The organism is Streptomyces sp. NPDC050619, from assembly GCF_040654815.1.
In the GTDB taxonomy this organism is placed as follows: domain Bacteria; phylum Actinomycetota; class Actinomycetes; order Streptomycetales; family Streptomycetaceae; genus Streptomyces.
In genome coordinates this window covers 56696-108316 of record NZ_JBFAIR010000040.1, presented here as the reverse complement: position 1 = coordinate 108316, position 51621 = coordinate 56696, and the positions used below count along the sequence as shown (strand labels likewise).

General features: G+C 70.4%; 46 protein-coding genes and 1 pseudogene. 27 read left to right on the top strand and 20 right to left on the bottom strand.

The features are described 5' to 3' along the window. Positions 1 to 179: 179 nt before the first annotated feature. Complete coding sequence (locus AB0I77_RS43695) at positions 180 to 1124, bottom strand: hypothetical protein (protein WP_363288437.1); 945 nt, start codon at positions 1122 to 1124, stop codon at positions 180 to 182. Between the two features lie 80 nt (positions 1125 to 1204). Between AB0I77_RS43695 and AB0I77_RS43690 the strand changes: the two genes are divergently transcribed. Further along, positions 1205 to 1399, top strand: a complete 195-nt coding sequence (locus AB0I77_RS43690) for a DUF3046 domain-containing protein (RefSeq protein WP_363288436.1) — start codon at positions 1205 to 1207, stop codon at positions 1397 to 1399. A 60-nt stretch (positions 1400 to 1459) separates the two neighbouring features. Further along, positions 1460 to 2719 (top strand): AI-2E family transporter, encoded by a 1260-nt coding sequence (locus AB0I77_RS43685; RefSeq protein ID WP_363288435.1) that lies wholly within the window; start codon positions 1460 to 1462, stop codon positions 2717 to 2719. Positions 2720 to 2765: 46 nt separating this feature from the next. Here AB0I77_RS43685 and AB0I77_RS43680 read toward each other — a convergent pair whose 3' ends face one another. After that, positions 2766 to 3572: a hypothetical protein gene (locus tag AB0I77_RS43680; protein ID WP_363288434.1), complete on the bottom strand. Its 807-nt coding sequence runs from the start codon at positions 3570 to 3572 to the stop codon at positions 2766 to 2768. After that, positions 3572 to 3964, bottom strand: a complete 393-nt coding sequence (locus tag AB0I77_RS43675) for a hypothetical protein (protein WP_363288433.1) — start codon at positions 3962 to 3964, stop codon at positions 3572 to 3574. Before AB0I77_RS43675 ends, AB0I77_RS43680 begins: the two co-directional genes overlap by 1 nt. 331 nt (positions 3965 to 4295) lie before the next feature. On the opposite strand from AB0I77_RS43675, the gene recA reads away from it, so the two are divergent. From recA to AB0I77_RS43660, 3 genes and pseudogenes are all read left to right on the top strand, one after another. Continuing rightward, positions 4296 to 5423 (top strand): recombinase RecA, encoded by a 1128-nt coding sequence (recA, locus tag AB0I77_RS43670; RefSeq protein ID WP_363288432.1) that lies wholly within the window; start codon positions 4296 to 4298, stop codon positions 5421 to 5423. A 2-nt stretch (positions 5424 to 5425) separates the two neighbouring features. Continuing rightward, positions 5426 to 6304, top strand: coding sequence for a recombination regulator RecX (recX, locus tag AB0I77_RS43665; protein ID WP_363288431.1), 879 nt, complete (start codon positions 5426 to 5428; stop codon positions 6302 to 6304). A gap of 298 nt (positions 6305 to 6602) precedes the next feature. Then, positions 6603 to 6917: pseudogene (locus tag AB0I77_RS43660) on the top strand (FtsX-like permease family protein); the annotation flags it as partial. A gap of 120 nt (positions 6918 to 7037) precedes the next feature. Here AB0I77_RS43660 and AB0I77_RS43655 read toward each other — a convergent pair. From AB0I77_RS43655 to AB0I77_RS43620, 8 genes are all read right to left on the bottom strand, one after another. After that, on the bottom strand, positions 7038 to 7430 hold the full coding sequence (locus AB0I77_RS43655; protein ID WP_363288430.1) for a rhodanese-like domain-containing protein: 393 nt from the start codon (positions 7428 to 7430) through the stop codon (positions 7038 to 7040). A gap of 95 nt (positions 7431 to 7525) precedes the next feature. Continuing rightward, positions 7526 to 8083, bottom strand: coding sequence for a cysteine dioxygenase (locus AB0I77_RS43650; protein ID WP_363288429.1), 558 nt, complete (start codon positions 8081 to 8083; stop codon positions 7526 to 7528). A 78-nt stretch (positions 8084 to 8161) separates the two neighbouring features. Beyond that, positions 8162 to 8233, bottom strand: coding sequence for a putative leader peptide (locus tag AB0I77_RS43645; protein ID WP_363288443.1), 72 nt, complete (start codon positions 8231 to 8233; stop codon positions 8162 to 8164). A 97-nt stretch (positions 8234 to 8330) separates the two neighbouring features. Beyond that, positions 8331 to 9980, bottom strand: coding sequence for an FAD-dependent monooxygenase (locus AB0I77_RS43640; protein ID WP_363288428.1), 1650 nt, complete (start codon positions 9978 to 9980; stop codon positions 8331 to 8333). Positions 9981 to 10157: 177 nt separating this feature from the next. Beyond that, positions 10158 to 11075: an amino acid ABC transporter permease gene (locus AB0I77_RS43635; RefSeq protein ID WP_363288427.1), complete on the bottom strand. Its 918-nt coding sequence runs from the start codon at positions 11073 to 11075 to the stop codon at positions 10158 to 10160. Beyond that, positions 11072 to 11740: an amino acid ABC transporter permease gene (locus AB0I77_RS43630; RefSeq protein WP_363288426.1), complete on the bottom strand. Its 669-nt coding sequence runs from the start codon at positions 11738 to 11740 to the stop codon at positions 11072 to 11074. The genes AB0I77_RS43635 and AB0I77_RS43630 overlap by 4 nt, the downstream gene beginning before the upstream one ends. A 99-nt stretch (positions 11741 to 11839) precedes the next feature. Next, complete coding sequence (locus tag AB0I77_RS43625; RefSeq protein WP_363288425.1) at positions 11840 to 12685, bottom strand: glutamate ABC transporter substrate-binding protein; 846 nt, start codon at positions 12683 to 12685, stop codon at positions 11840 to 11842. A 92-nt stretch (positions 12686 to 12777) separates the two neighbouring features. After that, the gene (locus tag AB0I77_RS43620) at positions 12778 to 13554 is read right to left on the bottom strand and encodes an amino acid ABC transporter ATP-binding protein (RefSeq protein ID WP_363288424.1); all 777 of its coding nucleotides are present in this window, start codon (positions 13552 to 13554) and stop codon (positions 12778 to 12780) included. A 311-nt stretch (positions 13555 to 13865) separates the two neighbouring features. On the opposite strand from AB0I77_RS43620, the gene AB0I77_RS43615 reads away from it, so the two are divergent. Together AB0I77_RS43615 and AB0I77_RS43610 are read left to right on the top strand one after the other, a co-directional pair. Continuing rightward, complete coding sequence (locus tag AB0I77_RS43615; RefSeq protein WP_363288423.1) at positions 13866 to 14549, top strand: response regulator transcription factor; 684 nt, start codon at positions 13866 to 13868, stop codon at positions 14547 to 14549. 9 nt (positions 14550 to 14558) lie between these two features. Beyond that, the gene (locus AB0I77_RS43610; RefSeq protein ID WP_363288422.1) at positions 14559 to 15950 is read left to right on the top strand and encodes a HAMP domain-containing sensor histidine kinase; all 1392 of its coding nucleotides are present in this window, start codon (positions 14559 to 14561) and stop codon (positions 15948 to 15950) included. 166 nt (positions 15951 to 16116) lie between these two features. Here the strand turns inward: AB0I77_RS43610 and AB0I77_RS43605 are convergent, their stop codons facing one another. Then, positions 16117 to 17112, bottom strand: coding sequence for a TAXI family TRAP transporter solute-binding subunit (locus tag AB0I77_RS43605; protein ID WP_363288421.1), 996 nt, complete (start codon positions 17110 to 17112; stop codon positions 16117 to 16119). A 98-nt stretch (positions 17113 to 17210) separates the two neighbouring features. Here AB0I77_RS43605 and AB0I77_RS43600 point away from each other — a divergent pair, with 98 nt between their 5' ends. Continuing rightward, a complete protein-coding gene (locus AB0I77_RS43600; RefSeq protein WP_363288420.1) occupies positions 17211 to 17615 on the top strand; it encodes a MazG nucleotide pyrophosphohydrolase domain-containing protein in 405 nt (134 codons plus the stop codon). A gap of 66 nt (positions 17616 to 17681) precedes the next feature. Here the strand turns inward: AB0I77_RS43600 and AB0I77_RS43595 are convergent, their stop codons facing one another. Then, complete coding sequence (locus AB0I77_RS43595; protein ID WP_363288419.1) at positions 17682 to 18908, bottom strand: cation:proton antiporter; 1227 nt, start codon at positions 18906 to 18908, stop codon at positions 17682 to 17684. A 4-nt stretch (positions 18909 to 18912) separates the two neighbouring features. Further along, a complete protein-coding gene (locus tag AB0I77_RS43590) occupies positions 18913 to 19398 on the bottom strand; it encodes a TrkA C-terminal domain-containing protein (protein ID WP_363288418.1) in 486 nt (161 codons plus the stop codon). 131 nt (positions 19399 to 19529) lie between these two features. On the opposite strand from AB0I77_RS43590, the gene AB0I77_RS43585 reads away from it, so the two are divergent. Further along, positions 19530 to 20591, top strand: a complete 1062-nt coding sequence (locus tag AB0I77_RS43585) for a sensor histidine kinase (protein WP_363288417.1) — start codon at positions 19530 to 19532, stop codon at positions 20589 to 20591. Next, complete coding sequence (locus tag AB0I77_RS43580) at positions 20588 to 21241, top strand: response regulator transcription factor (RefSeq protein WP_363288416.1); 654 nt, start codon at positions 20588 to 20590, stop codon at positions 21239 to 21241. The genes AB0I77_RS43585 and AB0I77_RS43580 overlap by 4 nt, the downstream gene beginning before the upstream one ends. Positions 21242 to 21275: 34 nt before the next feature. Here AB0I77_RS43580 and AB0I77_RS43575 read toward each other — a convergent pair whose 3' ends face one another. After that, positions 21276 to 22112 (bottom strand): alpha/beta hydrolase, encoded by an 837-nt coding sequence (locus AB0I77_RS43575; protein WP_363288415.1) that lies wholly within the window; start codon positions 22110 to 22112, stop codon positions 21276 to 21278. Between the two features lie 155 nt (positions 22113 to 22267). Here AB0I77_RS43575 and miaB point away from each other — a divergent pair, with 155 nt between their 5' ends. Both miaB and AB0I77_RS43565 read left to right on the top strand, forming a co-directional pair. Further along, a complete protein-coding gene (miaB, locus tag AB0I77_RS43570; RefSeq protein ID WP_363288414.1) occupies positions 22268 to 23788 on the top strand; it encodes a tRNA (N6-isopentenyl adenosine(37)-C2)-methylthiotransferase MiaB in 1521 nt (506 codons plus the stop codon). Between the two features lie 56 nt (positions 23789 to 23844). Further along, complete coding sequence (locus AB0I77_RS43565) at positions 23845 to 24570, top strand: class III extradiol dioxygenase subunit B-like domain-containing protein (RefSeq protein WP_363288413.1); 726 nt, start codon at positions 23845 to 23847, stop codon at positions 24568 to 24570. Positions 24571 to 24710: 140 nt separating this feature from the next. On the opposite strand, the gene AB0I77_RS43560 is transcribed toward AB0I77_RS43565, so the two are convergent. Both AB0I77_RS43560 and AB0I77_RS43555 read right to left on the bottom strand, forming a co-directional pair. After that, positions 24711 to 25010 carry an antitoxin gene (locus AB0I77_RS43560; protein ID WP_363288412.1) on the bottom strand — a complete coding sequence of 100 codons (300 nt, stop codon included), beginning with the start codon at positions 25008 to 25010 and terminating at the stop codon, positions 24711 to 24713. Positions 25011 to 25034: 24 nt separating this feature from the next. Beyond that, positions 25035 to 25310, bottom strand: a complete 276-nt coding sequence (locus AB0I77_RS43555) for a hypothetical protein (protein WP_363288411.1) — start codon at positions 25308 to 25310, stop codon at positions 25035 to 25037. Positions 25311 to 25493: 183 nt separating this feature from the next. Here AB0I77_RS43555 and miaA point away from each other — a divergent pair, with 183 nt between their 5' ends. The 6 genes from miaA (at position 25494) to hflX (ending at position 33873) form a co-directional block, all read left to right on the top strand. Next, complete coding sequence (miaA, locus tag AB0I77_RS43550; protein ID WP_363288410.1) at positions 25494 to 26432, top strand: tRNA (adenosine(37)-N6)-dimethylallyltransferase MiaA; 939 nt, start codon at positions 25494 to 25496, stop codon at positions 26430 to 26432. A 108-nt stretch (positions 26433 to 26540) separates the two neighbouring features. Beyond that, entirely contained in the window at positions 26541 to 27044 is a 504-nt protein-coding gene (locus AB0I77_RS43545; protein WP_363288442.1) for a hypothetical protein, read from the top strand. A gap of 43 nt (positions 27045 to 27087) precedes the next feature. Continuing rightward, on the top strand, positions 27088 to 27957 hold the full coding sequence (gene dapF, locus AB0I77_RS43540; protein ID WP_363288409.1) for a diaminopimelate epimerase: 870 nt from the start codon (positions 27088 to 27090) through the stop codon (positions 27955 to 27957). A 288-nt stretch (positions 27958 to 28245) separates the two neighbouring features. Next, positions 28246 to 30486, top strand: a complete 2241-nt coding sequence (locus AB0I77_RS43535; protein WP_363288408.1) for an HD domain-containing protein — start codon at positions 28246 to 28248, stop codon at positions 30484 to 30486. A gap of 179 nt (positions 30487 to 30665) precedes the next feature. Then, positions 30666 to 32177, top strand: a complete 1512-nt coding sequence (locus tag AB0I77_RS43530) for a M1 family metallopeptidase (protein ID WP_363288407.1) — start codon at positions 30666 to 30668, stop codon at positions 32175 to 32177. Between the two features lie 202 nt (positions 32178 to 32379). Further along, a complete protein-coding gene (gene hflX, locus AB0I77_RS43525) occupies positions 32380 to 33873 on the top strand; it encodes a GTPase HflX (RefSeq protein WP_363288406.1) in 1494 nt (497 codons plus the stop codon). A gap of 215 nt (positions 33874 to 34088) precedes the next feature. Here the strand turns inward: hflX and AB0I77_RS43520 are convergent, their stop codons facing one another. Next, positions 34089 to 35312, bottom strand: coding sequence for a hypothetical protein (locus AB0I77_RS43520; protein ID WP_363288405.1), 1224 nt, complete (start codon positions 35310 to 35312; stop codon positions 34089 to 34091). A 372-nt stretch (positions 35313 to 35684) separates the two neighbouring features. Between AB0I77_RS43520 and AB0I77_RS43515 the strand changes: the two genes are divergently transcribed. From AB0I77_RS43515 to AB0I77_RS43500, 4 genes are all read left to right on the top strand, one after another. Further along, a complete protein-coding gene (locus AB0I77_RS43515; RefSeq protein WP_363288404.1) occupies positions 35685 to 37457 on the top strand; it encodes a diaminobutyrate--2-oxoglutarate transaminase family protein in 1773 nt (590 codons plus the stop codon). A 196-nt stretch (positions 37458 to 37653) separates the two neighbouring features. Continuing rightward, positions 37654 to 39489 (top strand): IucA/IucC family protein, encoded by a 1836-nt coding sequence (locus AB0I77_RS43510; RefSeq protein ID WP_363288403.1) that lies wholly within the window; start codon positions 37654 to 37656, stop codon positions 39487 to 39489. Between the two features lie 72 nt (positions 39490 to 39561). Further along, positions 39562 to 40317 (top strand): GNAT family N-acetyltransferase, encoded by a 756-nt coding sequence (locus AB0I77_RS43505; protein ID WP_363288402.1) that lies wholly within the window; start codon positions 39562 to 39564, stop codon positions 40315 to 40317. A 567-nt stretch (positions 40318 to 40884) separates the two neighbouring features. Then, positions 40885 to 42870, top strand: coding sequence for an ATP-dependent DNA helicase (locus AB0I77_RS43500; protein WP_363288401.1), 1986 nt, complete (start codon positions 40885 to 40887; stop codon positions 42868 to 42870). A 154-nt stretch (positions 42871 to 43024) separates the two neighbouring features. Here AB0I77_RS43500 and lexA read toward each other — a convergent pair whose 3' ends face one another. Next, positions 43025 to 43804 (bottom strand): transcriptional repressor LexA, encoded by a 780-nt coding sequence (gene lexA / locus AB0I77_RS43495; protein WP_363288400.1) that lies wholly within the window; start codon positions 43802 to 43804, stop codon positions 43025 to 43027. Positions 43805 to 44368: 564 nt separating this feature from the next. On the opposite strand from lexA, the gene nrdR reads away from it, so the two are divergent. Beyond that, positions 44369 to 44929 (top strand): transcriptional regulator NrdR, encoded by a 561-nt coding sequence (nrdR, locus tag AB0I77_RS43490; protein ID WP_363288399.1) that lies wholly within the window; start codon positions 44369 to 44371, stop codon positions 44927 to 44929. Positions 44930 to 45096: 167 nt separating this feature from the next. Next, on the top strand, positions 45097 to 47991 hold the full coding sequence (locus AB0I77_RS43485) for a vitamin B12-dependent ribonucleotide reductase (RefSeq protein ID WP_363288398.1): 2895 nt from the start codon (positions 45097 to 45099) through the stop codon (positions 47989 to 47991). A 125-nt stretch (positions 47992 to 48116) separates the two neighbouring features. On the opposite strand, the gene AB0I77_RS43480 is transcribed toward AB0I77_RS43485, so the two are convergent. Then, the gene (locus AB0I77_RS43480; protein WP_363288397.1) at positions 48117 to 48650 is read right to left on the bottom strand and encodes a TerD family protein; all 534 of its coding nucleotides are present in this window, start codon (positions 48648 to 48650) and stop codon (positions 48117 to 48119) included. A gap of 147 nt (positions 48651 to 48797) precedes the next feature. On the opposite strand from AB0I77_RS43480, the gene AB0I77_RS43475 reads away from it, so the two are divergent. The 3 genes from AB0I77_RS43475 to AB0I77_RS43465 all read left to right on the top strand — a co-directional run bounded on the left by AB0I77_RS43475 (position 48798) and on the right by AB0I77_RS43465 (position 51091). After that, positions 48798 to 49403, top strand: coding sequence for a YdbC family protein (locus tag AB0I77_RS43475; RefSeq protein WP_363288396.1), 606 nt, complete (start codon positions 48798 to 48800; stop codon positions 49401 to 49403). Between the two features lie 118 nt (positions 49404 to 49521). Then, positions 49522 to 50196: a histidine phosphatase family protein gene (locus tag AB0I77_RS43470; protein ID WP_363288395.1), complete on the top strand. Its 675-nt coding sequence runs from the start codon at positions 49522 to 49524 to the stop codon at positions 50194 to 50196. Continuing rightward, on the top strand, positions 50186 to 51091 hold the full coding sequence (locus AB0I77_RS43465; protein WP_363288394.1) for an ADP-ribosylglycohydrolase family protein: 906 nt from the start codon (positions 50186 to 50188) through the stop codon (positions 51089 to 51091). The genes AB0I77_RS43470 and AB0I77_RS43465 overlap by 11 nt, the downstream gene beginning before the upstream one ends. Positions 51092 to 51621 lie beyond the last annotated feature (530 nt).

Genomic DNA, 51621 nt, shown 5'->3' with positions numbered 1-51621 from the left:
CGGAACGTCGCGGAATCGGTCGGCTGTCAACGTGCCCGGGTTGACGCGACAACCGCTGCGGGCGGACACCCCCCGACACGTCCCCTTCGCGCCGTACGCGACTGCCGCGCCTTGTGTCACTCGGGGTCTTGGCACTGTCGCCCGCAGTGTCCTCCTGTGCGGCACGCGTGCGTGGTGCCTCAGACCAGGGAGCGGCCGTACGCGTGCAGGGTGCGCAGTGCCTCGATCGTGACGATGGGGCGTGCCTCCAGGGCGGTGCCCGGAGCCCACTGGCGCCAGCGGATCGGCCAGCCGCCGTCGTGCTGTTGCTCGTTCACGAGGAAGTCCAGGGAGCGGGACATCTCGTCGTCGGTGAACCACGCGCGCGCGAGCGAGTCCGGTGTCTTCGCGTAGTCGTGCGGGAAGTGGTGCTCGCCGGGGGCGTAACCCGGTGCGACCGGATACGCGTCGAGGTGGTCCGGGTCCAGGGCCGCGAGCCGGTGGTCGCGCACCAGGCGGCCGAGGCGGTCGGCGACCGCCTCCGCGCGCGGGCGGTCGGGAGCGGAGTCGAGGAAGGCCACGGCGGCCTGGACCTCGTACGGGTGGGACTGCTCCAGGGACTCGACCGTCTGCCAGCAGAAGTCCGTGGCCCGGAACAGCCAGGCGTGCCACACCTCGTTGCGGTGCAGGAGGCCCACCACCGGTCCGGTGGCGAGAAGCTCGCTCGGTGGGTCGTCCAGGATGGAGATGAAAGGGGCCGCCGGGTAGCCGCGCTGGCTGGGGTGGATCGCCGGCAGAGCGCCGTCCGGCGTGGTCACGGACGTCAGATACCGGCACACGCGCTCCACGCGCTGTCCGCCGCAGCGTTCGATGGCGTCCAGGACTCGCAGGGCGTGACCGGTGTGCAGGGGCTGGCTGACCGGGCCGCGCAGATCGGGTTCCAGCGCGTGGCCGTACCCGCCGTCCTCGTTGCGGTAGGCGTCCAGCGCCGTCTCCACCGGGTCGGCGCCTCCGTTCAGGAACTGGTACGCGAAGAGACGCTGTTCCAGCACCCGCGCGGTGAGCCAGACGAAGTGCTCGGCGCGTGCGAGGGGGGAGCGCGCCGGGGGCGTCGGGGGGAGTGGGGAAGCTCCTGTTTCGGCCATGTGTCAGACCGTAGGACGGAAAGCGGTCTCGGCAAGTGGTCCCGGGTCAGGCCCACTCTCAGGGGCGGGATACTGGAGTCATGCGGTTGACGGTCTTCTGGCAGCGGATGGCGGATCACTTCGGTCCGGACTACGCCGACACCTTCGCGCGCGATCATGTGATGGCGGAGCTCGGCGGGCGCACCGTGCACGAGGCGCTGGCCGCCGGCTGGGACGCCAAGGACGTGTGGCGTGTGGTGTGCACTGTCATGAATGTTCCGTGGGAAAGGCACTGATCGGTCACGAAGATCGCAGGACGGCGGCCGATTGTCAGCCATATGGGCGAGACTTACTCTGTGGCACCCACTGACGAGTCCGACCAGGTCGCCGAGCACGCATCCCCGCTCGGCACGACGCCGCCCAATCGGCCCCCGGCCGCCGGCGCCGCCGGGCCGGACGCCCGCATGCCGCGCTGGCTGCCGCGCGCCATGGTGCTCGCGCTCACCCTCATCGCCGTGTTCCAGCTCGGCAGTTGGGCCTTCCACCAGCTCACCGGCCTGTTGATCAACATCCTCATCGCGTTCTTCCTGGCCCTGGCCATCGAACCCGCGGTGAGCTGGATGGCCTCGCGCGGCATGCGCAGAGGGCTGGCCGCCGCCGTCGTCTTCCTCGGTGTCATGGTCGTCTCCGCGGGCTTTGTCACACTGCTCGGCTCCATGCTCGCGGGCCAGATCATCAAGATCGTCGAGGATTTCCCGGCCTATCTCGACTCCGTCATCAACTGGATCAACACGCACTTCAACACCGACCTGAAACGGGTGGACGTCCAGGAAGGCCTGCTTCGCTCCGACTGGCTGCGCAACTACGTCCAGAACAGTGCCACCGGCGTCCTGGACGTGTCCGCCCAGGTCCTCGGAGGGCTCTTCCAGCTGCTGACGGTCACGCTGTTCTCGTTCTACTTCGCCGCGGACGGCCCGCGACTGCGCCGCGCGCTCTGCTCCATCCTGCCGCCCGCCAAACAGACCGAGGTGCTGCGCGCGTGGGAGATCGCCGTCAACAAGACCGGCGGTTACATCTACTCGCGCGGCCTGATGGCGCTCATCTCCGGAGTCGCGCACTACATCCTGTTGCAGGTTCTGGAGGTGCCGTACGCGCCTGTGCTCGCCGTGTGGGTGGGACTGGTCTCGCAGTTCATCCCCACCATCGGCACCTACCTCGCGGGCGCCTTGCCCATGCTGATCGCCTTCACGGTCGACCCTTGGTACGCGCTGTGGGTGCTGATCTTCGTCGTGGTCTACCAGCAGTTCGAGAACTACGTGCTCCAGCCCAAGCTGACCGCGAAGACCGTGGACATCCACCCCGCGGTCGCCTTCGGCTCGGTCATCGCGGGCACCGCCCTCCTCGGTGCCGTCGGCGCACTGATCGCCATCCCGGCGGTCGCCACGCTGCAGGCCTTCCTGGGGGCGTACGTGAAGCGGTACGACGTCACGGACGACCCTCGCGTTCATGGACACCGTCGACGGGTGGCGGGGTCCGGACTGGTCACGCGCGCGCGTGCCTTGTGGGCGAGACGGCCGGGGGCAGAGGGCCCGCCGTCGACTCCTCCTGACGCGTAGCGATACTCGGAGTCGACTCCTTGTGCTCCCTTCCGTGGAGGGCCGGTCAGTACGTGAGACCGGCCCAGACCGCGGCGCCGACGACGGCAGCCACGTAGCAGCCGACCGCCACGGCCACGATCCGTTGCCGGGCCGTCCCGCTCCAGGATGTGCGCGACAGGAGCCAGGCCAGTGCGGGCAGGACCAGGACGGCGTGCAGGCTGACCCCGTGCAGCGGCTTGAGCGGGGCGGTCGAGTGGTACGCCGCGTCCTGGTGGCCGGTGCGGGCGAGCACGACACCGCGCGCGATCATCGCGGCGCCCGAGGCCAGGGCGACGAGCAGGATCGCGAACCCGGAGCGCACCGCGAGGGACATCCCCGCGGGTCCGGCGGGCCGGTGCCGGAACGAGGCGAGCGCGAACACCGTGAGCAGCACCACGAGGACACCGCCGCCCACCGCGAGCGTCATGGACACCGCCGTGTCGAACGGCGTCTCCATGTCGAGGTGCGAGGGCACCCTTCGCCACGCCTGGAGGGTGATGCCGCCGACCTCCACGACGCAGTCGGCGGCGAACGCGAGCAGCAGCGCAGTGCGCAGCCGCGGCCCGATGCGCAGATACGACGTGACCCAGGTGACCGCGATCAGCGTCGCCCCGAAGGACAGCCCGAACGTCACCGGCTTGCGCCAGGAGACGGGCCCGTCCCAGGGGCCGCCGTCGACCGCGAAGACCACCAGGTGCGCGAGGCCGGACAGGACCAGGAGGAGACCGGTGGCATGGCACAGGCGCTCGGCGCGGTGCGCCCCGGGCGCCCACCGTGCCGGAGTCGACGGCCTTGTCTGCCCTGTGGCCGCTCCCATCAGGTCCGCGCCCATCAGTCCCGCGCTCCCTTCCACAGCAGTGCGGCCGCGGCCGCGGCGACCACCAGACCGGCGAGGGCGACGAGTTCGGCGACGGTCGAGACGACGAGAGCGGTGTCCCCCGACGCGAGGTGGTCGCCCGTGTTCGGGGTCACGAGCGCGCCTACGCCGATGAGGAGGCCGACGGCGAGGGGGAGCCCGATAGTCCAGCGGTTCGTACGCCAGAGCAGCAGGACTGCCGCCCCGAGCGGGATGACGACGCCGGGCGGTACGGCCGGATAGTCCGCGCCGGCGGCTACCTGGCCGACGATGGACACGGCCAGCAGGAGCAGCGCGGCCAGTGTCGCGGTGACGGCAGGGAGACGTGCCGTGCCGCCGCCTTCTCGGGTGCTCTTCGTGTGCGCCATGCCCCAAGCCTCGCGAGAGCGCCTCACCCAGTCGTCGTCCGGCCGAAGACACCTGTCGTACACCGCGGGAAGTAGGACTGGGTCGGGGTCCGTGGCGTTGTCTGACCCGGAACGTAGTCTCGGAGGTGTCGCGTGGTGCGCTTGACACGAAAATCGAACATCCATTCTTATGAAGGCTCCGGCGAGGTTCTCGACGGGGATTTCGACACGGTTTTGATGGAGAAGTGCCCTAGTTATCCACAGGCTGGACAAGCGTCGGGGCGCATTGTCAGTGGCAGGCGTTAGCGTCTTTGACGTGAAGCGATCGACTCAAGCAAATCGGGTGGAACCCATGGCAGGAACCGACCGCGAGAAGGCACTGGACGCCGCGCTCGCACAGATTGAACGGCAATTCGGCAAGGGCGCGGTCATGCGCATGGGCGACCGCCCGAACGAGCCCATCGAGGTCATCCCCACCGGGTCGACCGCGCTCGACGTCGCCCTCGGCGTCGGCGGCCTGCCGCGCGGCCGCGTGGTGGAGGTGTACGGCCCGGAGTCCTCCGGCAAGACGACCCTGACCCTGCACGCGGTGGCGAACGCGCAGAAGGCCGGTGGCCAGGTCGCCTTCGTGGACGCGGAGCACGCCCTCGACCCCGACTACGCGCAGAAGCTCGGCGTCGACATCGACAACCTGATCCTCTCGCAGCCGGACAACGGTGAGCAGGCTCTGGAGATCGTGGACATGCTGGTCCGCTCCGGCGCCCTCGACCTCATCGTCATCGACTCCGTCGCCGCGCTCGTCCCGCGCGCGGAGATCGAGGGCGAGATGGGCGACAGCCACGTCGGCCTCCAGGCCCGGCTGATGAGTCAGGCCCTGCGGAAGATCACCAGCGCGCTCAACCAGTCCAAGACGACGGCGATCTTCATCAACCAGCTCCGCGAGAAGATCGGCGTGATGTTCGGCTCCCCGGAGACCACGACCGGTGGCCGGGCATTGAAGTTCTACGCCTCCGTGCGGCTCGACATCCGCCGCATCGAGACCCTGAAGGACGGCACCGACGCGGTCGGCAACCGCACCCGCGTCAAGGTCGTCAAGAACAAGGTCGCGCCGCCCTTCAAGCAGGCCGAGTTCGACATTCTCTACGGGCACGGCATCAGCCGCGAGGGCGGCCTGATCGACATGGGCGTGGAGAACGGCTTCGTCCGCAAGGCCGGCGCCTGGTACACGTACGAGGGCGACCAGCTCGGCCAGGGCAAGGAGAACGCGCGCAACTTCCTGAAGGACAACCCCGACCTGGCCAACGAGATCGAGAAGAAGATCAAGGAGAAGCTGGGCGTCGGGGTCCGGCCGGAGAAGCCGGCCGCCGAGCCGGGCGTGGACGCCGCGGTCTCCGCCGCCGCGGACGACGCCGTGAAGACGGTGCCCGTTCCGGCAGCGGCCAAGGCAGCCAAGACCAAGGCCGCGGCAGCCAAGAGCTGACCGTGACACGGCGAACGGACTGGGCCGAGTACGCCGCTCACCCGGACGCCCCGCGTGAGCGGGGCGGGGGAAGCGACAGGGGCTCCGCCGGCCTGAGCGGCGGCGACCCGGTGCAAGGCATGGATGGGAACTACGCCCGCGCGGCGTCGTACGACACGGAAGGGTCGTACGACGACGAGCCGGGCGGTGGACAGTGGCCGGACGGGACGGGCGGCGGCTCGGCGTTCGGCGCCGATTCGCCCGTCGGCGGCTCGCGCCCGAGGGGCGGGGCTCGTGGCGCGGGCGGCTCACGCGGGCGTCGTCGGCGCGGTCGCGCAGGGCCGTCCGGTGAGGACGGAGGCGACTTCTCTTCGTCGAGGGCCGAGCAGGAGGAGCCTCCGGGGGACCCGGTCGAGCGGGCACGGGCGATCTGCCTGCGCCTGCTCACCGGGACCCCGCGCACGCGGAAACAGCTCGCGGACGCCCTGCGCAAGCGGGAGATTCCCGATGACGCCGCCGAGGAGGTGCTGTCGCGGTTCGAGGAGGTCGGCCTGATCAACGACAGCGCGTTCGCGGACGCCTGGGTGGAGTCCCGGCACCACGGCCGAGGACTGGCCCGGCGCGCGCTCGCCCAGGAACTGCGGACCAAGGGCGTCGATTCCACACTGATCGACACTGCCGTCGCCCAGCTCGACTCCGAGCAGGAGGAGGCGACCGCGCGCGAACTCGTCGCCCGCAAGCTGCGCTCCACGCGAGGCCTCGACCGCGACAAACGGCTGCGCCGCCTCGCGGGCATGCTGGCCCGCAAGGGCTACCCCGAGGGCATGGCCCTGCGGGTGGTGCGGCAGGCGCTTGAGGCGGAGGGGGAGGACACGGAGTTCCTCGGAGACGAAGGGTTCTGAGGGGCGGCGGCGGTTCTGAGACCGCCCGCACCTCGCCCGGTCTTTCCGCCCGGTGCCTTCCGCCTTCTGAGCTTCCCGTCTTCTGTGCTTCCCGTCTTCTGTCTTGCCGCCTTCCCGCTAGGTAGGGCTGGTCCCCCGCTGAAGACGCCTGGACACCGCAGTGCACCACAGCCTGTGCACAGACGACTGTGCACCCATGTCACAGGAACCCGGTGCACAGGCCCCCGCGCAGGCGCCGCAGACCCCCGTCGAGCTATCCGACCTGGCCACGCTGAAGGCTCTCGCGCACCCCCGCTTCTCCGCGCGCGTCCGGGAGTTCGCACTGCTCCGCCTCGCGGGAGCAACCCGCCGCCAGGTGTTCCGCATGCTGCGTACCGAGACGCTGTCCGTGCTGCTCCTCGCCACGGTCCTCCGCCTCGGCAGCGGCATCGCCCTCGCCGTCCTCACGGGCTTCAGCATCGGCATGACGGGCGGCGCCGCACCGGCGGTCACACCCTTGGTGTACATCACCGTCGTCGCGGGCGCGGCCCTGCTCGCCCTCGTCGCCACCGCCGTACCCGGACGCGTCGCGCTCACGCCCCGCCCCGTGACGGCGGCCACCGCCAAGGAGTAGCCGGGCCGCACGAGCCAGAGATCCGGACCAGCGATCCGGGGCCCTCCGGACGACTACTGACGCCTGACCCAGGCCAGGCCAGGCCAGTCCCTGGCCCCCGCGCCCCAACGAAGCCGACGCCTACGACGTCACCGGAAGCCCCGCCGCCCGCCACGCCTGGAACCCACCGACCAGATCGGTGGCCCGGCGCAGCCCCAACCGGTGCAGGGAGGCAGCCGCCAGGCTGGAGGCGTACCCCTCGTTGCAGATGACCACGATTCGCAGGTCATGGCTCGTGGCCTCGGGGGCGCGGTGGCTGCCCCGAGGGTCGAGGCGCCACTCCAGTTCGTTGCGTTCGACGACGAGGGCGCCGGGAATCAGGCCGTCCCGCTCGCGCAGGGCCGCGTAGCGGATGTCGACCAGCAGCGCGTCTCCGGCCAGGGCGGCGTCGTACGCCTCTCGGGGCTCTATCCGCTCGTAGCCCTCGCGCACCCGCTCCAGCAACTCGTCGATGCCGACGGGCTGTTCGCCCAAGCCACTGCCAAGGCCCCCACCCAAGCCCCCACCCAAGCCGCTGCCAAAGCCACCGCTCAAGTCACCGCCACCGCCCGAACCGCTCTCCCGGCCCGTCACTGCCAGTCCTCCGGGCGCTCCACCTGCTCGAGGCGCAAGGTCTGTCCGCTGCGGCTGTAGCGGCGGATCTGGGGCAGGGGCGGGTAATAGGCGTGGACGGAGATCGCGTGCCGTTCGGCGGACTCGTTGAGTACCTCGTGGACGTGGTGCCGGCCGAAAGCGCGGCCCTGTCCGGCCGGCAGCCGGCGCTCGCGGTCCACGCCGTCGGTCAGCTCCAGGGTCTTCCAGCCGTCGGTGGGCAGCCGGGCCGCGAGGGAGTTCTCCTTGAGCTCACCCGCAGCGGTCAGGAAGGCGCCGACTGAGTCGGCGTGGTCGTGCCAGCCGGTACCACTGCGGGGCGGCCAGCCGATCAGCCAGGCCTCGCTGCCGCCGGGCCCCTCCAGACGCACCCAGGTGCGGCCTTCCGGGTCGAGGGGCAACGAGTCGATCAGCGCGGTGTCGGCGGCCGTACGCCGTGCGAAGGCGAGGAGGTCCGCCTGCGTAGGAGCCGAAACGGCAGGAGAACCAGCAGGAGAGACGGAAGGGGACACAGCGGGAGATGGGGATACAGACATGGGCACCGTCCTGAAGCGTGTTCGCAAGGGCGCGCGCTGGTATGGGAGTGGCGCGCGGGAGAAAGGAGGGAAGCGAATTCAGCAGGACAGGCGACACACGCAGCCCGCATAGCGGACGAGGTCCATATGGACCCTCCGCCACAGGTGCACACAGGTGTCGGTCACGATCCGGAGTACACCATGACGGTTGGAACCGGTCAACTCACCGTCACTATCTGGACGCTCAGTGACGGCGAGCACTCGTACATCAGCGCGAGCCGGCTCCCGCCTCTGCCCCCGCCTCCGCCTTGGCCGGTCCGCCGAGCGCCGCCTCGGCCGCCGCGTACAGGTCGGCCGGACGGACCCCGCTCAGCGCCGTGACCAGGTGACCGTCCGGCCGTACGAGAAGGACGGTGTGCGGGGCCGCGCCCGGGTACTCCTCGGCGACCAGCAGCTCGGCGGGACGCGGCAGCGCGGTCACCGCCGCCGCCAGCCGGGGCATGATCCCGGCGGTCACCCAGTGCTTGCGCTCCCACACGCCCGTGCCCGGCGCGATCAGCACGACGAGCAGCGCGCCGCGCCCGAGGCGGTCGCGCAGCCGTACGAAGGAGCCGTCCTCGGCGGTGACCCGCACATCGGTGACCGGCGCCCCGGGGAATGTGGTCACAAGGGTTTCCCCTTCGAGGTGTCGGGGCGCGAGCGGCGAGTCGGTGTACGCCCCCGGCGCACCCAGCGCTCCGCGCCCCAGGTGACCGTCTGTGAGCAGCGCGTCGTGGCCGCGAGCCGAGCCGGGGACGTACGCGCGCAGGCCCCCGCCGCCGCGCAGCAGCGGCAGCACCTGGTCGGCGGCGCGCAGTCGGGCGGCGACGACCGCGCGCCGCTCTGTCTGGTAGCTGTCGAGCAGCGCCTCGTGCGGCCCGTGGTGCCAGGCCAGCGCCAGCTTCCAGGCGAGGTTGTCGGCGTCCCGCAGCCCTTCGTCGAGCCCTTGTGTGCCGAGCGCGCCGAGCAGGTGCGCCGAGTCCCCGGCGAGAAAGACCCGGCCGACGCGCCACCGGCGGGCCACCCGGTGGTGGACCGTGTGGACTCCGGTGTCCAGGAGTTCGTACGGCGGTGTCGGCCCGTCCGCCCAGCCCGCGAGGGTCTCGCGGACGCGGGCCACCAGCAGTTCGGGCGTGACCAGGTCCTTGCCCGGCGGCAGCAGCCAGTCCAGCCGCCACACCCCGTCCGGCAGGGGGCGCCCGGTGATCTCGCCGGCCGAGGGTCCGGACGTCCGCCATGGCGGCATCCGATGGAGCAACGCCTGGTCGGGCCAGGGAAGTTCCGCGCGCAGGGCCGCCACGGCGTGTCGTTCCACCGCCGTACGGCCGGGGAAGCGGATGTCCTGGAGCTTGCGGACGGTCGAGCGCGGTCCGTCGCAGCCGACCAGGTAACTGCCACGCCACCAGGTGCCCTTGGGGCCACGGGTGTGGACCGTGACGCCCGAGACCTCCTGTTCGACGCCGTCGAGGCGGCTGTCCACCGCGATCCTGACCAGCCGCTCGCCGACGAGGGCGGCGCGCAGGGCGCCGGTCAGTACGTGCTGGGCGATGTGCAGCGGCGCCGGGCCGGCGTCGGTGTCCGTGCCGAGCTCAATGTCGGCGCCTGTGTCGGTCTCGCCGAACGTGACCTCGCGCATCACCTGCTTGCGCCGCATCGACCGCCATCCGGCCCAGTGGGCGCCGGCCCGCGCCAGCGATGTTCCGGTCAGTCGTTCCACGAGGGCGGCGGTGTCCTCGCGCAGGACGACGGTGCGCGCGAGACGCGGTTCGTCCTTGCCCGGCCCCTCGTCGAGGACGACGGACGGTACGTCCTGACGGGCCAGAGCCAGGGCGAGCGTGAGCCCGACGGGCCCCGCTCCGGCAATGATCACCGGGTCCACTGCGCGGCGCCTCCTGCCCGCGGCGGCGTCCGGAAGGACCTGGGTGAACAGGAAGTTGGAGCAGGGTGCACGATCACAGAACGTATGCAACCTATTGCCGGTGCTTGCGTCAAGTGACGGAGGGCAGCGGCGATCATGCCACTGCCCTCCGTGTCGATCAGATCACCTGACTATTGATCAGAAGCCCCCGCCGCCACCGGTGTTCTCACCGGTCCCGAGGGTTCCGCGCACCGCCGCGGGGTTGACCTCCACCGTGTCCTCGGCGAGGACCGCCCCCGTGCTCCGCTTGCTGCGCCGCAGCCTGGCCTCCAGCCAGCTCGCGAAGCTGGTGAGGATGAAGTTCAGCACGATGTACATGACCGCCACCACGATGAAGCTGGGGATGACGTTGGCGTAGACGGCCGCCAGCGTCTGGCGCGAGTTGAGCAACTCGGTGAAGCCCAGCATCACACCGCCCAGGGCGGTGTCCTTCACGATGACGACGAGTTGGCTGACGATGGCCGGCAGCATGGCGGTGACGGCCTGCGGCAGCAGGACGCTGGTCATCGTCTGGCTCTTGCGCAGACCGACCGCCTTGGCGGCCTCTGTCTGTCCCCTGGGCAGGGAGAGGATGCCCGCCCGCACGATCTCGGCGAGGACGGACGCGTTGTAGAGGACCAGGCCGGTGACGACCGCATACAGGGGCCGCTGTTCGCTGCTGATGTCCGTGTAGCGGACATAGAGCTCGTTGGCGAACAGCATCAGCAGCAGGACGGGGATCGCCCGGAAGAACTCGACCACCGTGCCGGCCGTGCCCCGCACCCACCGGTGGTCCGAGAGGCGCGCGATGCCGAAGACCGCGCCCAGCGGCAGGGCGATCACCATGGCGAGCGCCGCGGCCTTCAGGGTGTCGGCGAGGCCCGGCAGCAGATACGTCGTCCAGGCCTCCGACTGGGTGAACGGCTCCCACAGGGCCCACTCCAGCTGGCCCTTGTCGTCCATCGTCCGCCAGATCCACCACAGGAGCAGGGCGAGCAGGACGAAGAAGAGCACGGAGAAGAGCACATTGCGCCGTTTGGCGCGAGGGCCCGGCGCGTCGTAGAGAACGGAGGTCATCGCTTCACCGCCAGTCGCTTGCTCAGCCAGCCGAGGATAAGGCCGGTGGGCAGGGTCAGTACCACGAACCCGAGGGCGAACACCGCGCCGATGGCCAGCGTCTGTGCCTCGTTCTCGATCATTTCCTTCATCAGAAGAGCGGCTTCCGCCACGCCGATCGCGGCCGCCACGGTCGTGTTCTTGGTCAGCGCGATCAGCACGTTGGCCAGCGGACCGATGACCGAGCGGAAGGCCTGCGGCAGGATGATGTGCCCCAGGATCTGGCTGAAGCTCAGCCCGATGGCGCGTGCGGCCTCGGCCTGCCCGACGGGCACGGTGTTGATGCCGGAGCGGATCGCCTCGCAGACGAACGCGGCGGTGTAGGCGACGAAGCCGAGAATGGCCAGCCGGAAGCTCTGGGCGTCGAAGTCGTCGGCGGCGCCCATCGTCACGCCGAAGACGTCGGAGAGGCCGAGCGAGGCGAAGACGATGATGACGGTCAGGGGGATGTTCCGGACGATGTTCACATAGGCGGTGCCGAACCCGCGCATGAGCGGGACCGGGCTGACTCGCATCGCGGCCAGCAGAGTGCCCCAGACCAGGGAGCCGAGGGCGGAGATGGCGGTGAGTTTCACCGTCATCCAGAACGCCGCTAGGACGTCGTAACCTTCAAGAAAGTCGAACACGATCTCCCGCGCTTCCGGGTGTGTGGCGTACGTGGACGGCGCGGCGCGCCGCCGCCGTGATCGCGTGGACGGCGGCGCGCCGGTGGAATCCCTGAGGCGCTACTTGACGACGTTGCCGATCTTCGGCGCGGGCTCGTTCTTGTAGTCGGCAGGACCGAAGTTGTCCTTGACCGCCTTCTCCCAGGCGCCGTCGCTGACCATCTTCTCCAGGGCGGCGTTGATCTTGTTCACGGTGGCGGTGTCGCCCTTCTTGACACCGATGCCGTAGTTCTCGTTGCTCAGCTTGAGGCCGGCGAGCTTGAACTGGCCCTTGTACTGCTCCTGCGCGGCGAAGCCCGCGAGGATCGAGTCGTCGGTGGTCACCGCGTTCACGGCGCCGCTCTGCAGGCCGGCGATGCACTCCGAGTAGCCGCCGTACTGCCTCAGCTGCGCCTTCGGCGCGAAGTCGTTCTTGACGTTCTGCGCCGAAGTGGAGCCGACCACCGAGCACAGCTTCTCGCCGTTGAGGTCCGTGGCCTTGGTGATGTCGGAGTCCGACTTGACCAGCAGGTCCTGGTGGGCCAGCAGGTAGGGGCCGGCGAAGTCGACCTTCTGCTTGCGCTCGTCGGTGATCGAGTAGGTGGCCGCGATGAACTTGACGTCGCCGCGGGCGAGCGCGTTCTCGCGGTCGGCGCTCTTGGTCTCGACGAACTCGATCTGGTCGGGCTCGTAGCCGAGCTCCTTGGCCACGTACGTGGCCACGTCCACGTCGAAGCCGGTGAAGGACCCGTCGGGCTCCTTCAGGCCGAGACCGGGCTGGTCGTACTTGATGCCGACCTTGATCTTGCTGCCGCCACCGGAGCCCGAGCCGCTGTTGCTGTCGCCGTCGTCGCCGCCACAGGCCGTGGCGGTGAGGGCGAGGACGAGTGCGGTGGCCGCCGCGGCGGAGACCTTTCGGAGCTTCATGGTGAACATCCTTTGCGTGATGAGGAGAATGCCGTCGTTGCGGGTGACGCGGGGCCGTCTGGGATTCGCACGTGCCCGTGGGGGCGGATTCGTCAGTGGTGAAGGATCTTCGACAGGAAGTCCTTGGCACGGTCGCTGCGCGGGTTGCTGAAGAACTGGTCCGGCACAGCCTCTTCGACGATCCGACCGTCCGCCATGAACACCACCCGGTTGGCGGCCGAACGGGCGAAGCCCATCTCATGGGTGACGACGATCATGGTCATGCCGTCGCGGGCGAGCTGCTGCATGACCTCCAGCACCTCGTTGATCATCTCCGGGTCGAGCGCCGACGTGGGCTCGTCGAACAGCATGACCTTGGGGTCCATGGCCAGTGCCCGCGCGATGGCGACGCGCTGCTGCTGACCGCCGGACAGTTGGGCGGGGTACTTGTCCGCCTGGTTGGCGACACCGACCCGGTCCAGCAGCGCCCTGGCCTTCTCCTCGGCCTTCTTCTTGTCGACCTTGCGGGCCTTGATCTGGCCCAGCGTGACGTTCTCGAGCACGGTCTTGTGTGCGAACAGGTTGAACGACTGGAAGACCATCCCGACGTCGGCGCGGAGCCGGGCCAGCTCCTTGCCCTCCTGGGGCAGCGGCTTGCCGTCGATGGCGATCGCGCCGGTGTCGATCGTCTCCAGGCGGTTGATGGCGCGGCACAGCGTGGACTTCCCGGACCCGGAGGGCCCGATGACCACGACGACCTCGCCGCGGGCGATCGTCAGATTGATGTCCTGGAGCACGTGCAACGCGCCGAAGTGCTTGTTGACGCCCTTCAGGACGACCAGGTCTCCGGTCGCGGCCACATCTTCCTTGGCCACCGATACTTCGGTCATCGCTCTCTGGCTCCGTCCTGCTCGGTTTCGGTGGACCTTAGTAACCCACGCGACCAGCGTCATTACATCTGAGGGGAATCTGAGGATCACGATCCGATAGCAATCGGACACGTGTCGTAGCACTTGTCACCAGCGCGCGTATCGGCCGGATAACGGAAGTGCCGCGCAACCGGAAGCCCCTTGACGCCGTCCTCATCCATCAGCGTGACTGCACACGGTGCCCGACGACGTGCACGCGCGCGCGTGCACGCGTTTTGTACACATTCAGCACATATTCAGATCGTACGTCCGATGAACCGAAGGGGGCCTGAATGAGACTCCTCCTCGTCGAGGACGACAACCATGTGGCAGCCGCCCTGTCCGCGGTCCTCGCGCGACACGGTTTCGACGTCACACACGCCCGCAGCGGTGAGGAGGCCCTCCAGGCCCTCGTTCCGGAAGGTGCCGGCTTCGGGGTCGTCCTCCTCGACCTGGGCCTGCCCGACCAGGACGGGTACGAGGTCTGCGGCAAGATCCGCAAGCGCACCAGCACCCCGGTGATCATGGTCACCGCGCGCTCCGACGTCCGTTCCCGCATCCACGGCCTCAACCTCGGCGCCGACGACTATGTGGTGAAGCCGTACGACACGGGGGAACTGCTCGCCCGTATCCACGCCGTCAGCCGGCGCACCACCCACGAGGACGCCCCGGGCGGCCAGACCGCGCTGCGTCTCGGCCCGGTGCACATCGAACTGCCCACCCGTCAGGTCAGCGTGGACGGTTCGGTCATCCAGCTGACCCGCAAGGAGTTCGACCTCCTCGCCCTGCTCGCCCAGCGCCCCGGTGTGGTCTTCCGCCGGGAACAGATCATCAGCGAGGTGTGGCGCACCAGTTGGGAGGGGACCGGACGCACCCTGGAGGTGCACGTCGCGTCCCTGCGCGCCAAGCTGCGCATGCCGGCGCTGATCGAGACCGTACGAGGCGTGGGCTACCGGCTCGTCGCCCCGGGCTCGTAGCGGGGCCGGGTGCGCACACGTCTTCTCCCGCTGCTCATCGTCCTGATGGCGGCCGTGCTGCTCGCGCTCGGCATTCCGCTCGCCGTGAGCGTGGCCGCGGCCCAGCAGCAGAACGTGGTCGTCGACCGGATCGACGACACCGCACGCTTCGCGGCCCTCGCCCAGTTCGTCACCGACGCACGCGGCGAGTCGGACGGGCGCAAGGAGACGCTGAACAGCGAACTCGCCAGCTACTACGGCGTCTACGGCATCCGGGCGGGCGTCTTCTACCGCACCGACACCCCCATGGCCAAGGCCCCGAAAGGCTTCTTCCTCCCCAAGACGGGCGAAGTGCGCGAGGCTTTCGACGAGGCGCTGCTCAGCCGGCGCAGTCACGACCCCAAGCAGGTGTGGCCCTGGCAGCGCAACCGCCTGATCGTCGCCTCGCCGGTCATCCGGGACGGTGACGTGATCGCGGTCGTCGTCACCGACTCGCCCACCGGGCAGTTGCGTTCGCGGACCCTGCACGGCTGGCTGATCATCGGGGCGGGCGAGATCGCCGCGATGCTGCTGGCCGTCGGCGCCGCGCTGCGTCTGACGGGGTGGGTGCTCAGGCCGGTCCGCGTCCTCGACGCCACCACCCACGCGATCGCGAGCGGTGCCCTGAAGTCCCGGGTCGCGGCCGCCGGCGGCCCGCCGGAACTTCGCAGGCTCGCCCGGTCGTTCAACGAGATGGCGGACAACGTCGAGGACGTCCTGGAACAGCAGCGCGCCTTCGTCGCCGACGCCTCGCACCAGCTGCGCAACCCGCTCTCGGCGCTGCTGCTGCGCATCGAACTGCTCGCCTTCGAACTCCCGGAGGGCAATGAGGAGATCGCCTCGGTCCAGGCCGAGGGCAAGCGTCTGGCCGAGGTCCTGGACGACCTGCTCGACCTGGCCCTGGCCGAGCACACCGAGGCGGACCTGAGGGTCACCGACATCGGCGCGCTGACCGCCGAGCGTGTCGCGGCCTGGACACCGACGGCCGAGGCCAGAGGCGTACGCCTGGTGGGGGACTGCCCGCCCACCACCGCCTGGGCCGACCCGGTCACCCTCTCCAGCGCCCTGGACGCGGTGATCGACAACGCGGTCAAGTTCACCCCCAAGAACGAGACCGTCGAGGTCACGGTCGGCTCCGACGGCGACACCTCCACCGTCATGGTCTCCGACCACGGCCCCGGCCTGGCCGACGAGGAACTCGCCCGCATCGGCGACCGCTTCTGGCGCAGCGGCCGCCACCAGAACGTCAAGGGCTCCGGCCTCGGCCTGTCCATCTCCCGCGCCCTGCTCGCGGCGGGCGGCGGCGCGATCTCGTACGACCACCACGAGCCGCACGGCCTGACGGTGACGGTGACCGTGCCGCGGTCGGGGCCGGTGGCGTGAGGCGGGGTACGTCGACGGGGTCGGGTCCAGTACGTCGTGCGCGTGGGCCCGCTGCGGCTTGCGTGAGGTCTGACGCGGCACGCGCGCGTGCCGCCCCGTACGACATTCGCGCGAGGCCTGGCAGGACGCCTCCCAAGACGTCCGTACGGCATCCGCGTGAGGCTTCCTACGGCTTGACCGAGCGGTAGTAGCGCCGGGCGCCCTCGTGCAGCGCCAGCGGGTCGGTGTAGATCGCCGTGCGGACGTCGACCAGCTGCGCGGAGTGGACATGGGCGCCGATGCCGTCCCGGCTCTTGAGAACGGTCCGGGTCACCCACTCGGTGAGCCTGGGATCCATGTCCTTGCGCGTCATCAGCAGGTTGGACACCGCGAGCGTCGCCACGGTGGAGCCATGCTGGATCGAGGGGTAGGCCGACTCCGGCATGTTGGTGGCGCGGTAGTAGTGGGTGGCGCCGCCCTGGTCGTGCAGCTTGGTGATGAGATCGGTCCCGATCGGCACGAACCGGAAGCCGGATTTCTCGGCGAGCTTCTTCAGCCCGTCCGTCGGCAGCCCGCCTGACCAGAAGAACGCGTCGATCTGGTGCCCCAGCCGATTAGGCCCGGTGTCGATGCCGTCCGAGGAGGGCGTGATGTCCTTCTCCGGGTCGATGCCCGCCGCTTTGAGCACCCGGTCGGCGATCAGCCGCACGCCCGACTGGGGCAGCCCTATGGCCACCCGCTTGCCCCGCAGATCGGCGACGGAGCGGATGTCCGAGTCCGTCGGCACGGCGAGCTGCACGTAGTCGTCGTACAGGCGAGCGACACCACGCAACTGGTCGGCCTCGGCCGGATGGAGAAGTTCGTACGTCTCCACGGCGTCGGCCGCCACGATGGCGAAGTCGGCCTCCCCGTCCGCCACGCGCTTGACGTTCTCCTGCGATCCGGCGCTGGTCAGCAGCTCCACCTTCAGGTTGGGCATGTCCTTGGCGAGCTCGGTGCGCAGGCGCACCCCGTACTGCTGATACACCCCGGCCCGTGTCCCCGTGCTGAACCTGATCGTCCCGCTCGGCGGCTCCTCGCCCAGGGGAAGCAGCCACCACAGCAGCAGCCCGAAGGCGACGAACCCGGCGGCCGAGCCTTGCAGGGCACGGCGCCTGCCGATACGGGGGAACATGTTGGACATGGGCGCGATCCTGCCAGCCGGTACGCGGTGCTGACCAGGGGAGGCGATGCCGGCGCCCGGCCGGACGGCCTGTCAGTGGCGCTCGCTAGGGTCGGCGTATGAGCTCATCGCCCGTCGACCTGGTCCGTGCCTTCCACCTCGCCGTCGGGCTCGACGCGCGCAGTACGCCCACCGAGGTCCCGCCCGACCTGGCCGCCCACCGCGGTGAGCTGCTCGCCGAGGAGGCCGCGGAGGTCGCCGAGGTCTCCGTCACCGGCCCTCTCGACAAGCTCGCGCACGAACTGGCCGACGTCGTGTACGTCGCCTACGGCACCGCCCTGGTCCACGGCATCGACCTCGACGCGGTGATCGCCGAGATCCACCGCTCCAACATGACCAAGCTGGGCCCCGACGGCCGTGTCGCCCGCCGCGCCGACGGCAAGGTCCTCAAGGGCGAGCACTACGAGGCGCCTGACGTGTCGACGGTGCTGCGCCGCCAGGGGTGGGTGCCCGGCGGCGCGTGAGGGGGCCACCAGGGTGGCGATGACGGGGCTCAGTCGCGGGCCCACCGGGGTGGCGATGACGGGGGCTCAGTCGCTGCCCACCGACGCCCCGGCCTCGGCCGCCTGCGTCCGCTCCCCACGAACCTCCGGACGGTCGCCGAAGCGCCGGGCCCACCGGGACGCCAACGGCTCCGTGAAGCGGGCGGTGAGCGGACCGAGGATGACCAGGATCAGGACGTACGCCGTGGCCAGCGGGCCCAGGGACGGGTCGATGCCCGCGCTCACCGCCAGCCCGGCGATGACGATGGAGAACTCGCCGCGGGCCACCAACGTGCCGCCGGCGCGCCAGCGGCCCTTGACGGAGATCCCGGCTCGCCGGGCCGCCCAGTACCCGGTGGCGATCTTCGTCGCAGCGGTGACGACCGCCAGGGCGAGGGCCGGCAGCAGCACCGGAGGGATGCTGGCGGGGTCGGTGTGCAGGCCGAAGAAGACGAAGAAGACGGCGGCGAACAGGTCCCGCAGCGGGCTCAGCAGGGTGTGCGCGCCCTCCGCGACCTCACCGGACAGGGCGATGCCGACCAGGAACGCGCCCACGGCGGCCGACACCTGGAGCTGCTGCGCGACGCCCGCGATCAGGATCGTCAGCCCCAGCACCACAAGGAGCAGCTTCTCCGGGTCGTCGCTGGAGACGAAGCGGGAGATCAGGCGGCCGTAGCGCACCGCCACGAACAGGACGAGCCCCGCCGCGCCCAGCGCGATCGCCAGTGTCACGCTCCCGGCCAGCAGCCCTGCGCCGGCCACCAGCGCGGTGACGATGGGCAGGTACACCGCCATCGCCAGGTCCTCCAGGACGAGGACGCTGAGGATCACCGGCGTCTCCCGGTTGCCGACCCGGCCCAGGTCGCCCAGCACCTTCGCGATGACGCCGGACGAGGAGATCCAGGTGACACCGGCCAGCACCACCGCGGCCACCGGGCCCCAGCCGAGCAGCAGCGCCGTCGCCGCGCCCGGCAGCGCGTTGAGGGCGCAGTCGACCAGGCCCGCCGGGTAGTGGGACTTGAGGTTGGTGACCAGGTCACCGGCCGTGTACTCCAGGCCGAGCATCAACAGCAGCAGGATGACGCCGATCTCGGCGCCCGTCGCGATGAACTCCTCGCTCGCCCCGAGCGGTAGCAGCCCGCCCTCGCCGAAGGCGAGCCCCGCCAGGAGGTACAGCGGGATGGGCGAGAGCCGGAAACGGCCGGCGAACCGGCCGAGCAGGCCGAGGCCGAGGATGATGGAACCGAACTCGATCAACAGGACCGCGGAGTGCACCAGTTCACTCCCGACCGAGTATCGCCGCGGCGGCGTCGACGCCCTCACGGGTGCCGACGACGATGAGGATGTCACCGCCCATGAGCCGGAAGTCCGGCGCCGGCGACGGGATCGCCTCGGCCCGCCGCAGCACCGCCACCACGGACGCGCCCGTCTCGGTGCGCATCCGGGTCTCGCCCAGCACCCGCCCGTTCCACCGGGAGGCCGCGGCGACCTCGATGCGCTCCGCCACCAGCCCCAGGTCCGAGGTGTACAGCAGGCTCGCACTGTGGTGGGACGGCTTCAGCGCGTCGATCAGCGCGCCCGCCTCGGAGCCGGTCATCCGCAGGGACTGGGCACAGGAGTCGGGGTCGTCGGTCCGGTACACGTTCACCGTGCGGGCACCGTCGCGGTGTGCCACCACGGACAGATGGCGTTGTTCCCGGGTGACGAGGTCGTACTGGACCCCGATCCCCGGCAGTGGCGTCGCCCTCAGACGTGGAGCAGACACGTTTCGTCCCCTTGCTTGTCGGTTTGCTGTCGGTTTGCGCTTGCCTGTCGGTGTGCTTGGCGGGCTCGTGGGTGCCTCAGCGATCACGGTTGCCCGGTCTGCATGCTGTCACCCACCCGTAGGTTGGCGACATGGGTGTTGTCACGGATATGCGCGGCCGGTACCGGGCCGAAAGGCTGGCCGCAGTGGTGCGGTGGGCCAAGGGAGTGCGAGACGGAAAGGGCGGAAACAGGAACGTGTCGCTGTTCTGGCGGATCTTCTCGCTCAACGCCGTCGGCCTGATCGCCGCCGCCGCGCTGCTGTTAGGGCCGGTCACCGTGTCGACCCCCGTCCTGCCGGGCGAGGCGCTGGCCGTCGTCGGCGGCCTCGTGGCTCTGCTGGCCGGCAACGCGCTCGTGCTGCGCGTCGGCCTCGCCCCTCTCCAGCGGCTGGGCCGCGCCATGGCCACCGCCGACCTGCTGCGCCCCGGCGCCCGCGCTCCCGTCGCCGGTCCCGCGGAGGCGGCCGAGCTGATCACGACGTACAACACGATGCTCGACCGGCTGGAAGCCGAGCGGGCCGCCGGCGCGGCCCGCGCGCTGTCCGCCCAGGAGCGCGAACGCCACCGCGTCGCGCGCGAACTCCATGACGAGGTCGGGCAGACGCTGACCGCCGTCCTCCTCCAGCTCAAGCGGGTCGCCGACCGGGTACCCGAGGAACTGCGCGACGAGGTCGGCCAGGCGCAGGAGGCCACCCGCGCGGGCCTCGACGAGATCCGCCGCATCGCCCGTCGGCTGCGCCCCGGCGTCCTGGAGGAACTCGGCCTGGCCAGCGCCCTGCGCTCCCTGGCGGCCGAGTTCACCACCCACGGGCTGACGGTCCGCCACCACATACCCGGTGACCTGCCCGGCCTGAGCGCGGAGTCCGAACTCGTGCTCTACCGGGTGGCCCAGGAGGGCCTCACCAACACCGCGCGGCACGCCGCCGCCGACCGCGCGGAAGTCCGGCTCCGGCCGGTCACGGACGGCGTCGAACTCCTCGTACGCGACAACGGCAAGGGGCTCGCCGGAGCGCCGGAGGGCTCCGGCATCAGCGGCATGCGCGAACGCGCGCTCCTGATAGGCGCCGCGCTCGCCCTCGAGCCGGCCCCCGGCCGGAGCGGCACGGACGTACGCCTGCGCATCCCCGCAGCGACCGGAGCGAGCCGCCGATGACGCCCCCCATACGCGTCCTGCTCGCCGACGACCACACCCTCGTACGCCGAGGCGTGCGCCTCATCCTCGAGGGGGAGCCGGACCTCACCGTCGTGGCCGAGGCCGGTGACGGGGCGGAGGCGGTCGACCTGGCACGCGCGCGTGACGTCGATCTGGCGGTCCTGGACATCGCCATGCCCCGCATGACCGGTCTTCAGGCGGCCCGCGAACTCTCCCGCCGCCTGCCCGGCCTGCGCCTCCTCATCCTCACGATGTACGACAACGAGCAGTACTTCTTCGAGGCCCTCAAGGCCGGGGCCAGCGGCTACGTCCTCAAGTCCGTGGCCGACCGCGATCTCGTCGAGGCCTGCCGGGCGGCCGTGCGGGACGAGCCGTTCATCTATCCGGGCGCCGAGCGGGCGCTCGTCCGCTCCTACCTGGAACGTCTGCACCGGGGCGATGGTCTGCCCGAGCGGGCCATCACCGAGCGCGAGGAGGAGATCCTCAAGCTCGTCGCCGAGGGCCACACCTCCAAGGAGATCGGCGAGCTGCTCTTCATCAGCACGAAGACGGTCGAACGCCACCGCGCCAACCTCCTCCAGAAACTCGGTATGCGCGACCGCCTGGAACTCACCCGCTACGCGATCCGAGCCGGGCTCATCGACCCGTGAGCGCGTTGCCGACCGGCACTCCTTGATCGCACGGCTACGACAGGCAGACGTCCGCGTCGCGGCGGCCGGCCCGGTCGACTGCCCGCCCGATGTGGTGGGCCAGGCCTGCCGGGTCCTGCGCGTGCGCGAGGTGGCCCTGCCCGGGCATGGTGACGACGACGGCACGGGGCAGGGCCGACGCGATCTCGGCGAACACGTCGCCATAGGGCGGGACGCCTTCGTTCTCGCCTCCGAGCAGCAGGGTGACGGGCAGATCAAGGCTGCCGAACGCCCGCAGGTCGGCGGGGTGTTCGTCGAGGGCCGTCAGCTCCCGGGCCAGCGGGGCGGCCAGTGGCCTGAGGACCTCCCAGGCGGCGCTCTGGCGCAGTCGCGCCACGTACTGCTCGGAGAACCCGGACACGTCCCGGTTCACGATCTCCACGGCGCGGTCCAGGTCGTCGGCCTCGGCGGCCTCCCGCAGGGCGTCCAGCGCCCCGCGACCGAAGGGCCGTACGACCGGTTCGTAGAGGGTGAGCGAGTGGACGGTCCCGGTGCGCCGCGCCGCCGCCTCCAGCGCGACGAGCCCGCCGAAGCTCCAGCCGAACAGATCCACCCCCCGCTCAGCGCCCTCGGCGACGACGACCTCCTCGAGAACGCGGTCCAGGTCGTCGATCTCGGTGCGCATCGAGTAGTCCCGGCCGAGCGCGCCGCTGGGCTCGCGCCCGCGCCGGTTCAGCACGTAGACCGGTCCGGCCACATCCAGCGCGTCCACGACCGGCTGCCAGGCGGCGGCGTCGGCCATGACTCCCGGCACGATCAGCAACGGCCTGCCCGAACCGGCACGCCGGGTGAGAGCGAGCGGGACACCCTCGCGTTCCACGCGCTTCAGCACGGTAGTGCACCTCCAAAACGAGCCTCGCGCCCTGCGAACCGGCGTACATGGTATGTACAACGACGCGGCCCGGAAGGGGGGAACCGGCGTGTTCCGGCCGCGGCCGGGTCGGGGCCGTCGGCAGGGCGACTCCGGTGAGCACCTACCCTTGAGGAATGACCAGCAGCAGCGACCGGAGCCCGGCAGCGGACGTGAAGACATACGAGGTTCGCACCTACGGGTGCCAGATGAACGTCCACGATTCCGAGCGATTGTCCGGGCTGCTCGAAGACGCCGGGTACGTGCGCGCCCCCGAGGGATCGGACGGTGACGCGGACGTCGTCGTCTTCAACACCTGCGCGGTCCGCGAGAACGCCGACAACCGGCTGTACGGCAACCTCGGCCGGCTCGCGCCGATGAAGACGAAGCGGCCCGGCATGCAGATCGCGGTCGGCGGCTGTCTCGCGCAGAAGGACCGCGACACCATCGTGAAGAAGGCGCCCTGGGTGGACGTCGTCTTCGGCACGCACAACATCGGCAAGCTGCCGGTCCTGCTGGAACGCGCGCGCGTGCAGGAGGAGGCGCAGGTCGAGATCGCCGAGTCGCTGGAGGCGTTCCCGTCGACGCTGCCCACCCGCCGCGAGAGCGCGTACGCCGCCTGGGTCTCCGTCTCCGTGGGCTGCAACAACACCTGCACCTTCTGCATCGTCCCGGCCCTGCGCGGCAAGGAGAAGGACCGCCGGCCGGGCGACATCCTCGCCGAGGTCGAGGCCCTGGTCGCCGAGGGTGTCTCCGAGATCACGCTGCTCGGCCAGAACGTCAACGCGTACGGTTCCGACATCGGCGACCGCGAGGCCTTCAGCAAGCTGCTGCGGGCCTGCGGGAGCATCGAGGGCCTGGAGCGCGTCCGCTTCACCTCCCCGCACCCGCGCGACTTCACCGACGACGTCATCGCGGCCATGGCCGAGACACCGAATGTGATGCCGCAGTTGCACATGCCGTTGCAGTCCGGCTCGGACACGGTCCTGAAGGCGATGCGCCGCTCCTACCGCCAGGACCGCTACCTAGGGATCATCGAGAAGGTCCGCTCCGCCATCCCGCACGCGGCGATCACCACCGACATCATCGTGGGCTTCCCCGGCGAGACCGAGGAGGACTTCGAGCAGACCCTGCACGTGGTGCGCGAGGCGCGGTTCGCGCAGGCGTTCACCTTCCAGTACTCCAAGCGGCCCGGCACCCCGGCGGCCACCATGGACGACCAGATCCCAAAGAAGGTCGTCCAGGCGCGGTACGAGCGTCTCGTCGCCCTCCAGGAGGAGATCTCCTGGGAGGAGAACAAGAAGCAGGTCGGCCGCACCCTCGACCTCATGGTCGCCGAGGGCGAGGGCCGCAAGGACGGCGCCACCCACCGCCTCTCCGGCCGCGCCCCCGACAACCGCCTGGTCCACTTCACGAAGCCCGAGCAGGAGGTGCGCCCCGGCGACGTGGTGACCGTCGAGGTCACCTACGCCGCCCCGCACCACCTCCTCGCCGAAGGCGCCGTCCTCGACGTGCGCCGCACGCGCGCGGGGGACGCCTGGGAGAAGCGCAACGCGGCGCAGGCGGCGAAGCCGGTCGGCGTGATGCTCGGCCTGCCGAAGATCGGCGCGCCCGAACCTGTGCCGGTCGCCACGGGCAGCGGCTGCGGCTGCGACTGACCCGCACGTCGACGGCCGCCGCACGGAGGCGGTCGTACGCGGTTACCCTGCCGATCATGCTTGTCGCCGCCGCAGTCTGCCCCTGCCCGCCTCTGCTCGTGCCCGACATCGCCGCGGGCGCCGCACCCGAGCTGGACGCCGCGCGTGCCGCGTGCACGGACGCGCTCGGCGTCCTCGCCGCCGCCCGGCCCGACCGCCTCGTGGTCGTCGGGCCTGCTGAGCAGAGCGGGCGCGGGGTCCACCGCGAGGGCGCGCGGGGCTCGTTCCACGGGTTCGGGGTGGACGTCGACGTACGCCTGGGCGCGGACAAGGGTTCGGACAGGGCTACGGAGCCCGAGCGCCCGCTGCCGTCCTCGCTCGCGGTGGCCGCGTGGCTGCTGGAGCGGGTCGGATGGTCCGCCGCCCCGGTCGAGGGACTCGGCGTGGGGGAACCTCTCGCGGCCGAGCGGTGTGTTCAAGCCGGAAGGGACATCGCCACCCGGGCCGAGCGGGTGGTGCTGCTGGTGATGGGCGACGCCAGCGCGTGCCGCACACTCAAGGCCCCCGGCTACCTGGACGACCGGGCGGCACCCTTCGACGCGCAGGTCGCGTGTGCGCTGGGCGCGGCGGACGTGGCGGCTCTCCAGGCGCTGGACGCCGAGCTGGCGTACGAGCTGAAGGCCTCCGGCCGGGCCCCGTGGCAGGTCCTCTCGGGCGCGGCCGAGGATGCGGGCCTGGGCGGCGCGTTGCTGTACGAGGCCGCGCCGTACGGCGTGGGGTACGTCGTCGCTGCCTGGTCGTAGGCGCCGACGGCGGGGCGGGGGCCGGGACGGCAAGCGGCGAACCGTAGCTCCGGACACGGCGGACGGCCGGGAGCGTCGAGCTCCGGGCCGTCCGTCGATATGCCGATGCCGGTATGCCGTTGGCCGATCTGCTGTGCCGTTCAGGAAGACGGCGGGGGTGATTCCTGGGGCGGCGAGCCCGGCGGAGGCGCGGTAGGCGGCGTGCCGCTGTCCGTGCCCGCGACCGGGGCGTCCTTGTGTGCGAGGCGGTCCATGGCGCCCTTGGCCTTGCCCGTCCCTGTCTGGATTTTGCCGCTGTACCTGCCCTTGGTCGTCTTGTCGACGACCTTCGCGGCCTTGTCCAGGCCGTGCTGAACCTTGTCCCCGTGCTGTTGCGCGAGGCCGGAGACCTTGTCCTTGGCCGGGGACAGCTTGGCCTTCACATTGTCCAGGAGACGCATGGTCCACCTTCCCTCGCGGGGCAGTTACGTGCGGGCGCCCTCACCGGCCGCGCTGTCGGCAGACTTTTCGGCGGACTGCTGCTTGGGGATCTCGACGCCGTCGCCGGAGGTCTCCTCGGCACCCTGCGCCGCCGTCTCCTCCACCGGGCCCTCGGCCTTGGCCTCTGCCTCGGCCGACTCCTTCGCCTCTGCCGCCTCCTGAGCCGCGGGCTCGGCCGTCGCTGCCTCGGCCTGCGCCTCGGCGGCTGACGCCTCCTCCGTGGCCTTCGACCTCCGAAGAAGTCGTGCGAAAACACCCATATCCACTCCATACGTTACTCGTGCGGGCGAAATCCCGCGTCGTCCGGTGCGTCCGTTTGCGTCGCCCGGGTCGCCGCCTCTGCGAACGGGCGGCGGAGAACCTCGCAACTGGCAACGACCCCGGGTACGGGCCGTCACGTAACTCGTTCGAGGCGAGGGTGCGAGGTTTGCGAGACTGGGGCGGTGAGCAGTGCACCCCCTACCCCCCGCGTCATCGCCGTCGTTGGACCGACCGCAGCCGGAAAGTCCGATTTGGGCGTCTTCCTGGCTCGGCGTCTCGGCGGCGAGGTCGTCAACGCCGACTCCATGCAGCTCTACCGAGGGATGGACATCGGCACCGCGAAGCTGACGCCCGCGGAGCGCGCCGGCGTCCCGCATCATCTCCTGGACATCTGGAACGTGACCGTCACGGCGTCCGTCGCCGAGTATCAGCGGCTCGCGCGGGAGCGGATCGACGCGCTGCTCTCCGAGGGCCGCTGGCCGATCCTGGTCGGCGGCTCCGGCCTGTACGTCCGAGGGGCCGTCGACAACCTGGAGTTCCCCGGCACGGACCCTGATGTCAGGGGCCGGCTGGAGGAGGAACTCACCCTGCGCGGCTCCGGCGCGCTGCACGCCCGCCTGGCCGCCGCCGATCCCGAGGCCGCGCACGCCATCCTGCCCAGCAACGGCCGCCGTATCGTCCGGGCCCTCGAAGTGATCGAGATCACCGGCAAGCCCTTCACCGCCAACCTCCCCGGTCACGACTCCATCTACGACACCGTTCAGATCGGCGTCGACGTGACGCGGCCCGAGCTCGACGCGCGCATCGCGCGCCGGGTGGACCGGATGTGGGAGGCGGGCCTCGTGGACGAGGTGCGCGCATTGGAGGCGCAGGGGTTGCGCAAGGGGCGTACGGCCTCGCGCGCGCTCGGCTACCAGCAGGTGCTCGCGGCGCTCGCCGGGGAGTGCACGGAGCAGGATGCGCGGATGGAGACCGTACGGGCCACCAAACGCTTCGCGCGCCGCCAGGATTCGTGGTTCAGGCGCGATCCGCGGGTGCACTGGTTGAGTGGGGCCGCGGTGGATCTCACGGAACTTCCGCAGCTCGCGCTGGCATTGGTCGAACGACCGGTTACAGCCTGATCACGTCATGGCATCGGGACGCTCCGGCCGTCATCCCGGCCTCCGACGTCGTGCCATCATCGAGCTTCGATCGACCAAGTGGAGTCCAAGTTGGGAGGGCGCGTGGCGATGGAGGCCGGCCCTCGCGACACCGCAGAAGGCACCGAACACAGCACCGTCGAAAATGGCGAACCGGAGCAGGACGACGACCGTCTGAGCCCGGACGGGCCCGACGATACGCACGACGGTGTGACCGCCGACGGTCCCGAGCCCGAAGAGATGTTCGCGGGCGGCCCGGAGGTCGAGGTCGAGCTGCGTCCGCAGCGTCGGCTGCGCATCTGGCAGCTCGCGCCCATCGTGAGCCTCGCCGCGGTCGGCTCCCTGATGTTCGCCTTCCCGCTGGCCTTCGACTTCGGCGACAGCGGTGCCGTGATCGCCATGCTGGGGTTGCTGATCTGCTCCTGCGCGGCCGGCTGGGGCATGATGGCCGCTCGCCGGGTCGGTTACACGTGGCCGGGGCTGCCGCAGCGGGGCTCCGGGCGCCGACCGGACTGGCGGGTCGTGATCGCGTACGTCGTGATGGTCGCCGCGGTGGTCGTGCTGGCCGTGTGGAGAGTGGCCCGGCTGCGCTGACGGCGTCGGCTGTCATGTCGTACCCACCCCGTACGATCGAGGAATGAGCACGCGGATCGCCTTCCTCAAGGGGCACGGCACGGAGAACGACTTCGTGATCGTCCCGGACCCCGAGAACGCCATCGACCTGCCCCCGCCCGCCGTCGCCGCCCTGTGCGACCGCCGCGCGGGCATCGGCGGTGACGGACTGCTGCACGTGGTGAGGTCCGCCGCGCACCCCGAGGCGAAGCACCTGGCGGCCGAGGCGGAGTGGTTCATGGACTACCGCAACGGCGACGGCTCGATCGCGGAGATGTGCGGCAACGGCGTGCGCGTGTTCGCGCGCTACCTCCAGCGCGCCGGGTACGCCGGTGAGGGCGACCTCGCGGTGGCCACGCGCGGGGGCGTGAAGACCGTCCACATCGCGAAGAACGGTGACATCACGGTCGGCATGGGCAGGGCTCTGCTCCCCGAAGGGGACGTCAGCGTGAGCGTCGGCGAGCGCAGCTGGCCCGCACGGAACGTGAACATGGGCAACCCGCACGCCGTGGCCTTCGTCGACGACCTCGCGCACGCGGGAGACCTGTACTCCCCGCCGCCGTTCACCCCGGCCTTCGCCTACCCGGACGGGGTCAACGTCGAATTCGTGGTCGACCGCGGCCCCGGGCACGTCGCCCTGCGGGTGCACGAGCGCGGCTCCGGCGAGACCCGCTCGTGCGGCACGGGCGCGTGCGCCGTCGCCGTGGCCACCGCCCGCAGGGACGGCGCCGACCCGGCGGTCACCGGCACCCCGGTGACGTACACGGTCGACGTGCCCGGCGGCACTCTGGTGATCACCGAGCGGTCCGACGGCGAGATCGAGATGACCGGACCCGCGGTGATCGTCGCCGAGGGGGAGATCGACGCGGAGTGGCTGGAAAACGCGGTCCGTTGAGTGGGTGAATCGCCATCGCGGCAGCCCAGGATGCCCGGATCCGCACCCTTCGGCAGTGCGGATTGTTCGACATCGCAGACGGTGGCGGATCACATGGCTCGAAATCGTAAACCTGTAAACCCTCGCTCGAATGGGTGATCCGTTTCACGCTCGGCGAGAGGCGGTCAGTCGGGCATGGTGGGCTCGGTAGCATCAAGCACCGGCCCGGACGGGGGACTGATGCCAATCCCCCGAGCCGTGTCCGCCCTGGGGCACCCCGTCCGCCGGTCCACGCAGCCGGAGGTGCCCATGAGTGCGGAGGCCACGAATCCTGCGACCCCGGGTCCGGTGGTGTCATCGGCCCAGGCGGCATCAGGCCCACTGACGCCGACAGTGCCCCGCAGGAAGGCCCGCCCCCGGATCGACCTGCGCCGCCTCGGCCGGGCCGCGCTGCTCGGCCCCGCCGCCCGCGACCGGCTGCCCGACGCCATCGGCCATGTGGCCGAGGCGCACCGCGCCCACCACCCCGATGCCGACCTCGAACCGCTGCGCCGCGCCTATGTCCTGGCCGAGTCCTCGCACCGCGGCCAGATGCGCAAGAGCGGTGAGCCGTACATCACACACCCGCTCGCGGTGACGCTGATCCTCGCCGAACTGGGCGCCGAGACAACGACTCTGACGGCGTCTTTGCTCCATGACACCGTCGAGGACACGGACGTGACGCTCGATCAGGTCCGCGAGCAGTTCGGCGAGGAGGTCCGCTTCCTCGTCGACGGCGTCACGAAACTGGAGAAGGTCGACTACGGCGCGGCCGCCGAGCCCGAGACCTTCCGCAAGATGCTCGTCGCCACCGGCAACGACGTCCGCGTGATGTCGATCAAACTCGCCGACCGGCTGCACAACATGCGCACCCTCGGCGTGATGCGCCCCGAGAAACAGGCCCGCATCGCCAAGGTCACCCGCGACGTCCTCATCCCGCTCGCCGAACGGCTCGGCGTCCAGGCGCTCAAGACCGAACTGGAGGACCTGGTCTTCGCGATCCTCCTCCCCGAGGAGTACCAGCACACGCGGGAGTTGATCGTCGACAACGCCTCCCGATCGGACGACCCGCTCGCCGAGACGGCCGACGAGATGCGCACGGTCCTGCGCGACGCCGACATCCAGGCCGAAGTCCTCATCCGGCCACGGCACTTCGTCTCCGTGCACCGCGTGGCCCGCAAACGCGGCCGGCTGCGGGGTGCCGACTTCGGCCGCCTGCTGGTGCTGGTGAACGAAGACGCCGACTGTTACGGCGTACTGGGCGAACTGCACACCTGTATGACGCCCGTCGTCTCGGAGTTCAAGGACTTCATCGCCGTCCCCAAGTTCAACCTGTACCAGTCGCTGCACACGGCGCTCGCCCGCGAGGACGGCCAGGTCACCGAAGTCCTCATCCGCACCCACCAGATGCATCAGGTCGCCGAGGCCGGAGTGATCGCGCTCGGCAATCCCTACGCTCCTCCCTCGGAGGAGCAGGCCGCGGCAGATGGTGAGCGGGTCGACCCCACCCGTCCGGGCTGGCTCTCCCGCCTCCTCGACTGGCAGGAAGCCGCCCCCGACCCCGACACCTTCTGGTCCACCCTCCGCGAGGACCTCGCCCAGGACCGCGAGATCACCGTCTTCCGGCCCGACGGCGGCACCCTGGGCCTGCCCGAGGGAGCCACGTGCGTTGACGCCGCGTACGCGCAGTACGGCGAGGACGCGCACGCGTGCATCGGTGCCCGCGTCAACGGCCGCCTGGCGACCCTGAGCACGGTCCTGAGGGACGGCGACACCGTCCAGCTCCTCATGGGCCAGGACCCCGCCTCCGAGCCCTCCAGAGAGTGGCTGGAGCACGCTCACACGCCCGGCGCCCGGATCGCCATCCAACGGTGGCTCGCGACGCATCCGGCGTCCGCCGCGGCGCAGGAGGAGGCGCCGGCTCCGTCGCTCCAGGCCTCCGAGGCGGCCTTCCGGTCCGCCGGCGAAGGTCTCTCGCCCCGTCCTGCCGCCGACCGCCCCGCCGCCGCGCATGCCGGCGAGCCCGGCCCCGCCGTCCCCTCGGTCGACCGTCCAGCCGCCGCAGAGGCCGTCGTCGACCAGCCCGGCGCGAGCGTCCGGCTCGCGGGCTGCTGTACGCCCGTACCGCCCGACGAGGTGACCGGCTTCGCCGTACGCGGGGGAGCGGTGACCGTCCACCGCGTGGAGTGCGCGGCGGTGGCGCGCATGAAGAGCGCGGGGCGCGCGGAAGTCGGCGTGCGCTGGGGTGACACCACCGCGTGCCGGGTCACCCTGGTCGCCGAATCGTTCGGCCGCCCCCATCTGCTCGCGGACCTCACCGAAGCGATGGCCCTGGAGGGCGCGGAAATCGTCTCGGCCACCGTCGAACCGCCCAGCGAGCAGCGAGTACGCCACACCTACACGGTTGAGCTCCCGGACGCGGCCCACCTGCCGGCCCTCATGCGGGCGATGCGCAATGTGCCGGGCGTGTACGACGTGGGCAGGGCGCAGCCGCAGACGCCGGGGGCGTGAGGCAGGAACCGAGCGCCTGGGGGAGCGCCGGCCTCATGGGCTGAGCGCCGCGCTCGTGGGCGCGTGACGGGCGCTGAGGCGCGCGGCGAACCCGGGTGCCCTCCCGGCGACCAACCCGTTCGAGTGGGCCGGGCGCGCGCCGCCGCCGTACGGCACGCGCGCGCTGGTAGCGGTGATGCATGCTGCTCACCCCCCGCACCCGGACGCACGGACCCGGCTCCGACGCCTCCCGCCCCCGCACCAGGACCGGCCGACGGCGCCAGGCGGCCGCACTGCTCGCCTCCGCCGTCGCCGTCTGCCTCGTCGCCGCCGGCGCCCCCGCCGCCCCGCTGGGCGTCGGTGACCGCCTCTTCCCGTACCTCGGCAATCCCGGATACGACGTGGCGTCGTACGACCTCTCCTTCACCTATCCCGGCACCAACAGCAAGCCGCTCCAGGCGGTCACCACGATCGACGCCTGGACGACGACCTCGCTGGACCACGTCAACCTCGACTTCGCGCACGGCGAGGTCGACTCGGTCGAGGTCGACGGCGAGCCCGCGGCCTTCACGAGCGCCGCCGAGGATCTGGTGGTCACGCCCGAGGAGCCGCTGACCGAGGGCAGCTGGATGCGGATCACCGTCCGGCACACCAGTGACCCCGTGTCCGCCGCGGACCGCGACGGCGGCTGGGTGCGGACCGCGGACGGCCTCGCCATGGCCAATCAGGCCGACGCCGCCCACCTGGTGTTCCCGTGCAACGACCACCCCTCCGACAAGGCGATGTTCACCATCAGGGTCACCGCGCCCAACGGCTACACGGCCGTCGCGGGCGGGCTGCCGGCCGGTGTGGACCGGGCGGGCCGGGCGACGACCTGGACGTACCGCACCCAGCACCCCATGGCCACCGAACTCGCCCAGGTCTCCATCGGCCGCTCCACCGTGCTGCATCGCACCGGCCCGCACGGACTGCCCGTACGGGACGTCGTGCCCACCAAGGACCGCGCCGTACTCGAACCGTGGCTGAAGAAGACGCCTGACCAGATCGCCTGGATGGAGGGCAAGGTCGGGCCCTATCCCTTCGAGACGTACGGCCTGCTGGTGGCCGAGGCCGACACCGGCTTCGAGCTGGAGACGCAGACCCTCTCTCTCTTCGAGAGAGACCTGTTCGCCGAGCCTGCTTACCCCAAGTGGTACATCGAGTCGATCATGGTGCACGAGCTGGCCCACCAGTGGTTCGGCGACAGCGTCAGCCCGCGCACCTGGTCCGACCTGTGGCTGAGCGAGGGGCACGCCACCTGGTACGAGGCCCTGTACGCGCAGGAGAAGGCGGACCGGCCGATCCAGGCGCGGATGAAGGCGGCGTACGGCTCCTCCGACCGCTGGCGCGCGGCCGGCGGACCGCCCGCGGCCCCCAAAGTGCCCGATCCTGGCCAGAAGACCGGCATCTTCCGGCCGAACGTCTACGACGGCGCGGCGCTCGCCCTGTACGCCCTTCGGCAGGAGATCGGCCGCCAGGCCTTCGAACGTCTGGAACGGGCCTGGGTGAGCGGCCACCGGGACGACACGGCGACGACCACGGACTTCGTGCGGCTGGCCTCCGAGATCTCCGGGCGCGACCTCGGCGGGTTCTTCGAGGCCTGGCTGTACGGCAAGAAGACGCCGCCGATGCCCGGCCACCCGGACTGGAAGCCGACGGCGCCCGCGAAATGACCTGACGGCGGACGCGGAACACGACGCGGAATAAGACAGTGACGGGCCGTGCCGTGCCGTGCGACCATCATCGGGTCGGCGCGGTACGGGACTCGGGAATCTCCCGGAGTGCTCGTGCGTTGTGAGCAGTGACGCAGCAGCTCAGAAGCTCCGCTTCCGCTCTGTCGCCGCCTAACGGAATCACCATCGACGTAAGGACCCAATGACCTCCTCTTCATCCCCTTCCCAGGACGCTCAGCGCCTCGCGCCTGCCCACCCCGAGAATCTTCGGGCCGATGCCCTGATGGAAGAGGACGTCGCCTGGAGCCACGAGAACGACGGAGAGCGGGACGGCGACCAGTTCGACCGCTCCGAGCGCGCGGCCCTGCGCCGCGTCGCGGGCCTCTCCACCGAGCTCGAGGACGTCACCGAGGTCGAGTACCGCCAGCTCCGCCTGGAGCGGGTCGTACTCGTCGGCGTCTGGACCACGGGGACCGCGCAGGACGCGGAGAACTCCCTGACGGAACTCGCCGCCCTCGCCGAAACCGCGGGCGCGCTCGTGCTCGACGGCGTGATCCAGCGCCGCGACAAGCCCGACGCGGCCACCTACATCGGCTCCGGCAAGGCCGAGCAGCTGCGGGACATCGTGCTCGAATCGGGCGCGGACACCGTCATCTGTGACGGTGAGCTCAGCCCGGGCCAGCTGATCCACCTCGAAGACGTCGTCAAGGTCAAGGTCATCGACCGTACGGCCCTGATCCTCGACATCTTCGCCCAGCACGCCAAGTCCCGAGAGGGCAAGGCGCAGGTGGCGCTCGCGCAGATGCAGTACATGCTGCCGCGGCTCCGAGGCTGGGGTCAGTCGCTGTCCCGTCAGATGGGCGGCGGCAAGGGCGGTGGCCTCGCCACCCGTGGTCCCGGTGAGACCAAGATCGAGACGGACCGGCGTCGGATCCGCGAGAAGATGGCGAAGATGCGCCGGGAGATCGCGGACATGAAGACCGGCCGCGAGATCAAGCGCCAGGAGCGCAAGCGCCACAAGGTGCCGTCGGTCGCCATCGCGGGCTACACCAACGCCGGCAAGTCCTCCCTGCTCAACCGCCTCACGGGCGCGGGCGTCCTCGTCGAGAACGCCCTGTTCGCGACCCTCGACCCGACGGTGCGCCGGGCCGAGACCCCGAGCGGACGGCTGTACACGCTGGCGGACACGGTCGGTTTTGTACGGCACCTGCCGCATCACCTGGTCGAGGCGTTCCGCTCCACCATGGAGGAGGTCGGCGAGTCCGACCTGATCCTGCACGTGGTGGACGGCTCGCACCCGGACCCTGAGGAGCAGCTGGCCGCCGTGCGCGAGGTGATCAGGGACGTCGGCGCCACCGGCGTACCGGAGATCGTCGTGATCAACAAGGCCGACGCGGCCGACCCGCTGACGCTCCAGCGGCTCATGCGGATCGAGAAGCGCTCCATCGCGGTCTCGGCCCGCACCGGCCGGGGCATCGCCGAGCTGCTCGCGCTCATCGACAACGAGCTGCCGCGGCCGTCGGTCGAGATCGAGGTGCTCGTGCCGTACACGCACGGCAAGCTGGTGGCCCGCGCCCACGACGAGGGCGAGGTGATCTCCGAGGAGCACACCCCGGAGGGCACGCTGCTCAAGGCGCGGGTGCACGAGGAACTGGCGGCGGACCTCGCGCCGTACGTTCCGGCACCGCTCGCCTGAGCCGTCGTAGAACAGCCTGAAGGCCCGCCCCCGCTGTCGCGGAGGCGGGCCTTCAGCATGTGCGGGTCACCGGCCGCCGCACGTCCTGCTCATGGTCTCGTGCAGCGTGTCTCGGCCTCCTGGCCCAGCCGCGGCCGGCGAGGCAGGTGCGGTGGGGCGGGTCGACCGGATACCGCACCCCACCGCCGTACGTGCGGTCGGCGCTCAGCGGCCGGTCACTGGCCCGCGAACTTCCCGCTGACCGAGTCGTACACGCCCTTGGCCTCCTCACCCAGTCGCGGACCGGCCAGCCAGCCCGCGGTCACCGGGCCGATCGAGGTGTTGGAAACCAGCGCCGGCTTGCCGTCCGAGCCCTTCGCGACCCAGCCACCGCCGGACGAACCGCCGGTCATGGTGCAGCCGATGCGGTACATCGTCGGGTCCGCAGCGTTGATCGACAGGCGTCCCGGCCTGTCCTGGCACTGGTACAGCGCCTGCCCGTCGAACGGCGGCGCCGCCGGATAGCCGGTCGCCGTGATGCTCTGCACCTTCGTCACGGCCGGGGCTTCGAAGTCCACCGGCAGCGCCGAACCGACCGTCTCCTCCAGCGACTTGCCGCCGCTGCCCTTCTCCGGGGTCACATGAATGACCGCGAAGTCGTACGAGGCTCCGGCCCCGCCCGTCGAACCGCCCTGCTCGATCCACTGGTCCGAGGTCTGCGCCCAGTCGCCCCACCAGACACCGTACGGAGCGACCTCCTCCCGGGCGGCGTTCTGCAGCTCCGCGGCTGTCATGCCCTGGTCGTTGTACGACGGCACGAACGCGATGTTGCGATACCAGCCGCCGGTCTTGCCGGAGTGCACGCAGTGGCCCGCCGTCCACACCAGGTTGGACTTGCCGGGGTGCGCCGGATCCTCCACGACCGTCGCCGAGCAGACCATGCTGCCCTCGGGGGAGTCGAAGAACACCTTGCCCGCCTCGGGAGCGTTGGCATGGTACGTAGGCGACACGGCCTTCGCGTCCACCGGCGCGGGCGTCGGGTCGGTCACGCCCTGGTCACCGGAGAGGTCACCGTCGTCGACGGCGTTGTCCGGGTCCTCGGCATCCCGCATCCGGTCCGGGTCCCACAGGCCCTGGATGATCGGGTTGATGTACTCGTCGGCCTCACGCAGCCAGTCGTCCTTGTCCCAGTTCTTCCAAGCGCCGTTCTTCCACTTGTCGATGTCGATCCCGTGCTCTTTGAGCTTGTCCTTGATGTTGTCCGGGATCTTGATCTTGCCGTCGCCCTCGGCTGCGGCGGAGGCGGAGGCCTCGCCGCCCGCCTCGGCATCGCCGGAACCGCAGGCGGTGGCGGTGAGTGCGAGCGCCGAGGCGAGCGCGACGGCGGTCAGCACGGGGGAGGTTGTGCGACGCGCGCTCCCTCCTCGACGAGCGGTGAACGACGGCCGTATGGATCGCATGATCTGACTCCCCCTGGGTGAACGAACGTGGCGCTGTGGTCGTGGACCGCGGTTGAACTCATGCCGATTTCATGCCGAGTTCATACCGGTCTCACGGACTGCGGGAACGGCATCACACGATATGCGCTCGCTGTGGGGGACTTCGAATGGAACGGCAACGGTTCCGTCACGGCAAGGATCTTGAAGCAACCCGTAACCCGGTACGTGGTCCGGGGTTGGTAGCGGTGGGGGCTTGCTACCGGTGGTCGATGCGGTCCCCTGTGCCCGAATCCCCGGAGATTTCGAGTGAAGACTCGCGGGGTTTCGTATGTCGGGTCGGGCGAGGACGCGAGGAACCGCTTGCCCCTGGACAGCGGGAGAACAGGGAGAACCATGGCCGTGACCGAGACTGTGCCCGGTAAGGCCGCCACGGCCGAGAACGGTGAGGCCGCCGCGAGTTCGCCTGGTGAGACCGCCGGGCGAGTTGTTGTCGAGGAGTCCGAAGGGGCGGGCTCCGCGCACGAGGGAATCCTGCGGCGTCAGTCGGCGCGGGAATCGGCGGCGCGTACCTACGCGCGCGCCCTGCCCGTCGTCCCGGTGCGGGCGCGCGGACTGACCATCGAGGGCGCGGACGGACGTCGTTACCTGGACTGCGTCTCCGGCGCGGGAACGCTGGCCCTCGGGCACAACCACCCCGTGGTCCTGGAGGCGATTCGCAAGGTCCTCGACTCGGGCGCACCGTTGCACGCCCTCGACCTGGCGACACCCGTCAAGGACGCCTTCGTCACCGAGCTGTTCCGCACCCTGCCGCCCGGACTCGCCGACCACGCGCGCGTGCAGTTCTGCGGACCGGCCGGCGCGGACGCGGTACAGGCCGCGTTCAAGCTCGTACGGGCCGCGACCGGGCGCAGCGGCATGCTCGCCTTCACCGGCGCCTCCCACGGGATGACCGCCGGGACGTTCGAAGCGTCCGGGGACGCCTTCGACGAGCGGGCCGCACACCTGGAGCGGGCCGCACACCTGCCCTATCCGCAGGACTACCGCTGCCCGTTCGGCGTCGGCGGCGCGCGCGGGGCCGAACTCGCCGCCCGCTGGACCGAGTCCGTCCTCGATGCCCCACGCTCGCAGTCGCTGCCCGCCGGGATGATCCTCGAACCCGTCCAGGACGAGGGCGGGGTGATCCCCGCGCCCGACGAGTGGATGCGCCGCATGCGCCACGTCACGGCCGCCCGGTCCATTCCACTGATCGTCGACGAGGTCCACACCGGGGTCGGGCGCACGGGAGCCTTCTGGGCGGTCGACCACAGTGGCGTCACCCCCGACGTGATGGTCCTCTCCAAGGCCATCGGCGGCAGCCTGCCCCTGGCCGTCGTGGTCTACCGCGACGACCTCGACGTCGGTGAACCGGGCACCCACGCGGGTACGTTCCGCGGCAATCAGCTCGCCATGGCCGCGGGTACGGCGACCCTGGCCTACGTCCGCGAAAACCGCCTCGCGGAACGCGCGACCACGCTGGGCTCCCGCATGCTCGGGCAACTTCGGGAACTGGCCGGCCAGTTCCCCATCATCGGCGACGTGCGGGGGCGGGGTCTGATGATCGGCGTTGAGATGGTGGAGGCGGCGGGGGATGTCGAGCCTGGCGGCGCCGGCACCGGGGGTGAGGCGAGTGCCGGTGGCGGAGGCGGTGTGGATCCCTGGGTCGGCCGCGATGGTTCCGGTGGTGGTGTGGGCTCTGGGGTTGGCCATGTCTGTTCCGGTGGTGGTGCCGGCTCTGGGGCTGGCCACGACTGTTCCGGTGGTGCCGGCTCTGGGGTCGGCCACGACTGTTCCGGTGGTGGCGTGGGGTCGGCGGTTGTGCCGGATCTCGCTCGTGGCCTTCGTCCCGCCGCGCCCCGACTCGCGGCCGCCGTTCAGCGGGAGTGCCTGCGCCGCGGCCTGATCGTCGAACTCGGCGGCCGTCACGCGAACGTCGTGCGGCTGCTCCCGCCACTGACGATCAGTGACGAACAGGCGGCCGCGGTGCTGCAGCGACTGGCCGACGCGGTGGAGGCGGTGGCCCGCAGTCACCACCCCGGCCATCACCGCGGTCACGGTCCTGGCGATCAGGCGTACCAGCAGCGCCGACAGACCGGTCGGCAGGGCGGCCACGCCGAACAGGTGGGGTAGTGCGCCGGTCGTGCGCCAGTACGTCCATCGGCGCGCGCCCTGCCCTGGCCGCATGTACAGCCGAGCGTGCCGACCGACTTCCGGAACAACACGCCGATTCGCCCCGGCGGCACGAACCAGAACCACCCCGAGGAACCCAGCCTTGAACTCCACCCCAGCACCCGACGGCCTTGCCCCCACAGCGGTACCCACCCCCATGCAAAGAAGCGCTCCGAAATCCGAATCACCGTGGGCCGCCGCCGACCTCCTGGAGGACCCGGACCCGGACATCGCAGCCGAGGCCGCAGCCGTCGAGAACCTGTTGCGGTGCTGGGTCCGCGAAGCCAACCTCCCCACCCCCGACAACGGCATCCTCCGCATCCCGCTCCCGGCCAGTGGCACAGCTCTCCTCGCCCCGGTCCACTACTGGTCCCCGACCGGGTGGCACCGCTTCGGCCGCCCGTACCTCGCGGACGCTCCCGCCCAGTCCCCGCCGATCGATGCGGTCACGGTCGCCGCACTGCTCACCAGGGAGACGCCGGGCGAGAGCGACACCGCCGACCGACTCGCGCCGGCCACCGGTGCCACCGATCTCGTCGCGCGCGTGGCCGATTCCGTCCGCCGAACCAGCGCCTTCCTCAGCGAGCGCCGCGAACAGCCCGCCGACGATCCGGACCTCTTCCTCGCCGCCGAACAGGCACTCGTGTTCGGGCACCCGTTGCACCCGACCCCGAAGAGTCGCGAGGGCCTCTCCGAAACCGAAGCACGGCTGTACTCACCCGAATCGCGCGGCTGCTTCCCCCTGCACTGGATGGCTGTCGCTCCCTCCGTACTCGCCACCGACTCGGCCTGGACCGAGCGCGGCCGTCCCGTCACCGCGGCCCAGCTCACCGCGCGGCTCGCCGGCCCCGGGCTGCCGCTGCCCGAAGGCCACACGGCGCTGCCCCTGCACCCCTGGCAACTGCGCGAGGTCCGGCACCGCCCCGAGACCGCGGCTCTGCTCGACGCGGGTCTGCTGCGGGACCTCGGCACGCACGGTTCCCCGTGGCACCCCACCTCCTCCGTACGAACCGTTCACCGGCCCGGCGCTCCTGCCATGCTTAAGCTGTCGCTGGGGCTGCGCATCACCAACTCCCGCCGTGAGAACCTCCGCAAGGAGCTCCACCGCGGCGTGGAGGTCCACCGACTGCTGCGCAGCGGCTTGTCCAAGCAGTGGCAGGCGGCCCACCCCGGTTTCGACATCGTGCGCGACCCTGCCTGGCTCGCCGTCGACGGGCCGGACGGCAGTACCGTGCCCGGGCTGGACCTGATGATCCGGCACAACCCCTTCACCCCTTCGGACGACGTCTCCTGCCTCGCCGGGCTCATCTCGCCCCGCCCCCACGTGCCCCCCAGCGCTGCCGCAGACCGTCGGGACGGTGACCGACCGGTCCTGCGGTCCAGGCTGGCCGAGGTCGTCACCCGCCTCGCCGGCCGGACCGGCCGCCCCCGAGGGGCCGTCGCCGCTGAGTGGTTCCTGCGCTACCTCGAACAGGTCGTCCGTCCGGTGCTGTGGCTGGACGCGGAGGCGGGAATCGCCCTGGAGGCCCACCAGCAGAACACCCTGGTCCTCCTGGACGGCGACGGCTGGCCCGCCGGTGGCCGTTACCGCGACAACCAGGGCTACTACTTCCGCGAGTCCCGGCGCACGGAACTCGATGGCCGTTTGCCCGGCATCGGTGAGCACAGCGACACGTTCGTCTCCGACGAAGTCACCGACGAGCGATTCACGTACTACCTCGCGATCAACAACATCCTGGGCCTCATCGGTGCGTTCGGCTCCCAGCGCCTGGCCGACGAGCGGCTGCTGCTCGCCGCCTTCCGACGCTTCCTCCACGACGTCGCCTCCGGTCCCGCACGCCTGCGCACCACACTGCCGGCCCGCCTGCTCGACTCACCTGTCCTGCGCTGCAAGGCCAACCTGCTGACCCGCCTGCACGGCCTCGACGAACTGGTCGGTCCGGTGGACACCCAGTCCGTCTACGTCACCATCGCCAACCCCCTTGTCTCCTGACCAACCGCTCCGGACCAACGTTTCCGATCCTGAGGAAAATGCCCCGTCCCGCCTCCTGAGAGGAGTGCCGCCGTGCCTCCCGCCGACGCCAGTGCCAACGCCGGTGCGGTCCCCACCGCCGACTGCGAGGACACGCTGGACCTGCGCCTGTCCGACGAACTCATCGCACTCTTCCGAGAGGAGAGAGCCGACGTCGACGCGGTGCGGCCCTGGGCCGGGGGCACGGCGCCGCCCGCCTCCGGGCACCCAGAGGCTGACGACCTGCTCGACCGTGTCGCCGACTGGGGACCTACGGCCACCCCTGTGGGCGTGTTCCACCTTGTCCCGGTCCGCATCGAACGGGACCTGCCGCTCGTCAGCCGCTGGATGAACGACCCCGCCGTCGCGGCGTTCTGGGAACTGTCTGGGCCGCAGAGCGTCACCGAGGATCACCTGCTGGCCCAACTCGCCGGCGACGGGCGCAGCGTTCCATGTCTCGGGGTGCTCGAGGGCAGGCCGATGAGCTACTGGGAGATCTACCGTGCGGACATCGATCCGCTGGCCCGTAACTATCCGGCCCGACCTCACGACACCGGTATCCACCTCCTCATCGGCGGTGTCGCCGACCGGGGGCGGGGACTCGGCAGTGCTCTGCTGAGAGCCGTCGCCGATCTCGTGCTCGACAAGCGGTCGGCCTGCGCCCGCGTCATCGCGGAACCCGACCTTCGCAACGTCCCCTCCATCGCCGCCTTCCTGAGCGCCGGCTTCGGCTTCTCCGCCGAGGTCGACCTGCCCGCCAAGCGGGTCGCCCTCATGTCCCGAGACCGGTCCCTGCGCCATCTGCTGTGACGCCACGTCGCAGCGCCATCACTTTTGGTGCACCGCTCGCGCCGGCCCGGTTCCCACTCGCCCCGAACCTGTTTCAAACCGATCCCGCCTCGGCCGTAGGCGGACCGCGCTTCGGCCGCACGCAGGCCCCGCCAAGGCCGAGCCCGCGCCGCGTCATGGCCGAGCCCGCGCCTCCGCGTCATGGCCGAGCCCGCGCCTCCGCGTCACCTACGAGCCCGAGCCTCCGCGTCACGGCCAGCCGCGTCACGGCCGCACGAAGCCCGTCACGGCCGCACGCAAGCCCGTCACCGCCACCCCCGAGCCCGTCACCGTCACTGTCACCGCCACCCCCGAGCCCGATCTCCACCGAACCCCGTCCGATCTCACCCAACCGAGCCATCGCCCAGCACCGGACGAAAGCGAAACAATCCCGTCCCTCAAGCGAGCCATCCCCGACCCGAGCGCGCCAATCTCCGCCGCCAACCAGTCCGATCCGATCCGCACCGAGGAGCACCCGGTCTTGATCCCGCCCCTCGTCCCCACCTTGATCGCCCGGTTGTCAGTGCGGGGCCGTAGGGTGGTCGCGCTATGACGAAGCCACCACTCCCCGAACTCCTGCATGCTGCCGTCACTGCCGTCGGCGGCACGGAGCGCCCCGGCCAGGTGACCATGGCCGAAGCCGTCGCGGACGCGATCGACGACGGTTCCCATCTGCTGGTCCAGGCCGGCACCGGCACCGGTAAATCGCTGGGCTATCTCGTGCCCGCGCTCGCGCACGGGGAGCGCGTCGTCGTAGCGACCGCCACCCTCGCCCTGCAGCGCCAGCTCGTGGAGCGGGATCTGCCGCGTACGGTCGACGCGCTGCATCCGCTGCTGCGCCGCCGACCGGAGTTCGCGATGCTCAAGGGCAGATCGAACTACCTGTGTCTGCACCGCCTCCGCGAGGGCATTCCGCAGGACGAGGAGGAGGGGCTCTTCGACCAGTTCGAGGCGGCCGCGCCCTCCAGCAAGCTGGGCCAGGACCTGCTGCGGCTGCGTGACTGGTCGGACGAGACCGAGACCGGCGACCGCGACAACCTCACGCCCGGGGTCTCCGACCGCGCGTGGGCCCAGGTGTCGGTCTCCTCGCGGGAATGTCTGGGCGCTTCGAAGTGCGCGTACGGCGCCGAGTGCTTCGCCGAGATGGCCCGCGAGCGTGCCAAGCTCGCCGAAGTCGTCGTCACCAACCACGCCCTGCTCGCGATCGACGCCATCGAGGGTGCTCCGGTCCTCCCGCAACACGAGGTACTGATCGTCGACGAGGCACACGAGCTGGTCTCCCGGGTCACGGGGGTCGCCACCGGCGAGCTCACCCCCGGCCAGGTCAACCGAGCGGTGCGCCGCGCCGCGAAGCTGGTCAACGAGAAGGCCGCCGACCAGCTCCAGACCGCCGCCGAGGGTTTCGAGCGGCTGATGGAGCTGGCCCTGCCGGGCCGTCTGGAAGAGATCCCGGAGGACCTCGGCTATGCGCTGATGGCCCTGCGCGACGCCTGCCGCACCGTGATCTCCGGGATCGGCGCGACGCGCGACAAGTCCGTCCAGGACGAGGACGCGGTCCGCAAGCAGGCACTCGCCTCCGTGGAGACCGTGCACGACGTGGCGGAGCGGATCACGAACGGCTCCGAGTGGGACGTCGTCTGGTACGAGCGCCACGACCGCTTCGGCGCCTCCCTGCGCGTTGCTCCCATGTCCGTCTCGGGCTTGCTGAGGGAGAAGCTCTTCGCGGACCGCTCGGTAGTCCTGACGTCGGCGACCCTGAGGCTGGGCGGAGACTTCAACGGCGTCGGTGCCTCCCTGGGCCTCGCCCCCGAAGGCACGGAGGGCGACGACGTTCCGCAGTGGAAGGGCGTCGACGTCGGCTCGCCCTTCGACTACCGCAAGCAGGGCATCCTGTACGTCGCCAAGCACCTGTCGCGCCCCGCGCGGGACGGCGACCGCGCGGACATGCTCGACGAGCTCACCGAGCTGATCCAGGCGGCCGGCGGCCGCACCCTGGGCCTGTTCTCCTCGATGCGGGGCGCCCAGTTGGCCGCGGAGGAACTCCGCTCCCGCATCCCCGAGTTGCCGATCCTCCTCCAGGGCGAGGAGACGCTCGGCGAACTGATCAAGAACTTCGCGGCCGACCCGAAGACCTGTCTCTTCGGCACGTTGTCGCTGTGGCAGGGCGTCGACGTCCCCGGCCCCAGCTGTCAGCTGGTCGTCATGGACAAGATTCCGTTCCCGCGGCCGGACGACCCGCTGATGAGTGCCCGCCAGAAGGCGGTCGAGGACGCCGGCGGCAACGGCTTCATGGCGGTCGCCGCCACCCACGCGGCGCTTCTCATGGCCCAGGGCGCCGGCCGCCTCGTGCGGGCCTCGGGGGACCGCGGTGTGGTCGCCGTACTGGACCAGCGGCTGGCCACGGCCCGCTACGGGAGCTACATCAAGGCGTCACTGCCCGACTTCTGGTACACGACGGACCGTAATCAGGTCAGGAAGTCGCTGGCGGCGATCGACGCGGTCGCGAAGCAGGTCGAAGAGGCGGACGCGCAGTGATCGGGGGGTAGCCTGTCGCGGCGCCGCGACAGGCTACCCCCCGATGCACCACACCCGGCAGTCGGGTCCGGACAGCGCAGGGCCCCGGAACCGGCGCAGGGGTCCCGGGGCCCGGTCAGGGGACAAGGGCCGTCGGGCCCGTCCGCCGCAGCCGTCACACGCGGCGCAGTACCGCCACCACCTTGCCGAGGATGGTCGCGTCGTCGCCCGGGATCGGCTCGTACGCCGAGTTGTGCGGGAGGAGCCAGACATGGCCGTCCTCGCGCTTGAAGCGCTTGACCGTGGCCTCGCCGTCGAGCATCGCGGCCACGATGTCGCCGTTCTCGGCGACCGGCTGGCGGCGGACCGTGACCCAGTCGCCGTCACAGATCGCGGCCTCGATCATGGAATCGCCGACGACCTTGAGGACGAACAGTTCACCGTCACCGACCAGCTGGCGGGGGAGCGGGAAGACGTCTTCGACGGACTCCTCCGCGAGGATCGGGCCACCGGCGGCGATGCGGCCGACGAGCGGGACGTACGACGCGGCGGGCTTGCCGGCGGTGTCCGTGGGCTGCACCGACGAGGACTGGTCCGAGCCGCGCACCTCGTAGGCGCGCGGGCGGTGCGGGTCGCGGCGCAGGAATCCCTTGCGCTCCAGCGCCATCAGCTGGTGGGCGACGGAGGAGGTGCTGGAAAGGCCGACGGCCTGGCCGATCTCCCGCATCGACGGCGGGTAGCCACGCCGCTGCACAGAGTCCCTGATGACCTCGATCACCCGGCGCTGCCGGTCGGTGAGTCCGGAGCTGTCCGCCCGGATGCCTGGAGGTCGGCCCGGCAAGGAGCGCTTGTGTCCCTCAGGATTCGTGGCTTCGTTCATCGCATGCACCGGCTCAAGTCGGCCCTGGGAGCGGTCCTGGGCAGTGATGGTGGCACTGTCTGCGGTGGTGGTCACGTCGGCCCCTCTCGATGGTCTCCCTGCTGGACAACGGTAGTTGCTTTCGAAAGGTTGCGCCAAACACACGTTCGAGTGAAAAAACGCGAATAGCCTGACTTGGTCGTGTGTCTGGGTGTATGGCTGACGCGGTACCTGGCGGGCAAAAGGTGCCGTTGTTGTACTTTTCGCCGCCCGGATGGCCACCTCGTGGGTGCCGCCCCAGTCTGCCATCCGCCATCTCGCGAACTGGGAACGGGCCCCCATCTGCGCGGGAACCCCACGTGCCCTCCGTGTGGCGCCCACGGTATCTCCGCATGTGCCGCGGCGATACGGTCATGCGCTGCCGTGTGTCGGTGCGGCGTACGCGCCGACGGTGCGGGCCAATACGATGCGACACGCGCGTACGGGTGTGTATGTATGGGCCAATCCCCACATCTAGTGGTTGGATTGCAGCAGCAGCCCAGAAGTTGTGGTCCCCCGGGTCTACAGGCTCTCGGAGATCGCCTATGCTTGGGGCTGCTTCGAGGGGCCCAAGTGGCCTCTTGGGGCTATTGAGTCTGCTGTGAGGAGGGTTGGACGTTCATGCACTGCCCCTTCTGCAGGCACCCCGACAGCCGCGTCGTCGACAGTCGTACGACCGACGACGGCACGTCGATCCGCAGGCGCCGCCAGTGTCCTGACTGCTCCCGTCGTTTCACGACCGTGGAGACGTGCTCGCTCATGGTGGTCAAGCGGTCCGGGGTCACCGAGCCTTTCAGCCGTACCAAGGTCATCAATGGCGTGCGCAAGGCATGTCAGGGGCGGCCCGTCACCGAGGACGCGCTCGCCCAGCTCGGCCAACGGGTCGAGGAGGCGGTGCGGGCCACCGGGAGCGCCGAGCTGACCACCCACGACGTGGGGCTGGCCATACTCGGCCCGTTGCAGGAGCTCGACCTCGTCGCCTATCTGCGATTCGCGTCCGTTTACCGGGCGTTCGACTCGCCCGAGGACTTCGAGGCCGCCATCGCGGAACTGAGGGAACAAACAGGGGCACCCGCCGCGGACGACGATGACCGCGAGGACGCTGTCCCGGGGGGCCAGGAAGGCGATCGCGGGTCCGGAGGGGCTGCTCAGGTCCCCGGGCCCGCACGCACCGCCGACTGACCCGTGGGCCGGACCGGAGCTTTGGACTCCGGATCCGGCCGGGCGGCGGCGATGAGAAGACCAGTTGCGGGCGGCAGCGAGAGGGTGCCCGCAACACCAGACAAAACACCGTGCCACGGGAACATCGGGGCACTTCTGGGCGTTTTCGCCCGTACCAGGGAGGCGGCATGACAGAGACGGCGAGCGGTCCGGCACGAGGTTCCCGAGCGAAGGGAACCAAGGCGCCGAAGGGCCTGCGTATCGAGCGCATCCACACCACCCCCGGCGTGCATCCGTACGACGAGGTGGAGTGGGCGCGTCGTGACGTCGTCATGACCAACTGGCGCGACGGCTCGGTCAACTTCGAGCAGCGTGGCGTCGAGTTCCCCGACTTCTGGTCGGTGAACGCGGTCAACATCGTCACCAGCAAGTACTTCCGTGGTGCCGTGGGCACCCCGCAGCGCGAGACCAGCCTCAAGCAGCTGATCGACCGCATCGTGAAGACGTACCGGAAGGCCGGCGAGGACAACAAGTACTTCACTTCGCCCGCCGACGCCGAGATCTTCGAGCACGAGCTGGCGTACGCCCTCCTGCACCAGATCTTCAGCTTCAACAGTCCCGTCTGGTTCAACGTCGGCACCGCACAGCCCCAGCAGGTCTCCGCCTGCTTCATCCTGGCCGTCGACGACTCCATGGACTCGATCCTCGACTGGTACAAGGAAGAGGGCATGATCTTCAAGGGCGGCTCCGGAGCCGGCCTGAACCTCTCCCGGATCCGCTCCTCCAAGGAGCTGCTCTCCTCGGGCGGCAACGCCTCGGGCCCGGTCTCCTTCATGCGCGGGGCCGACGCCTCCGCAGGAACGATCAAGTCGGGTGGCGCCACGCGCCGCGCGGCCAAGATGGTCATCCTCGACGTCGACCACCCCGACATCGAGGACTTCATCCAGACCAAGGTCAAGGAAGAGGAGAAGATCCGCGCCCTTCGTGACGCGGGCTTCGACATGGACCTGGGCGGCGACGACATCACGTCCGTCCAGTACCAGAACGCCAACAACTCGGTCCGCGTGAACGACGAGTTCATGAAGGCCGTGGAGAACGGCGACAAGTTCGGCCTGCGCGCGCGGATGACCGGCGAGGTCATCGAGGAGGTCGACGCCAAGGAGCTCTTCCGCAAGATGGCCGAGGCCGCCTGGGCCTGTGCCGACCCGGGCATCCAGTACGACGACACCATCAACCGCTGGCACACGTGCCCGGAGTCGGGCCGGATCAACGGCTCGAACCCGTGCAGCGAGTACATGCACCTGGACAACACGTCCTGCAACCTCGCCTCGCTGAACCTGATGAAGTTCCTGAAGGACGACAGCAAGGGCCACCAGTCCTTCGACGTCGAGCGCTTCTCGAAGGTCGTCGAGCTCGTCATCACCGCGATGGACATCTCCATCTGCTTCGCGGACTTCCCGACCCAGAAGATCGGCGAGAACACGCGCGCGTTCCGCCAGCTCGGCATCGGCTACGCCAACCTCGGCGCCCTGCTGATGGCGACCGGCCACGCCTACGACTCCGACGGTGGCCGCGCCCTCGCCGGCGCCATCACCTCCCTGATGACCGGCACGTCGTACAAGCGCTCCGCCGAACTCGCCGCGGTCGTCGGCGCGTACGACGGCTACGCCCGCAACGCCCAGCCGCACCTGCGCGTCATGAAGCAGCACTCCGACGCCAACGGTGTGGCCGTCCGCGTGGACGACCTGGACACGCCGGTCTGGGCCGCCGCCACGGAGGCCTGGCAGGACGTGCTGCGCCTCGGCGAGAAGAACGGTTTCCGTAACTCCCAGGCGTCCGTCATCGCCCCGACCGGCACCATCGGCCTGGCGATGTCCTGCGACACCACCGGCCTTGAGCCCGACCTCGCGCTGGTCAAGTTCAAGAAGCTGGTCGGCGGCGGTTCGATGCAGATCGTCAACGGCACCGTGCCGCAGGCCCTACGTCGGATGGGCTACCAGGAGGAGCAGATTGAGGCGATCGTCGCCCACATCGCCGACCACGGCAATGTGATCGACGCCCCCGGCCTCAAGCAGGAGCACTACGAGGTCTTCGACTGCGCCATGGGCGAGCGGTCCATCTCGGCGATGGGGCACGTGCGCATGATGGCCGCGATCCAGCCGTGGATCTCCGGCGCGCTCTCCAAGACGGTCAACCTGCCGGAGACGGCGACCGTCGAGGACGTCGAAGAGGTCTACTTCGAGGCCTGGAAGATGGGCGTCAAGGCGCTCGCGATCTACCGCGACAACTGCAAGGTCGGCCAGCCGCTCTCCGCCAAGACCAAGGAGAAGGAGAAGGCGGAGGTCACGGAGAAGACCGAGGCGGCCATCCGTGAGACGGTCGAGAAGATCGTCGAGTACCGCCCGGTCCGCAAGCGCCTGCCCAAGGGCCGCCCCGGCATCACGACGTCCTTCACGGTCGGCGGCGCCGAGGGCTACATGACCGCCAACTCCTACCCGGACGACGGTCTCGGCGAGGTCTTCCTGAAGATGTCCAAGCAGGGCTCGACCCTCGCGGGCATGATGGACGCCTTCTCCATCGCGGTCTCCGTCGGCCTCCAGTACGGCGTGCCGCTGGAGACGTACGTCTCGAAGTTCACGAACATGCGCTTCGAGCCGGCCGGCATGACGGACGACCCGGACCTGCGGATGGCCCAGTCGATCGTCGACTACATCTTCCGCCGCCTGGCGCTCGACTTCCTGCCCTTCGAGACGCGCTCCGCGCTCGGCATCCACTCCGCCGAGGAGCGCCAGCGCCACCTGGAGACCGGTTCGTACGAGCCGTCCGACGACGAGGTCGACGTCGAGGGCCTGGCCCAGTCGGCGCCGCGCGCCCAGGAACTGAAGGCCGTCGCCACGCCGAAGGCCGAGGTGGAGGCGGCCAAGGCCGCGCCGCAGGAGGCCCACACCAGCGCCGAGCTGGTGGAGATGCAGCTGGGCATCCAGGCCGACGCTCCGCTCTGCTTCTCCTGCGGTACGAAGATGCAGCGGGCCGGCTCCTGCTACATCTGCGAGGGCTGCGGCTCGACCAGCGGCTGCAGCTGACACCGGGCCGGGGCGCGTCGCCCGCCTGACAGGTAGTCCTTGAGGAGGAGGGGCGCCGGCTCTATGCCGGCGCCCCTCTCGCGTACCTCTTCGACGCGATCGTCGTCCTTCGCAACGCCTGAGACTCAGTGCCTGTGTGCCTGGCCCATGATCGCGGTGAAGTTCGCGGGGTCGTCCTCGAATCCCTTCATGCCCGGGTGGAATTCCCAGGTGCCGGTCTCCTCCCGCACGAACTCGGCGAACGTCACCGCCGTCGCTCCCAGCACACCGCCGAAGTCGTCCTCGGCCAGGACCGTGTAGCCCTCCCGGATGCGAAGAGCGGGGTTGATCACACTGACGAAGGTGCGGTGGCCGGGCCGCTGTTGGATGATCGCGCCGACCACCACGCGCGCGTAGCGGGCATCGAGCCGTTCGAGTTCGACCGTCAGGACCTCGTCCCAGCCGAAGCCCTTGCCGTCCTGGCTGTCACGGTTGAGGTAGATGGTGCCGTCGGGGGAGCGGCTGTCGAAGTGCACCACATAGGCGGGATCGCCGTACGGATCGCTCGCGAGGTAGGTCGCGGCGACGACGTCCAGATCGGTCGGCGGCTGCCCCGCCGGACTGGGGTCCCACTTGAGGGCGACTTCGACCTTGCGGATCCCCTTGCTGAGAGCGTTCACCAGACTTCCCCTTCCCCGTGTCGTCGGCCCGAACCTCCTGGCAGGCAAGGCCGGTTGCCCATCCTGTCACGCGCGCGGGGTTGCTCGTGGGAGAGCTCTGTGCCCGAGCGTGACCGGCGCCACGCTCCGTGGCCTTACGATGGCGCGGTGCTGGTCAAGTGGATTCGTTGCACCGTGGTGGACCGCCGCGGTTTCGAGCGGGGGCAGCGAAAGTGGGCGGGGCTTCTGGGGGAGCCGGGCTTTCGGGGACAGGGGGGCGGCTGGAGTCGGGGACGGCAGAGTGTGGCCCACGTCTTCGCCTTCTGGGAGAGCCGTGCCTTCTACGACTCCTTCATGGCCCGCTCCCACGACCGGCTGGCGGCGACCCAGTCGGGCACCTTCAAGGACATCCAGGTCAAGCTGTTCGACTACCGCTTCGATGTGAAGACCGGCTTCGAACCGCGGTTCACGGACGCCGACCTGGTGCGCTTCGCTCATTGCCATGTCCACGAGGAGCGCGCCGAGCACTTCACGCTGATGCAGGAGAAGGTCTGGAACCCCGCGATGGCCGGCTCGCCCGGCATGATCCGCGGGCTGTTTGGCGAGGCGCCGGGGAGCGAGTTCCTGGTGCTGTCGATGTGGCGATCGGCCGCCGAACACGGCAAGTACCGTACCGAGCGCGTGGAGCGACTCGCCCTGCGGGCCCAGACGGAGGCGGACATCGCCTCCCTCACGGGCGACATCGTGGACCTGGAACCGACCTGGATAGTCTGATATCCGGACCCGTTGATCACGTGCCGTGATGGGGCTCGTGGTGCGGGAAGGTGTGACCTACGCCGTATGGAGCCCGTACGACTGCTCGATATGGCCTCCCCCGATCTAGGGTTTCGGCATGGCACGACCACGGCGCATCGTCCTTGTCCGGCACGGCGAGTCAACCGGCAATGTTGATGACACCGTGTACGAGCGTGAACCCGACCATGCCCTGGCACTCACCGAGCGGGGCTGGCAGCAGGCAGAGGAGACCGGCAAGCGGCTGCGCGAGGTGTTCGGCCGCGAGCGCGTCAGCGTGTACGTCTCCCCGTACCGCCGTACGCACGAGACGCTGCGGGCCTTCCACCTGGACCCCGAGCTCATACGGGTGCGCGAGGAGCCCCGGCTGCGCGAACAGGACTGGGGGAACTGGCAGGACCACGACGACGTCCGGCTCCAGAAGGCCTACCGGGACGCGTACGGACACTTCTTCTACCGCTTCGCGCAGGGCGAGTCCGGAGCCGACGTCTACGACCGGGTCGGCGGCTTCCTGGAGAGCCTGTACCGCAGCTTCGAGGCGCCCGATCATCCGCCGAACGTACTGCTGGTCACCCACGGCCTGGCGATGCGCCTGTTCTGCATGCGGTGGTTCCACTGGACGGTCGGGGAGTTCGAGTCGCTGTCGAATCCGGGGAACGCGGAGATGCGGATGCTCGTTCTCGGGGACGACGGCAAGTACGTGATGGACCGGCCCTTCGACAGCTGGCGAACCGTATGCGGTCACTGGAGGGAGGGGCAGGGCGATGACCGTTGATTCCTCTCCCGACGGGCGCCTGAACCGCGCCCTGGCCAGCCTGCGTGGACTGGCCGTGGGGGACGCGCTGGGCTCGCAGTTCTTCGTGCCGGTGAACTACCCACTGCTGAAGCACCGCGAGCTGCCGCCCGGCCCCTGGCAGTGGACGGACGACACGGAGATGGCCTGCTCCGTGGTCGCCGTCCTGGCCGCTCACCACCGCATCGAACAGGACGCCCTGGCTCGCTCTTTCGCCGAGCACCACGACTTCGACCGCGGCTACGGTCCTGCGGTCAACCGCTTGCTGCGGCTGGTCCGGGAGGGCGGTGACTGGCGCGAGCTCGCCGCCGCGCTCTTCAACGGACAGGGGTCCTGGGGCAACGGCGCCGCGATGCGGATCGCACCCCTGGGCGCCTGGTATGCGGGCGATCCGGAGCAGGCGACCCACCAGGCGGAGATCTCGGCCTACCCCACGCATCAGCACCGTGAGGCCGTGGTCGGCGCCATGGCCGTCGCCGCTGCCGCCGCGCTGGCCGGTGCCCCCGGCGGTCCGCCCAGCGCCGAGGCGCTCCTCGACGGCGTCGTCGCGCTCGTCCCGAAGAGCGCCGTCGGCGCGGGCCTGCGACGAGCCCGGGACATGCTCGACTATGCCGACGCGTCCACCGTCGCCGCCGTGCTGGGCTGCGGTCGGCGTACGACGGCCCACGACACCGTGCCCTTCGCGCTCTGGTCGGCCGCCAGGGCACTGGGCGACTACGAGCAGGCGTTCTGGACGACCGCGCAGGTCGGCGGCGACGTGGACACGACCTGCGCCATCGTGGGCGGAGTGATCGCCTCCGGAAAGGCGGGGACGCCGCCCGCCGACTGGGTGGAGCAGACGGAGGCCTTGCCGACGTGGGCTCCTGCCTCCGCTTGACGGGACTGGCCGCCGTTTTCGTCCGGGCTCGCCGCCCGTCCACTGGGTACGGTCGACAGACGCGTTGAAACTCTCTGTGCGCGCCGGGAACTCTGCGTGACCGCTGAGGCGTTCTCGTGACATCCGCTGTGTGATGCACGGGGGTTCGCACAGGCAACTGGCGCGTGAGAGGCCGCAGGAGGTGGTCATGCAGTTCGTGCTGGATCTGTTGGTGTTGTCGGCCGCGGTGGCTGTGCCGGCCTTCCTCGCCGTGCTGGGCGAGACGCGGATGGCCGGACCGGTGTCCTCGCCGTTCGTCTGCGGGCACCGTCCGGCCATCCGCGGCTTTGCGTGGGTTGGTTCGGTTCAGCGGAGGCCGAGGCCGGCCCGCGGTGCGCGTCGTGCCGCCGTGTCCGCGAGAGCCTCCAGGTCGCTCTTGCGGACCCTGATCACCAACCAGGCGGTCACCAGGGCGAGTACAGCCATCGCCGCGGCTGCGACGAAACCCGTCGAAGCGGCCGGGGCGCTTCTCGGACTCGCTGATGTACAGA

Excerpts from the sequence above, each read along its gene's own strand:
- AB0I77_RS43695 (WP_363288437.1), bottom strand. The coding sequence starts at position 1,124 with ATGGCCGAAACAGGAGCTTCCCCACTCCCCCCGACGCCCCCGGCGCGC.
- AB0I77_RS43690 (WP_363288436.1), top strand. The coding sequence starts at position 1,205 with ATGCGGTTGACGGTCTTCTGGCAGCGGATGGCGGATCACTTCGGTCCG.
- AB0I77_RS43680 (WP_363288434.1), bottom strand. The coding sequence starts at position 3,572 with ATGGGCGCGGACCTGATGGGAGCGGCCACAGGGCAGACAAGGCCGTCG.
- AB0I77_RS43675 (WP_363288433.1), bottom strand. The coding sequence starts at position 3,964 with ATGGCGCACACGAAGAGCACCCGAGAAGGCGGCGGCACGGCACGTCTC.
- recA (WP_363288432.1), top strand. The coding sequence starts at position 4,296 with ATGGCAGGAACCGACCGCGAGAAGGCACTGGACGCCGCGCTCGCACAG.
- AB0I77_RS43650 (WP_363288429.1), bottom strand. The coding sequence starts at position 8,083 with ATGTCTGTATCCCCATCTCCCGCTGTGTCCCCTTCCGTCTCTCCTGCT.
- AB0I77_RS43635 (WP_363288427.1), bottom strand. The coding sequence starts at position 11,075 with ATGACCTCCGTTCTCTACGACGCGCCGGGCCCTCGCGCCAAACGGCGC.
- AB0I77_RS43625 (WP_363288425.1), bottom strand. The coding sequence starts at position 12,685 with ATGAAGCTCCGAAAGGTCTCCGCCGCGGCGGCCACCGCACTCGTCCTC.
- AB0I77_RS43620 (WP_363288424.1), bottom strand. The coding sequence starts at position 13,554 with ATGACCGAAGTATCGGTGGCCAAGGAAGATGTGGCCGCGACCGGAGAC.
- AB0I77_RS43615 (WP_363288423.1), top strand. The coding sequence starts at position 13,866 with ATGAGACTCCTCCTCGTCGAGGACGACAACCATGTGGCAGCCGCCCTG.
- AB0I77_RS43605 (WP_363288421.1), bottom strand. The coding sequence starts at position 17,112 with ATGTCCAACATGTTCCCCCGTATCGGCAGGCGCCGTGCCCTGCAAGGC.
- AB0I77_RS43600 (WP_363288420.1), top strand. The coding sequence starts at position 17,211 with ATGAGCTCATCGCCCGTCGACCTGGTCCGTGCCTTCCACCTCGCCGTC.
- AB0I77_RS43585 (WP_363288417.1), top strand. The coding sequence starts at position 19,530 with ATGGGTGTTGTCACGGATATGCGCGGCCGGTACCGGGCCGAAAGGCTG.
- AB0I77_RS43580 (WP_363288416.1), top strand. The coding sequence starts at position 20,588 with ATGACGCCCCCCATACGCGTCCTGCTCGCCGACGACCACACCCTCGTA.
- miaB (WP_363288414.1), top strand. The coding sequence starts at position 22,268 with ATGACCAGCAGCAGCGACCGGAGCCCGGCAGCGGACGTGAAGACATAC.
- AB0I77_RS43565 (WP_363288413.1), top strand. The coding sequence starts at position 23,845 with ATGCTTGTCGCCGCCGCAGTCTGCCCCTGCCCGCCTCTGCTCGTGCCC.
- AB0I77_RS43560 (WP_363288412.1), bottom strand. The coding sequence starts at position 25,010 with ATGCGTCTCCTGGACAATGTGAAGGCCAAGCTGTCCCCGGCCAAGGAC.
- AB0I77_RS43555 (WP_363288411.1), bottom strand. The coding sequence starts at position 25,310 with ATGGGTGTTTTCGCACGACTTCTTCGGAGGTCGAAGGCCACGGAGGAG.
- AB0I77_RS43545 (WP_363288442.1), top strand. The coding sequence starts at position 26,541 with ATGGAGGCCGGCCCTCGCGACACCGCAGAAGGCACCGAACACAGCACC.
- dapF (WP_363288409.1), top strand. The coding sequence starts at position 27,088 with ATGAGCACGCGGATCGCCTTCCTCAAGGGGCACGGCACGGAGAACGAC.
- AB0I77_RS43535 (WP_363288408.1), top strand. The coding sequence starts at position 28,246 with ATGAGTGCGGAGGCCACGAATCCTGCGACCCCGGGTCCGGTGGTGTCA.
- AB0I77_RS43530 (WP_363288407.1), top strand. The coding sequence starts at position 30,666 with ATGCTGCTCACCCCCCGCACCCGGACGCACGGACCCGGCTCCGACGCC.
- hflX (WP_363288406.1), top strand. The coding sequence starts at position 32,380 with ATGACCTCCTCTTCATCCCCTTCCCAGGACGCTCAGCGCCTCGCGCCT.
- AB0I77_RS43520 (WP_363288405.1), bottom strand. The coding sequence starts at position 35,312 with ATGCGATCCATACGGCCGTCGTTCACCGCTCGTCGAGGAGGGAGCGCG.
- AB0I77_RS43515 (WP_363288404.1), top strand. The coding sequence starts at position 35,685 with ATGGCCGTGACCGAGACTGTGCCCGGTAAGGCCGCCACGGCCGAGAAC.
- AB0I77_RS43510 (WP_363288403.1), top strand. The coding sequence starts at position 37,654 with ATGCAAAGAAGCGCTCCGAAATCCGAATCACCGTGGGCCGCCGCCGAC.
- AB0I77_RS43500 (WP_363288401.1), top strand. The coding sequence starts at position 40,885 with ATGACGAAGCCACCACTCCCCGAACTCCTGCATGCTGCCGTCACTGCC.
- nrdR (WP_363288399.1), top strand. The coding sequence starts at position 44,369 with ATGCACTGCCCCTTCTGCAGGCACCCCGACAGCCGCGTCGTCGACAGT.
- AB0I77_RS43485 (WP_363288398.1), top strand. The coding sequence starts at position 45,097 with ATGACAGAGACGGCGAGCGGTCCGGCACGAGGTTCCCGAGCGAAGGGA.
- AB0I77_RS43470 (WP_363288395.1), top strand. The coding sequence starts at position 49,522 with ATGGCACGACCACGGCGCATCGTCCTTGTCCGGCACGGCGAGTCAACC.
- AB0I77_RS43465 (WP_363288394.1), top strand. The coding sequence starts at position 50,186 with ATGACCGTTGATTCCTCTCCCGACGGGCGCCTGAACCGCGCCCTGGCC.